This is a genomic window from Thermaerobacter nagasakiensis (assembly GCF_055396825.1).
In genome coordinates this window covers 115,343-172,590 of record NZ_AP043740.1, presented here as the reverse complement: position 1 = coordinate 172,590, position 57,248 = coordinate 115,343, and the positions used below count along the sequence as shown (strand labels likewise).

General features: G+C 72.8%; 50 protein-coding genes, 1 tRNA gene and 1 pseudogene (2 of these 52 running past the window's edge). 31 read left to right on the top strand and 21 right to left on the bottom strand.

All coding sequences use genetic code 11. From position 1 onward, the window contains the following. From ACZ5T9_RS00740 to ACZ5T9_RS00715, 6 genes are all read right to left on the bottom strand, one after another. Positions 1–104, bottom strand: partial view of a tetraprenyl-beta-curcumene synthase family protein gene (locus ACZ5T9_RS00740; protein ID WP_464833437.1) — the start only. The gene continues 1,213 nt to the left of window position 1, outside the view; the window shows 104 of its 1,317 coding nt (coding positions 1–104); it begins with the start codon at positions 102–104; its stop codon lies beyond the left edge, outside the window. A 298-nt stretch (positions 105–402) separates the two neighbouring features. Further along, positions 403–636, bottom strand: a complete 234-nt coding sequence (locus ACZ5T9_RS00735; protein ID WP_006904516.1) for a hypothetical protein — start codon at positions 634–636, stop codon at positions 403–405. 114 nt (positions 637–750) lie between these two features. Beyond that, on the bottom strand, positions 751–1,404 hold the full coding sequence (gene hpt / locus ACZ5T9_RS00730; protein WP_464833435.1) for a hypoxanthine phosphoribosyltransferase: 654 nt from the start codon (positions 1,402–1,404) through the stop codon (positions 751–753). Between the two features lie 152 nt (positions 1,405–1,556). Further along, on the bottom strand, positions 1,557–4,187 hold the full coding sequence (locus ACZ5T9_RS00725; RefSeq protein ID WP_464833434.1) for a DUF4129 domain-containing transglutaminase family protein: 2,631 nt from the start codon (positions 4,185–4,187) through the stop codon (positions 1,557–1,559). Continuing rightward, positions 4,184–6,127, bottom strand: a complete 1,944-nt coding sequence (locus ACZ5T9_RS00720) for a DUF58 domain-containing protein (protein ID WP_464833433.1) — start codon at positions 6,125–6,127, stop codon at positions 4,184–4,186. The genes ACZ5T9_RS00725 and ACZ5T9_RS00720 overlap by 4 nt, the downstream gene beginning before the upstream one ends. 48 nt (positions 6,128–6,175) lie before the next feature. Further along, positions 6,176–7,168, bottom strand: a complete 993-nt coding sequence (locus ACZ5T9_RS00715) for an AAA family ATPase (protein ID WP_464833432.1) — start codon at positions 7,166–7,168, stop codon at positions 6,176–6,178. Between the two features lie 275 nt (positions 7,169–7,443). On the opposite strand from ACZ5T9_RS00715, the gene ACZ5T9_RS00710 reads away from it, so the two are divergent. The 4 genes from ACZ5T9_RS00710 to ACZ5T9_RS00695 all read left to right on the top strand — a co-directional run bounded on the left by ACZ5T9_RS00710 (position 7,444) and on the right by ACZ5T9_RS00695 (position 10,501). After that, the gene (locus tag ACZ5T9_RS00710) at positions 7,444–8,661 is read left to right on the top strand and encodes a DUF309 domain-containing protein (protein ID WP_464833431.1); all 1,218 of its coding nucleotides are present in this window, start codon (positions 7,444–7,446) and stop codon (positions 8,659–8,661) included. 234 nt (positions 8,662–8,895) lie between these two features. Beyond that, positions 8,896–9,357: a thioredoxin-dependent thiol peroxidase gene (gene bcp, locus ACZ5T9_RS00705; protein WP_006904510.1), complete on the top strand. Its 462-nt coding sequence runs from the start codon at positions 8,896–8,898 to the stop codon at positions 9,355–9,357. 142 nt (positions 9,358–9,499) lie between these two features. Beyond that, positions 9,500–9,593: transfer RNA gene (locus ACZ5T9_RS00700), tRNA-Sec, on the top strand. A gap of 227 nt (positions 9,594–9,820) precedes the next feature. Next, positions 9,821–10,501 carry a TIGR00266 family protein gene (locus tag ACZ5T9_RS00695; RefSeq protein WP_006904496.1) on the top strand — a complete coding sequence of 227 codons (681 nt, stop codon included), beginning with the start codon at positions 9,821–9,823 and terminating at the stop codon, positions 10,499–10,501. A gap of 155 nt (positions 10,502–10,656) precedes the next feature. Here the strand turns inward: ACZ5T9_RS00695 and ACZ5T9_RS00690 are convergent, their stop codons facing one another. The 3 genes from ACZ5T9_RS00690 to ACZ5T9_RS00680 all read right to left on the bottom strand — a co-directional run bounded on the left by ACZ5T9_RS00690 (position 10,657) and on the right by ACZ5T9_RS00680 (position 13,650). Then, a complete protein-coding gene (locus tag ACZ5T9_RS00690; RefSeq protein ID WP_464833430.1) occupies positions 10,657–11,580 on the bottom strand; it encodes an alpha/beta fold hydrolase in 924 nt (307 codons plus the stop codon). 208 nt (positions 11,581–11,788) lie between these two features. After that, positions 11,789–12,823 carry a DUF1002 domain-containing protein gene (locus ACZ5T9_RS00685; RefSeq protein WP_464833429.1) on the bottom strand — a complete coding sequence of 345 codons (1,035 nt, stop codon included), beginning with the start codon at positions 12,821–12,823 and terminating at the stop codon, positions 11,789–11,791. A gap of 221 nt (positions 12,824–13,044) precedes the next feature. Further along, positions 13,045–13,650, bottom strand: a complete 606-nt coding sequence (locus ACZ5T9_RS00680; RefSeq protein WP_006904493.1) for a DedA family protein — start codon at positions 13,648–13,650, stop codon at positions 13,045–13,047. 774 nt (positions 13,651–14,424) lie between these two features. On the opposite strand from ACZ5T9_RS00680, the gene ACZ5T9_RS00675 reads away from it, so the two are divergent. Next, positions 14,425–15,024 (top strand): hypothetical protein, encoded by a 600-nt coding sequence (locus ACZ5T9_RS00675; protein ID WP_116901146.1) that lies wholly within the window; start codon positions 14,425–14,427, stop codon positions 15,022–15,024. A gap of 194 nt (positions 15,025–15,218) precedes the next feature. On the opposite strand, the gene ACZ5T9_RS00670 is transcribed toward ACZ5T9_RS00675, so the two are convergent. Together ACZ5T9_RS00670 and spoIIP are read right to left on the bottom strand one after the other, a co-directional pair. Continuing rightward, complete coding sequence (locus tag ACZ5T9_RS00670; RefSeq protein ID WP_006904491.1) at positions 15,219–16,271, bottom strand: SpoIID/LytB domain-containing protein; 1,053 nt, start codon at positions 16,269–16,271, stop codon at positions 15,219–15,221. A gap of 310 nt (positions 16,272–16,581) precedes the next feature. Beyond that, entirely contained in the window at positions 16,582–17,487 is a 906-nt protein-coding gene (gene spoIIP / locus ACZ5T9_RS00665) for a stage II sporulation protein P (protein WP_006904490.1), read from the bottom strand. A 156-nt stretch (positions 17,488–17,643) separates the two neighbouring features. On the opposite strand from spoIIP, the gene ACZ5T9_RS00660 reads away from it, so the two are divergent. The 4 genes from ACZ5T9_RS00660 to murD all read left to right on the top strand — a co-directional run bounded on the left by ACZ5T9_RS00660 (position 17,644) and on the right by murD (position 22,036). Beyond that, positions 17,644–18,309, top strand: a complete 666-nt coding sequence (locus ACZ5T9_RS00660; protein ID WP_464833428.1) for a small, acid-soluble spore protein, alpha/beta type — start codon at positions 17,644–17,646, stop codon at positions 18,307–18,309. 126 nt (positions 18,310–18,435) lie between these two features. Beyond that, positions 18,436–19,176, top strand: coding sequence for an MBL fold metallo-hydrolase (locus tag ACZ5T9_RS00655; protein WP_464833427.1), 741 nt, complete (start codon positions 18,436–18,438; stop codon positions 19,174–19,176). A gap of 22 nt (positions 19,177–19,198) precedes the next feature. Continuing rightward, positions 19,199–20,386: a pyridoxal phosphate-dependent aminotransferase gene (locus tag ACZ5T9_RS00650; protein ID WP_464833426.1), complete on the top strand. Its 1,188-nt coding sequence runs from the start codon at positions 19,199–19,201 to the stop codon at positions 20,384–20,386. A 189-nt stretch (positions 20,387–20,575) separates the two neighbouring features. Continuing rightward, positions 20,576–22,036 (top strand): UDP-N-acetylmuramoyl-L-alanine--D-glutamate ligase, encoded by a 1,461-nt coding sequence (gene murD, locus ACZ5T9_RS00645; RefSeq protein ID WP_464833424.1) that lies wholly within the window; start codon positions 20,576–20,578, stop codon positions 22,034–22,036. A gap of 231 nt (positions 22,037–22,267) precedes the next feature. Here the strand turns inward: murD and ACZ5T9_RS00640 are convergent, their stop codons facing one another. From ACZ5T9_RS00640 to ACZ5T9_RS00620, 5 genes are all read right to left on the bottom strand, one after another. Continuing rightward, positions 22,268–22,759, bottom strand: a complete 492-nt coding sequence (locus ACZ5T9_RS00640) for a hypothetical protein (RefSeq protein ID WP_464833422.1) — start codon at positions 22,757–22,759, stop codon at positions 22,268–22,270. Between the two features lie 202 nt (positions 22,760–22,961). Beyond that, the gene (locus ACZ5T9_RS00635) at positions 22,962–23,321 is read right to left on the bottom strand and encodes a YtrH family sporulation protein (protein WP_006904484.1); all 360 of its coding nucleotides are present in this window, start codon (positions 23,319–23,321) and stop codon (positions 22,962–22,964) included. A 454-nt stretch (positions 23,322–23,775) separates the two neighbouring features. After that, a complete protein-coding gene (locus tag ACZ5T9_RS00630; RefSeq protein ID WP_464833420.1) occupies positions 23,776–24,225 on the bottom strand; it encodes a hypothetical protein in 450 nt (149 codons plus the stop codon). Positions 24,226–24,275: 50 nt separating this feature from the next. Beyond that, positions 24,276–25,238 (bottom strand): tyrosine-type recombinase/integrase, encoded by a 963-nt coding sequence (locus ACZ5T9_RS00625; protein ID WP_464833418.1) that lies wholly within the window; start codon positions 25,236–25,238, stop codon positions 24,276–24,278. A gap of 90 nt (positions 25,239–25,328) precedes the next feature. Further along, positions 25,329–25,595: an AbrB/MazE/SpoVT family DNA-binding domain-containing protein gene (locus tag ACZ5T9_RS00620; protein WP_006904482.1), complete on the bottom strand. Its 267-nt coding sequence runs from the start codon at positions 25,593–25,595 to the stop codon at positions 25,329–25,331. A gap of 151 nt (positions 25,596–25,746) precedes the next feature. On the opposite strand from ACZ5T9_RS00620, the gene ACZ5T9_RS00615 reads away from it, so the two are divergent. From ACZ5T9_RS00615 to ACZ5T9_RS00580, 8 genes and pseudogenes are all read left to right on the top strand, one after another. Then, complete coding sequence (locus ACZ5T9_RS00615) at positions 25,747–26,106, top strand: AbrB/MazE/SpoVT family DNA-binding domain-containing protein (RefSeq protein ID WP_464833416.1); 360 nt, start codon at positions 25,747–25,749, stop codon at positions 26,104–26,106. 3 nt (positions 26,107–26,109) lie between these two features. Then, positions 26,110–26,544: a PIN domain-containing protein gene (locus ACZ5T9_RS00610; protein WP_464833414.1), complete on the top strand. Its 435-nt coding sequence runs from the start codon at positions 26,110–26,112 to the stop codon at positions 26,542–26,544. 59 nt (positions 26,545–26,603) lie between these two features. Then, positions 26,604–26,921, top strand: a complete 318-nt coding sequence (locus ACZ5T9_RS00605; protein ID WP_464833412.1) for an AbrB/MazE/SpoVT family DNA-binding domain-containing protein — start codon at positions 26,604–26,606, stop codon at positions 26,919–26,921. Positions 26,922–27,132: 211 nt separating this feature from the next. Continuing rightward, positions 27,133–27,699, top strand: a complete 567-nt coding sequence (locus tag ACZ5T9_RS00600) for an HNH endonuclease (RefSeq protein ID WP_464834459.1) — start codon at positions 27,133–27,135, stop codon at positions 27,697–27,699. A gap of 288 nt (positions 27,700–27,987) precedes the next feature. Further along, positions 27,988–28,959: pseudogene (locus tag ACZ5T9_RS00595) on the top strand (transposase); the annotation flags it as partial. A 310-nt stretch (positions 28,960–29,269) separates the two neighbouring features. Next, on the top strand, positions 29,270–30,340 hold the full coding sequence (gene hemE / locus ACZ5T9_RS00590; RefSeq protein WP_464833410.1) for a uroporphyrinogen decarboxylase: 1,071 nt from the start codon (positions 29,270–29,272) through the stop codon (positions 30,338–30,340). A 179-nt stretch (positions 30,341–30,519) separates the two neighbouring features. Then, a complete protein-coding gene (locus ACZ5T9_RS00585; RefSeq protein WP_006904476.1) occupies positions 30,520–30,951 on the top strand; it encodes a BrxA/BrxB family bacilliredoxin in 432 nt (143 codons plus the stop codon). A 13-nt stretch (positions 30,952–30,964) separates the two neighbouring features. Continuing rightward, positions 30,965–31,438 carry an OsmC family protein gene (locus ACZ5T9_RS00580; protein ID WP_464833409.1) on the top strand — a complete coding sequence of 158 codons (474 nt, stop codon included), beginning with the start codon at positions 30,965–30,967 and terminating at the stop codon, positions 31,436–31,438. A gap of 194 nt (positions 31,439–31,632) precedes the next feature. On the opposite strand, the gene ACZ5T9_RS00575 is transcribed toward ACZ5T9_RS00580, so the two are convergent. Next, entirely contained in the window at positions 31,633–32,523 is an 891-nt protein-coding gene (locus ACZ5T9_RS00575) for a sulfite exporter TauE/SafE family protein (protein ID WP_464833408.1), read from the bottom strand. Between the two features lie 414 nt (positions 32,524–32,937). On the opposite strand from ACZ5T9_RS00575, the gene dnaE reads away from it, so the two are divergent. The 8 genes from dnaE (at position 32,938) to ACZ5T9_RS00535 (ending at position 46,151) form a co-directional block, all read left to right on the top strand. Continuing rightward, the gene (dnaE, locus tag ACZ5T9_RS00570) at positions 32,938–36,687 is read left to right on the top strand and encodes a DNA polymerase III subunit alpha (protein ID WP_464833407.1); all 3,750 of its coding nucleotides are present in this window, start codon (positions 32,938–32,940) and stop codon (positions 36,685–36,687) included. Between the two features lie 338 nt (positions 36,688–37,025). Further along, positions 37,026–37,544: a phosphatidylglycerophosphatase A family protein gene (locus ACZ5T9_RS00565; RefSeq protein ID WP_464833406.1), complete on the top strand. Its 519-nt coding sequence runs from the start codon at positions 37,026–37,028 to the stop codon at positions 37,542–37,544. A gap of 591 nt (positions 37,545–38,135) precedes the next feature. Further along, positions 38,136–39,197 carry a DUF2520 domain-containing protein gene (locus ACZ5T9_RS00560; protein ID WP_464833405.1) on the top strand — a complete coding sequence of 354 codons (1,062 nt, stop codon included), beginning with the start codon at positions 38,136–38,138 and terminating at the stop codon, positions 39,195–39,197. A 62-nt stretch (positions 39,198–39,259) separates the two neighbouring features. After that, positions 39,260–40,240, top strand: coding sequence for a 3-methyl-2-oxobutanoate hydroxymethyltransferase (gene panB, locus ACZ5T9_RS00555; RefSeq protein ID WP_464833404.1), 981 nt, complete (start codon positions 39,260–39,262; stop codon positions 40,238–40,240). Positions 40,241–40,358: 118 nt separating this feature from the next. Then, a complete protein-coding gene (gene panC / locus ACZ5T9_RS00550; protein ID WP_464833403.1) occupies positions 40,359–41,243 on the top strand; it encodes a pantoate--beta-alanine ligase in 885 nt (294 codons plus the stop codon). Positions 41,244–41,767: 524 nt separating this feature from the next. Next, on the top strand, positions 41,768–42,964 hold the full coding sequence (yhbH, locus tag ACZ5T9_RS00545; RefSeq protein ID WP_464833402.1) for a sporulation protein YhbH: 1,197 nt from the start codon (positions 41,768–41,770) through the stop codon (positions 42,962–42,964). Next, the gene (locus ACZ5T9_RS00540) at positions 42,961–44,223 is read left to right on the top strand and encodes a SpoVR family protein (RefSeq protein WP_464833401.1); all 1,263 of its coding nucleotides are present in this window, start codon (positions 42,961–42,963) and stop codon (positions 44,221–44,223) included. The genes yhbH and ACZ5T9_RS00540 overlap by 4 nt, the downstream gene beginning before the upstream one ends. Before the next feature lie 8 nt (positions 44,224–44,231). Continuing rightward, entirely contained in the window at positions 44,232–46,151 is a 1,920-nt protein-coding gene (locus ACZ5T9_RS00535; protein ID WP_464834458.1) for a PrkA family serine protein kinase, read from the top strand. 130 nt (positions 46,152–46,281) lie between these two features. Here ACZ5T9_RS00535 and ACZ5T9_RS00530 read toward each other — a convergent pair whose 3' ends face one another. Then, positions 46,282–46,488 carry a DUF1657 domain-containing protein gene (locus ACZ5T9_RS00530; protein WP_040826433.1) on the bottom strand — a complete coding sequence of 69 codons (207 nt, stop codon included), beginning with the start codon at positions 46,486–46,488 and terminating at the stop codon, positions 46,282–46,284. 174 nt (positions 46,489–46,662) lie between these two features. Here ACZ5T9_RS00530 and pfkA point away from each other — a divergent pair, with 174 nt between their 5' ends. The 6 genes from pfkA to ACZ5T9_RS00500 all read left to right on the top strand — a co-directional run bounded on the left by pfkA (position 46,663) and on the right by ACZ5T9_RS00500 (position 54,657). Beyond that, positions 46,663–47,622 (top strand): 6-phosphofructokinase, encoded by a 960-nt coding sequence (pfkA, locus tag ACZ5T9_RS00525; RefSeq protein WP_464833399.1) that lies wholly within the window; start codon positions 46,663–46,665, stop codon positions 47,620–47,622. Between the two features lie 32 nt (positions 47,623–47,654). Next, complete coding sequence (gene pyk / locus ACZ5T9_RS00520) at positions 47,655–49,460, top strand: pyruvate kinase (RefSeq protein WP_464833398.1); 1,806 nt, start codon at positions 47,655–47,657, stop codon at positions 49,458–49,460. A gap of 178 nt (positions 49,461–49,638) precedes the next feature. Further along, positions 49,639–50,742, top strand: a complete 1,104-nt coding sequence (locus ACZ5T9_RS00515) for an Mrp/NBP35 family ATP-binding protein (RefSeq protein ID WP_464833397.1) — start codon at positions 49,639–49,641, stop codon at positions 50,740–50,742. Between the two features lie 422 nt (positions 50,743–51,164). Beyond that, positions 51,165–52,142 carry an alpha/beta hydrolase gene (locus ACZ5T9_RS00510; protein ID WP_464833395.1) on the top strand — a complete coding sequence of 326 codons (978 nt, stop codon included), beginning with the start codon at positions 51,165–51,167 and terminating at the stop codon, positions 52,140–52,142. Positions 52,143–52,214: 72 nt separating this feature from the next. Then, positions 52,215–53,429 carry an aspartate kinase gene (locus ACZ5T9_RS00505; protein ID WP_006904457.1) on the top strand — a complete coding sequence of 405 codons (1,215 nt, stop codon included), beginning with the start codon at positions 52,215–52,217 and terminating at the stop codon, positions 53,427–53,429. A gap of 208 nt (positions 53,430–53,637) precedes the next feature. Next, a complete protein-coding gene (locus tag ACZ5T9_RS00500; RefSeq protein ID WP_242823302.1) occupies positions 53,638–54,657 on the top strand; it encodes an ABC transporter substrate-binding protein in 1,020 nt (339 codons plus the stop codon). 269 nt (positions 54,658–54,926) lie between these two features. Here the strand turns inward: ACZ5T9_RS00500 and ACZ5T9_RS00495 are convergent, their stop codons facing one another. The 3 genes in view from ACZ5T9_RS00495 to ACZ5T9_RS00485 are tightly spaced (at most 39 nt apart) and all read right to left on the bottom strand, a layout consistent with a single transcriptional unit that may run on beyond the window. Beyond that, on the bottom strand, positions 54,927–55,850 hold the full coding sequence (locus tag ACZ5T9_RS00495) for an ABC transporter ATP-binding protein (RefSeq protein WP_464833393.1): 924 nt from the start codon (positions 55,848–55,850) through the stop codon (positions 54,927–54,929). Between the two features lie 39 nt (positions 55,851–55,889). After that, complete coding sequence (locus ACZ5T9_RS00490; protein WP_464833392.1) at positions 55,890–57,053, bottom strand: FecCD family ABC transporter permease; 1,164 nt, start codon at positions 57,051–57,053, stop codon at positions 55,890–55,892. Beyond that, positions 57,050–57,248, bottom strand: the 3' portion of a protein-coding gene (locus ACZ5T9_RS00485; RefSeq protein ID WP_464833391.1) for a FecCD family ABC transporter permease. Its footprint extends 848 nt past the window's final position; 199 of the gene's 1,047 nt are visible here — the last part of the coding sequence; its start codon lies off the right edge, out of view — the gene reads right to left on this strand; its stop codon occupies positions 57,050–57,052. The genes ACZ5T9_RS00490 and ACZ5T9_RS00485 overlap by 4 nt, the downstream gene beginning before the upstream one ends.

The window sequence follows — 57,248 nt, the reverse complement described above, 5'->3', positions numbered from 1 at the left end:
AGCGCCGCCTCCCCGGCCAAGCGTCCCACCGGCCCGAGGGCCGGGGTGCGCCCGCCGGCCCCGGCCTGAGGGGTATCCTGCGGCGTGCCCGTGCACGTGTCCACGGAATTAACATGCCCCGTTGTTGGCCTGCCCCGCGTCCCGGGAGAAAGGGGCAGGGAAGGGAAAAAGGCGGCGCGGCCCCGTCTCGGGGCCGCGCCGCGGGGCCGGGTTCGTCCCGGAACGGTCCCTGGTGCGAGTCCGCGGACGGCCGCCATGCCTTCTCTCCGGCGGGGAAGCGGCCTGCCGCTGCAAGGGCGGCAGCCCTGCGGGCACCATTGTGCGGGGTTCGCCGCCCGGACGGCACCGCCCCACCGGGTAGCCCGTCCAGGGAGGGTTCTCCGCAAGCCGGTGGCCTCGGGGCTACTCGCCCGAGGCGCTGCGCCGGCCGGCGGCACCGTTGCCACTGGAGGCCAGGAACCGGGCGGGATCGACCCCCGGCGGGGGATCCCAGGGTTCGACGTCATCGGATGTGCATTCTTGCTCGTGACCGGATTGCCAGCGTACGCGGATGGATTGGCGGGAACTGCGGAGCCGGACGATGATCCCCAGCTCACCGGACCGGCGGTGGCGCACCCACTGGCCGCGACGGAACACGGCATCGCCCCCTTTCCGGTAATCGGGCTTTGCCAGTATAGACTTCGGGGCCAGGGGGGCGGTTTCCTTTTACTGGGGCAGCCTGGGCGCCGGCGGCCCGCCGTTGACCCCACGTCAGTCCTCCAGCCGCACGCACGCGATGTAGGGCAGGTACCGGAACTGCTCGGCGTAGTCGATGCCGTAGCCCACCACGAACTCGTCGGGGATGGTGAAGCCCACGTACTCCACGGGCACGTCCACCACCCGCCGCTCGGGCTTGTCCAGCAGGACGCACGCTCTCAGGGAAGCGGGATCCTGGGCCAGCAGGTGTTCCCGCAGGTAGCGCAGGGTCAGGCCCGTGTCCACGATGTCCTCGATGAGCAGCACGTGCTGACCCCGGATGGGCCGGTCCAGGTCCTTCAGGATGCGGATGATGCCCGACGTCTGGGTGGCCGAGCCGTAGCTGGAGACGGCCATGAAGTCGACCTGCAGCGGGACCCCCTGTTCACCCAGGGCCCGGACCAGATCGGCGGTGAAGACGAAGGCCCCCTTGAGGATCCCCACCACCGTCAGGGTGGGAAGGCCGCCATGGCCACCGGCCGCCCCCTCGGGGCCAGGGCCGGCCGCCGCCCGCCCGGCAGTCCCGTAGTCGTGGCGTATCCGTTCCGCCAGCTCCCGCACCTTGCGGGCGATGGCCTCCTGGGAGAACAGGATCCGGTCGATCCGGGCCTTGCGCGGGCCTGTGGGGGGCAGGCCGCCCGCGACGCCGCCCGTGTCGTTGCCGTGCATGGTTCACGCTCCTCCGGGTCGATGGAGCCGGTCACCGGCCTCCGGCCGCCCAACGCGGGCCGCCCCGGTTCCCGGTCCCCGTGGGACCGATCCGCCAGCGGTGGAATCCACGGACGATTGTGGCCCATGAACCCGATTCTGTCCAGTTATCGTTAACTTTTCCGGTCCGCCCCGGTTAACCGTTCGGAAACCGCCGCCCGTCGGGGGCCAACCCGGTGACGGGGGCCGGGACCCGCCGGACGGCCGGAACCGGCATGGGAGCCGGCCGTCAGCAGGCGTGCCCTCCGGGGAAGCCGCGGTTTCACCGCCGCCGCCAGGGCGGTGCCCCATCTCCCGAGCCGGCGTGCCGCGGCCTGGGCCAGGGCGGCGGTATCCGGCACCAGCAACACCCATCGGAACCGCCAGCCGAAGTGGCGTTCCAGATCGCGGCGCAAGGTGCGGGCGACGTCCCGCACCGCCTCGCCGGGCAGGGCGGCGGGGTCCGGCGCATACCGGGCGCTCTCGTAGAGGGTGGCCATCCGCTCCCAGGTCGGCGCCAGCTGGGGCAGGCGCCCCTGGAGCCAGCCGGCGTACTCCCGTGCCGTCATGGCCGGAGGCCGCCCGTAGCCCAGGCGATCCAGCCACCGCTCCACCCGGACGAACACGGTCCGCGCCGCCCGGGCCGGGTCGGGCGGAAGCCCCCGGCGGCGCCGGCGCCAGAGCACGGCGGTGGCCGCACCGCCGGCCAGAAGCCCCCCCAGGGCGAGCCCTGCCGCCCATCCCCAGGATGCTCCCTGGCGGGCACCGGTTCCGGCACCGGCCCTCCGGTCACCCGGTGCCGGGGCAGGCTCCGCCGGGTCCTCCACGGGTAGGGGTCGCCGGGTGGGCAGCGGCAGGTCAGGGCCGGTGGCTTCCCCGTCCCCGCCGGTCCCGGCGTCTTCCCCGGTCGAAGCGGGCAGCAGCGGGCCTTCGGGGTAGGCCGGCGTGGGCTCCAGGGGGATCCAGCCGTAACCGGGGATCAGCACCTCCGGCCAGGCGTGGGCCTGGGCGTAGGTGACGGGGTAGGTTCCCGGCCGCCCTCCCGTGGGGATCACAAAGCCCTCCACCCACCGGGCAGGAAGCCCGGCGCTGCGCAGCAGCACCACCGCAGCCGAGGCGAAGGCGACGCAGTACCCCCGCTGCAGGTCGAAGAGGAAGAAGTCGACGAAATCCCGGTCCGGGGGCATGAAGGGCATGTTGGGGTCGTAGCGGAAGCCGCGCAGGTAGCGCTCGATGGCCCGGGCCTGGTCGTAGGCGTTGTCCTGGCCGGCCGTCAGCCGGGCGGCCAGATCCCGCACCCGCTGGGGAAGATCCTCCGGCAGCTGCAGGTACACCCCCAGAGCGGGGTCGTCCCGCCAGCGGGGATTGAGGGCTTCCGCCCGCGCGGCCGCCTGGCGGGCCGCGGCCGGGTCGACCCGCGGCACCAGCGACCGGACGGTGTAGGCCTGCTCCACGGGGTGGAGGATCATCAGGGCGCTGTCGGCGGTGCGCATCACCGGGTTCTCCCGGCCGGGGTCGTAGTGGATCCCCGGCTGCGGACGTTCGACCAGGGGCGGCCGGCCGTCGACCTCCCGGACCTCGAAGGCGCCGTAGAGGTACGGGTGAACCGGCACCTGCGGCACGATCTCCTGCTCCAGGGTCCGGGCATCCCGCAGCACCGGCAGCGGGGCCCCGGGGTCGCCGTAACCGTTGACATGGTACCAGGCGTCGCCGCCGGGGCCGCCCCCCGCCAGCCAGCCGGACAGGCCCTGCCGGCTGGCCCAGGCCACGTCCACCGGCGGGCCCCAGGAGCGGCCGTCGTAGGCTACCCGCACCGGGCCGCGCAAGTAGACCGTGGCCGGGATGTCCTCCCCCGCCAGGCGAACCTCCAGCAGCGGCGTCGGGTCGGGGAAGAAGGGCCCGCCCAGGAACTGGCGGGAAGCGGCGGTCAGCCGGCCCGCCGCACCGGGGACGGCACCCCAGCCGCCGGTCCGGTCGGCCACGGTGAAGGGCAGCAGCCGGTTGGCCACGCTGGTGACGGCGACCCAGTCGGCGGCGGGTTCGTCCAGGAAGGGGGCGGCACCGGCCAGCAGGGCCGCCACCAGGATCACCGCCAGGGCCTGGACCGCCACGGGAAGAACCAGACGGCCCGGCACCGCCCGCCGGCCCGGCCCGGCGCTGGCGCCCCGCGCCAGGGCCACGAAGGTGAAAGCCAGGCACAGGTAGGCCAGCAGCGGCCCTTCCGGGCGGGGGAGGTCGCCGTAGAACCAGGCCAGGAGGAGCAGGAGGCCGCCCGCTACCGGCGGGACCAGGGCGAGGCCGGGCCGCCGGGCGGCCAGGAAGACCAGGCCCAGGTGGACCCCGGCCACCAGGGCGGTTCCGCTCCGTAGGAGATCGGAGGGCAACTGCTCGTAGGCCCCGAGCCACAGGTCCTGGAGAACCGGTCCCCAGCGGGCGGCCATGCCTGCACCCAGCCCGGAGACTTCCCCGTCCAGGAAGGTGGCCAGCCGCTCGGGATGGCGCAGGGCCAGCCAGCCCACCCATGCGGCTGCACCTCCGGCCAGGGCGAGGAGGAGCCAGGGGAAGGTGAGGGGCGCCCACAGCAAGGCTGCCAGGGCCAGGACCAGGCTCACGGGCTCGGGCTGGCCCGGCGGCCAGCCGAGGAAAGGCATCAGGCCTCGCACCAGGGCCAGGGTGCTGGCGACGCCCGTGGCCACCAGGAGGGCATACCACGGGCTGAGCACCGGTACCCGGGCCGGCCCGGGACCGGCGGGCCTGCGCCTCATGACCACCACCCCCGGGTGCGGGCGACGGGGGCCGCAGCATCCTGGGCGGACCGGCGGAGCCCGGTTCCCCCCAGCCGAACCCGGCCGGGCGGCGTGCCCGGCCAGGGGACGGCCGCCCCCGACGGGCCGGGCCCGCCAGGGCCAGGGTGCTGGGGCGCCCGGCGCCCGGCTCCAGCCGGTGGCGGGGCAAGGGGCCTTCGGAGTCCGGACACGCCGGCCGCTCCGGGCGGGCCCGCCGGGGCGGCGAGGGAGCGCCCCTCCGCCCCGGCATCCGCTCCGGGGTGCTCCGGCCATGGCACCGGGTGGATCTCCACCCCTTCCGACAGCAGCCAGCGTACCAGGGCGGGATCGACAGCCGGGATGCCGGCAGCCACCCCGGCGCTCGCCCCGGCGGCGCCGCCCGCACCCGGCGGAGACGGGTCGGAACCTTCGCCCGCGCTCCCACCGGCCGCTACAGGAGGCCCGCCGGAAGGAAGCCCGGGACGGCCGCCCCCGGCTGCCGGCGTTCCTTCCCGGGTGGCCGCGGCAGAGGCCGAGGCGGTGACCGCGGCCGCCGTGCCCCCATCCTGGTGCAGGTACCACACGGCGACGGGATGGCCCTGGCTCCGCAACTGGACCAGGACCCGGCCCAAACGCCGGTCCAGCTGCGGCGTGACCACCAGCACCGCCGACCGGGGGGTCAGCCAGCTCCGCTGGGCGGCGAGGAAGTCGGCCAGCGGCATGGTGCCGGGCTGGTTCACGTCGACCAGCCACTCCAGCAGGCGCCGGTACTGCTGCGGTCCCCGGCCCGGCGCGAGCCGGTGGGGCCGGCCGGTATGGGCGGCCGCGGCCACCACCAGTTCGCGGTGGAGGGCCAGAGCCGCGATCCCCGCGGCCACGCCCGCCACCCCCTCGCTGATGTCCAGGGGGAGCGGCTCTGGGCCTGGCCCGGTGCGGGGCGGCTCAGCTGCGGCCGCTCCCGGGCCCGTCACCGTTGCCCGCGCCGGCCGACCCCTCAGGGGTTTCCCCCTCGTCGCCATGCCGGCAGCCGGCGGGCCGCCCAGGCCCGCCGGGCTTGGCGGGCCCGCCGGGCCGGCCCGCTCATCCGGTGACACCCGGCGGCCGCCCGTCCAGGGGTCGCCCTCGGGGCCGGCCCCGGCGTGGAGGTCGAGGAACAGGTAGCAATCCGTGGTCGCCCGCAGGTCGAACTCTTTGACGTGCAGCTCGTCCAGGCGGGCCGACACCTTCCAGTGGATGTGCTTCGGGTTGTCTCCCGGCCGGAAGGGGCGGACGTCGGCCAGGCTGGAGGGATCCTGCCAGGCCCGGGTGTCCACCCGCTGCCGCCCGAAGGGCTGGCGGGGAAGAATGGGCAGCCCGTCTACGGGCACGGGCCGCGGGTACACCACCAGGGCCGGCTCGGCGAACACGGCCCGCCGCAGCCGGAACAGGCCCAGGGGCTCCTGCACCTCGACCACCACGGGTCCCAGGCGATACCGGCCGCGCCGCGGCAGGATCACCGCTTCCCGGTGCAGCAGGTTCCCCAGGGGTCCCAGGCTGCGGTAGAACACCCGGCCGGGTTCCGGCCACGGGCTGGGGCGCCCCCTGCCACCGGCGCCCGCCGCGGACGGGGGGTCGCCGTCCTCCGGACCCGGCCGCCAGCCGCCCGGCCGGAGCGGCTCGTCCCAGGCGGGCAGGGCGATGACCAGCCGCGGTGCGGGCAGGACGGACTCGTTGTGCACGAAGACCTCAAGTTCCACCCGCTCGCCCGCCACGGCCCGCCCCCGGTCGACCCGGGCCTGCACGTCCAGCCCGCGGGCCAGCAGCCAGGCCCAACCGGCCCCCAGCAGGTGCAGCGCCAGCAGGAACTTGAACAGGAACCAGGGCACGGGCCCGCCGGTGGTCAGGGCAAAGACCAGCGCCGCCAGCGTCCACAAGGGCAGGCCCCAGCTCTGCAGCCGCATGGCTCGCCTCCCATGGTTCGCCTCCGATGGCTCGCCTTCCCGAACCTTCTACAGCCGGCCCAGGAGCCCGCCGATCCGGCGCCCCGCCCGGTGTTCCACCCGGCGCTCGACGGGTGCCGGCACGTGTTCCAGCACCTCCCGCACCACGGCCTCCGGATCGGCGTCCTGCCACCGCGCCTCGGGCTGCAGCACCAGCCGGTGGGCCAGCACCAGCGGCGCCAGCTCCTTGACGTCATCGGGAAGGACGAAGGAGCGGCCGTCGATGGCGGCCAGCGCCTGGCTCAGGCGGTACAGGCTCAGGCTGGCCCGGGGGCTGGCGCCCAGATAGACGGCGCTGTGGACCCGGGTGGCCTGGATGATCCGCACCAGGTAGTCCTTGACGCTGTCGTCCACGTGGACCTGGGTGACCTGCTGCTGCAGTTCCAGGATCTCCTCCGCCGTGGTCACCGGCTCCAGGCCGTCCACGGGGCGGCCGCCGTGGTGGAGGTCCAGGATGGCCCGTTCTTCCGCGGGGTGCGGGTAACCCAGGCGAATGCGCAGTCCGAACCGGTCCAGCTGGGATTCCGGCAGGGGGAAGGTGCCCTCGTACTCGATGGGGTTCTGGGTGGCCAGGACGAAGAAGGGCCGGGGCAGGGGGTAGGTCTGCCCGTCCACCGTGACCTGGCCCTCCTCCATGGCCTCCAGCAGGGCCGACTGGGTCTTGGGCGAGGTGCGGTTGATCTCGTCGGCCAGGACCACCTGGCTGTGGATGGGCCCGGGCCGGAAGGTGAACTGGCGCGTGGTCGGATCGTACACGGCCAGGCCCGTGATGTCCGAGGGCAGCAGGTCCGGTGTGAACTGGATGCGCCGGAAGGTACAATCAATGGAGCGGGCCAGGGCCCGGACCATGGTGGTCTTGCCGACGCCGGGGACGTCTTCGATCAGCACGTGGCGGTTGGCCAGCAGGGCGGCCAGGAGGTAGCGGATCTCGGCCCGCTTGCCCACGATGGCCCGCTCCACGCTGGCCAGCACCCGTCCTGCCACTTCTTGCACGCGTTGCATGGGCCACCTCGGTTCGCAGGGGAATGGATCGGGAAGAACCCGCGCCGCGCCAGCCTCGCGCCCCCCGGCCCTCGCGGCCCGTGGCGCGACCGGGGGGCGGCGCCGGCGGGCCCTCCGTCCGGCAGGAATCCGCCCGGGGCACGGCCGCGGACCGCGGCGGACCGCGGCGGAACCCTGGCAGTAGCTTTCCACTTGCAAACAGCTATTCCTTGCGCTCGGGTTGCAGGTTTGCCGTGCCAAACCCTGCCCGGCGCCCATGGGGAGGGGGGAAGACCATGGCCGGGAGCGGGGCCGGGGAGGTGCGGTTCGACTACGATGCGGTGTTCGACCCCGACGACTATCTGTACTTCTATGAACCCATCCTGACGTCCGAGCGCACCCAGCGGGAGGTGGCCCTGGTCTGGACCCTGCTGGACCTGCGGCCGGGAGAGGCGGTGCTGGACCTGGCCTGCGGCCACGGCCGGTTGGCGGTACCCCTGGCCACCCTGGGTGCCCGGGTGACGGGGCTCGACCGCAGCGCGGGGTTCCTCGTCCGGGCGCGGGAGGAGGCGGCCCGCCAGGGCGTGGAGGTGGAATGGGTCCAGGGCGACATGCGCCGGCTGCCCTGGCGGGACCGGTTCGATGCCGCCTTCAACGTGTTTACCAGCTTCGGCTACTTTGCGGACGAAGAGAACCTGGCTGTGCTGCGGCAGGTGGCGCAGGCCCTGCGGCCGGGAGGCCGGTTCCTCCTGGAGACGGTGTTCCGGGACGCCGTGCTGGCCCGTTTCGCCCCCTACAACGTGGTGGAACGGGGGGACGACGTCCTCATCGACGCCCACCGCTGGGATCCGGTGACGGGGCGGATGATCACCCGGCGCACCGTCCGGCGGGCGGGGCAGGTACGGCGGGGGGAGTTCTTCGTCCGCCTGTACACGCCGCCCGAGCTGGCGAGCCTGTTCGAGCAGGCGGGGCTCGAGGTCACGGGGTTCTATGACGAGACGGGCGCCGCCCTGTCGGCCCAGAGCCGGCGCTTGGTGGTGGTGGGCCGCAAACGGCCGGCGGGCCGCCGGATGCAGGGGGGCGGGGCGGAGGGACCCCCGCCGGGAGCCCTGGTGCCGGCGGCCCTGGCCGAGTTCCTCCGCCTCTACCATGCCGGCCGGTTCTTCGAGAGCCACGAGGTGCTGGAAGAGGCCTGGCACCGCACCCGCAGCGATTTCTACCACGGGCTCATCATCCTGGCCGCCGCCTTCGTGCGGCGGGACCGGGGAACGCCCCGGGGCGTGCGACGCAACCTGGCCAAGGCCCGCCGGTACCTGGAACGTTATCGGCCCCGCTACCTGGGGCTCGACGTGGAGGCCGTGCTGGCCTTCATCGACCGGCAGATCCCGGCGGTGGAGCAGGCCGGCGACCCCGAGGGGGATGCGCTGCGCCGGCTGGTGCCGGACCTGCCCCTTCCGGTTCATCCCGGCTGGGTGCGGGGGGACGAGCCGGAGTGGCAGGACGATGCGGTGTAGGGAGGGCGGCGGCGGGGCTTCGAGGGGCTCGCGGGCACTTGCGGGGGCTTGCGGCCCGGGCTGGGCGGCCAGGTTCGGAAAGCGGCTCCCGCCGGCGGGCGGTGGACGGGTCCAAAAGAGCGGGTTTGGCAAAAAGCGGGCAACGTCGTGGGAGGCCGACGAAGAAAACAATCCTCGGAATAACAATCCTCGGGCTGAGGTACCAACAGCCATGTACTGGGGAGGGACAAGCCCATGGTGAAGGTGGGCGAGCAGGCGCCGGACTTTACTGCCGTGAACGACCGCGGGGAGACGGTGCGGCTGTCCGACTTTCGCGGCCGCAAGGTGGTGCTGTACTTCTACCCCAAGGACGACACGCCCGGCTGCACCCGGGAAGCCTGCAGCTTCCGGGACGACTACGGGCAGCTGCAGGAAGCCGGCGCCGTGGTACTGGGGGTGAGCCCGGATCCGGTGGAATCCCACGTCAAGTTCCGGGAGAAGTACGGCCTGCCCTTTCCGCTCCTGTCGGACCCCGATCACCAGGTGGCCGAGGCCTACGGGGTCTGGAAGGAGAAGCGGATGTACGGCCGGACCTACTGGGGCATCGAGCGGACCACCTTCGTCCTGGACGAGGAGGGCAAGGTGCTGGCGGTGATCCGGGGCGTCAAGCCCGAGGAGCACCCGCGCCGGGCCCTGAAGGCGCTGGGGGTGGCCTAGGAGGGCCGGGCGGGGCCGGCTCCTGTGTGCGGGATGGCCGGTCGCCGCCTGGTGCAGCTCGCGGGGTGCCCTGCGCCTTCCTGGTGTTGCCTTGCTGTCCGAGGATGTCGATTGCTAGGATGGGGGCGGCGGTCGCCGTCGGGGGAGCAGCTGGTGACTGGTGTCGCCCCTGGTCTTCAAAACCAGTGGGGGATGGCGATACCGTCCCCGGTGGGTTCGATTCCCACATGCTCCCGCAAGGTCGGCATGTGGTGCCAGTGCACCGTGCCTCCGGCGCACCGTGTCGGCGGCACGCCGCGCAACAGGATCCGCGTGCTGAAGGGCCATGCCCGGGGCGGCGTCCCTCGGCATGGCCCTTCACTTTTCCTTCCTCTTTCCTTCTTCGCGGCAGGGGCCCCGAGGCGGCTCGCCGAATTAATGCCGAATTGATGGAGTGGAAAGGTTCTCCAGAGGGGGGCGGCCCTTGCAATACCGGATCCTGCACCAGCCCAGCTACGCCCTGGCCATCGTCGAGCTGGAGCCGGGAGAGGAACTGCAGGCCGAGCCCGGGGCCCTGGTCTCCATGAGCGGCAACGTATCCCTGCAGGCGGAGGCCCGGGGCGGGCTGCTGGGCGCCCTGAGCCGCTCCCTCCTGGGAGGGGAGTCCTTTTTCACCAGCCGGTACCGGGCGGACGGGGCGCGGGGTGAGGTGATGCTGGCCCCCGCGTTGCCCGGCGACATCACGGTGCTGGAACTGGCCGGCGAGGTCGTGTACCTCAAGTCGGGTGCCTACCTGGCCGGGGCCACGACCCTGACCGTCGACGCCCGCTGGGGTGGTGCCCGGGGCTTCTTCGGCAGCGGGGGGCTCTTCCTGCTGCGGGTCGCGGGGCACGGCGCCCTCTTCATCAACAGCTACGGGGCGCTGCACCGCAAGGATCTGGCACCGGGCCAGCGTTATGTGGTCGACACCGGCCACGTGGTCGCCTTCACCGACGGCATGGCCTTCCAGGTACGAACGGCCGGCAGCGGCTTGTTCAGTTCCATCGCCAGCGGCGAGGGCCTGGCCTGCGAGTTCACCGGACCCGGCACCGTGTACATCCAGACCCGGTCGGAGGCGTCATTGCTTAGCTGGCTGATCCCGAAGCTCCCGTCGAGGCGCGAGTGAAGGCCTCCGTCGAGAAGGACGCCCGGGACGGGTGTCCGGCAGCAACGCTCCGGAGAGGGACAGCAGGGGAGGGACCGCGGGCGGAACCCGGTCCCCGCCCGTGCCCTCCTGTCCATCCGGGCTGCCAGGTACGGGGCGGGTCCCGGATACGGGTGCTAGGATCCCAGGAACCGCCGCACCTCCGCTGCGTAGCGCTCGGGCTCCTCGATGTCGGGGAAGTGGGCGCTGCGCTCGAAGATCACCAGCCGGCCCTGAGGCAGCCTGGCACTGATGTCCCGGCAGAGGTCGACCCCGACATTGCGGTCGTGCAGCCCGACCATGACCAGGGCGGGGACCGGGATCCGGGACAGCGCCTCCATCCGGCTGGGGGGCTGGGGCTGGGCGGCCAGGGCGCGCTGCATGTCGCCGGTGTTGACGAGCCCGCTTTCCTCCCACAGCCGGCGGTTGAGCCGGGCGGCGGCGGGGTCGAAGAACAGGAAGCGGTCCACCGTTTCCGTGTCCACCAGGTTCCAGGCCTGCTCCAGGCGGGCCGGGGCCGGTTCGTCCCCTGCCAGGAGCCGGGCGATCCGGTCCTTGAGCTGTCCCGCTGCCACGTGGTAGAAGCCGTACAGCTGGATCCAGGCCAGCCGCACCGGGTCGCAGAAGGTGGGGGCCTGGAGGATCAACCGCTCCACCCGGCCGGGATGGGCCAGGGCATACTCCAGCGCCAGTTCCCCGCCGAAGGAGAAGCCCAGGGGGATGAAGCGGTCCAGGCCCAGCCGGGCCCGCAGGACTTCGAGGTCCGACACCAGCAGCGGCAAGGAATAGTCCGCGGGGCTGGCCGGCCGATCCGACCGGCCGCAGCCCCGCTGGTCGTAGTAGATCACCGTCGCAAAGGCCTCAAGGAGAGGGCCGATGGTGCGCTCGAAGTTGTACACGTTGCCGCCGGGTCCGCCGTGGATCACCACCAGCGGTGTCGTGCCTTTCCCCGCGCCGGCGATCCTGCACCAGTGGCGGATCCCGTTCACGGTGACGTAGAACGCGCCGTCCTCTAGCGGTGCCCCCGGCATCGGGCCGTCGTGGGATGGGCCGTCGTGCAACGCGCCTTGCTCCTTTCCGCCTGGGGGACGCCCCCCGCTCAGGATGACCGCTCGCCGCACAGGGGGCCAAGCCCCCAAGGGCAGGGGACCCCGGGCCAAGGCCCCGGGCCATGGATCCCGGGCGCAGGAACCCGGATCGGACCCGGGGGCGCCGGGGTCGTCGGGGTCGCCGGCCGGCCCTCCGGCGCTTCCTCTCCGCCCGCGCGGGTCACTGCCCGAACCAGCTGCGGACGGCGTCCACGGCCGCCAGGACCCAGTCCCACAGGCGGTTGAAGAAATCCCGGATGATCGGCGTGTCCTCGCCCAGGAAGCGGTTCACCTGCTCCCGCACCTGCTGGAGCTGCGCCGTCACCGCCTGCCAGTCGATGCCGGCGTCCCGCAGCTTTTCCACCAGGGTGGCCAGTTCTTCCCGGAGGGCGTCGCTGAGCTGGATGCCCAGCTGCTGTTCCAGCTCGCGAATCAGGGCCAGGATCTCCTCCCGGCTGGTGGGCGGGTGCTCGGCCATGCGCTCCTTGAGCAGGGTCAGGAACTGGCTGGCCTTCTCGGGGCTTCCGATCTCCTGGGCGATGCGCACCATGACGCCGATCTCCCGGGCGCCCAGGTCCTTGCGCCCGGCGTCCAGGTTCTCGCCGGCGGAGACCTCGTAGGCCTTGTAGATGCCCGCCAGGGCGGCCGTACCCGAGACGTCGAAGGGCGCCGCCACGTAGACCACGGCGTCCTTCACCCCGGCGGTGGCCAGGGCCTCGGCGTACATCTCCGGCGCAACCCAGGTGATGTGCTTCGTCTCCACCCGGATGCCGCTGCCCGGCGGGGCCGGTTCGACCCGCACCGACGAGATGGCGCGGCTGCCCAGCTGCTCCCGCGGCACGTAGTCGCCCACCAGGGCCACTTCCTCCTGGTGGGTCAGGATCAGGGGCTCCCCGTCCCAGTTGGCGGGGTCGAGGCCCAGGAGACGCAGGACCTCCTGGCGCTGGGCTTCCGTCAGGTCGGCCCCCAGGACGACCACGGCCTTCCCGGGGGCGGGCGCCTCCTGCGGGCTGGCCTCCGGTGAGCCCGCAGCGCCGGCGGGCGCACCGGCACCCGCTGGCGCGGCCGAACCGCCCGCGCCGGTGGACGGGCCTGCGGCCGAGGACGCCGCGGCCAGGGCGGGCGCCAGCGTCATCAGGACGAAGGAGGCGACCAGGGTCAGCACCAGGGCGACCCATACCCAGCGCAGCTGCTGTTTCCGCCTGCCGGTTCCCATGGTCATCACCTCGCCGTTGCTTGCTGCGCCGCCTGCCGTGGCCCGGCCGGCCGCCGCCCCGCCAGGGACGGCCCGGCCGGCGTCGCTCCCGCGGGGTGATCCGGTCCCGCGTCGCTCCCGCTCGGGGCGATCCGGCCCGCGTGCCCCCGCCTGGCGTGACCTGCTGCGCCAGGCTCGGCAGGGCGCCGTCAGGCCAGCAGGCCGCCCGTGCCGGGACCTGCTCAGCGCCGGGGCCATCCCGCCAGGCGCAAGCCGATGCCCACGGCGGCGGCCGCCAGGATCACCACCAGCAGCACGTGCTGGTAGACCCGGACCCACTCCTGGACCAGGGGCCAAGCCGCACCCAGGGCCGCCCCTGCCGCGGCCAGGGCGGTGTTCCACACCAGCGTGCCCAGGACGGTGTAGACCACGAAGACCGCCGCCGGCATCTCGGCGATCCCGGCCGGAATGGAGATCAGGCTGCGCACGATGGGCACCACGCGCCCCGCCAGCACCGCCCAGGGCCCGTGGCGGGAAAACCACGCCTCCGCCTTTTCAACCTGTTCGACGTGCACGCCCAGGTAGTGGCCGTAGCGCCGGGTCAGGGCCTCCAGGCGCCGGCGTCCCAGGACGCGGCCCAGCCCGTACAGGACCAGGGCCCCCAGCACCGAGCCCGCCGTCGAGGCGGCGATGACGCCCGGCAGGGTGAGGACGCCCAGGCTGGTGAGGAACCCGGCAAAGGGGATCACCACTTCCGACGGAATCGGCGGGAACAGGTTCTCTAGGGCCACCACGGCCACCAGGCCAAGGTAGCCCCAGCGCTCCACCACCTGGGTCAGCCAGTCCACGGCCTGCCCTCCTTGCTCAGGGCTGCGCGGCCCCCGGAGGTGGGGCACCGCCTTGTCCACGGGCTGGTTCATCCTACGCGGCCTGTCCCCGATTCTTGCCTGGTTCTTTCCCCGGTTCCTGCCGGGTTCGGCCGCGGGGTTGGGCCGCCCGACCGGGCTGCCGGGCAGGCCGGCCTTGGGCCGGCTGCCGGGTAGGGCGGCCGCCGCCGCGACCCGTGGCGCCCTGTCCATTATTGCGGAGGAACGCCCCCCGGCCAAGCGGGCAGCGGGGGAGCCCTGCACCGCGCCGTTCCCCTGGTCGCGCCGCAGGGGGCCGGTCCGGGAAGCGGTCCCGGGCCGTCTGCGGGAAGGACCGCATCCCGATGCATCCGGTCGTGCTACAACTGCACCGGGCTTCCGGCCCTGCCACCTCCGGTCCACCTTCCGGGCGCCCCCGGGCTCTGCGCTGTGCCTCCGCTGCCTGGGCCGGGCCGCCAGGGAAGGACCGGGCGGCCAGGGAAGGAGCGGAGGGCGGCGGAATATGGCACAATGGGCGCGGCGGGGCGGCCCGTGGGGTGGACGGCACGGGCCGCCGGGGCGCAGGGCGGCCCGCGTCAGGGCAAGAGCCGCAGGACGGGCGGCGGCCTCCGGGACCCGCTGGCGGTTCCGCTGGGCGTGACGTCTGCGCCCCAGACCCCGCTGCGGCCGTTACGGCCCGGGTTCCGCGGATCACGGCTTGCCCGAAGGACCCAGGAAGACAGGGCCACAGGACCGAGGGCCAGAGGAGGGACCGGCATGCCAGGGGGCTGGACCACGCTGCTCGTCACGGCCGCGGTGCTGGCGGCGCTGGTGCTGCTGGGCCGCTCGCTCTTGCGGGCGCGGCCACGGCTGGAGGCCATGCGCCGGCAGCGGGAATGGGAGGCGAACCGGCAGGCCGACCGGGAGGCGGCGCGGCGCGTCCTGTCCGTTCCGCCCGGGGAGTGGCCGCTGCTGGAGCGGCTCCCCGAAGGGGTACCCGACCGGCCGGCGTATTATGCCGCCCGCTGCACCCTCCTCCAGGAACGCCCCGGCGGGGGCTATGGCTCCCTGGCCCGGGGCTGGCTAGTGGTGGGGCGGGACAGCCTGTTCTTCCATCCCGACGAGGGGGCCCCGGACACATCGCCCGACGCCCCCGGCGCCTCCCACGGCGGCCCCGGGACCCTCACGGCAGGCCCCCTGGACATTCCCTACGCCGCCATCGAGCGGGTCGACTCCCCCTACGTCAACGTGCTGGAGGTCATCGAGCAGGATCCGGTGACGCGGGTGTGGGTCACCCATGCCTTCCGCCTGAACCGGCCCCTGGTGGTGGCCGCCTACCTTTCCCGGCTGGCGCACTTCGAGCTGATCCTGTCCTGACGGCGTGACGCCGGGGATGCCGGGGAGCCCGCGCAGGGTGCAGGTCCAGGTCCCGGGCTACGGCTTAGCGGTACAGCCGGGGCTTAGGGGTGCTGCGCCCGGCTGGGTGCAGGTCCTGAAGCCGCTTCCTCCCGGGACCTGCCGGAATCGCTGCCCTGGGCTGGTCCAGGCCCGGCCCGGCCCACCTGCGCCCCTCAGCGGTACAGCTGCACCACGGCGGTGCCCGGGTAGTAGTGGGCCAGGATCTCCCGGTAGCCCCGCCCCTGCCGGGCCATGGCCTGGGCGCCCCACTGGTCCAGGCCCACGCCATGACCCCAGCCCCGGCCGCGGAAGATCCACACCCCGCCTTCCAGCGGCTCGATCTCGATCAAGTAGGTGGACTTGAGCCGGTTGGGCCCGATCTGGCGCCGCAGGGTGGCGGCGTGGACCAGGCGCGGCCCGATGCGCACCAGCACCGCCCGCCCCGAGGGCCCGCGGCGGGCGATGGAGACCTGCTGGACCAGGGAGGGGGCCACCCCGGCGACCCCTGCCAGCTCGCCGGCCGTCAAGGCCACCGACCAGCGTCGGATGAAATCGGGCGCCGCCCGCTCGCAGGGCGAGGGGACGGGGCGCAGGTAGGGCGCCTGCCGGTCATCCCCGGGGAAGGACTCCCTCAGCCCGGCGGTGCGGTCACCGGCACAGGCGCTGAACAGGGCCACGATGGGTTTGCCATCGTAAACCACGATCTCCCCCCGGGTGGCCTGGACGGCCGCGGCCACCGGCGGCGGGACCACCGGGTTGAAGGCCTGCGCTTCGGCGGGGTCGGTGGAGGTGTCGGTGCCGTACAGCCGGCGAGGCGTCGACTGCTCGCCCGCCAGCAGCAGGGACACGGTGTAGGTCCGGGCGGCCACCGCCTGGGCCCGCAGGGCGTCGGCATCCCAGGAGGGGACGGCCTCGCCGGCCACCACGTGGGCGACGTACTCTTCCATCGGCATCGCCCGGGGCCCGCCGGCGGCGTGATCGAACACGGTGATCTGGGGTTCCCGGGCGAACCGCCGGGCGATGGCGGCATCGACCCGTCCCGGGGCGGCAGCGCCGTCGCCGGTGCCAGGTCCTTCCCCGTCGTTGCCCGTGCCCGGGGCGCCGGGCCGGGCTCCGGACAGGGGCGGCTTGGCGGCAGGTCCTCCGGCCAGCGGCGCCGGACCGGCAGCCAGCAGGGCCTGCACCAGCACCAGGGCCACCAGGGCCCAGGCGGCGACAGGCGGCAACAGGTTCCTCCCACCGGGCCCGGGTGCCTTCCGCGGTCGGGCCCGGTGGTCTCCCGTCCCGGGTCCGGCGCCGCCCCCGGCGGCGCCAGGGCGGGCATGACCGGTCATCCCACATCCCCCGCCCATAACCTGGGGCGAAAGGGGGCCCGGCCATACCCTGCACCTGCCCCGGGTTCCGGCCGGTCCGCCCCTCGGCGGGGGGTGGCGGGGAGTCACGGATCGTCCACGGGCAGCCACGGACGGCGGCGCCGTACCGGGTGCTGCACGGGGACACCCGGACCCCGGGACCGCGGCGCCCGAGGCCGTGGCGCTACAGCCCGGCGGGAGCGCCGTACCCCAGCAGCGCGCCGCTCCCGGGTGGCGGCAAGAGGGTCGGGCGGGCGGGAGCCCCGTCCGGCCGGATGGAGAGGGCTTCGACCAGGGCGTCGGCCACCCAGCGGGCCGTGCGCAACGACTCGGCCAGGGTGTTTTCCGCGCCGCCGATCTCGACGATCAGCGATCCCGGGAGAAGATCCTGGTTGTAATGCCACGGTTTGAGGGCGATGCCCCGCACCAGCTGCGGGTGGATGCGCCGCAGGCGGCCGGCCAGCGCCTCGGCCAGGGCCAGGTTCTGGTGCCAGCCCGGGTGGCCGGCTCCCACCACCAGCAGGACGCCGGCGGCCGGCTGGCCGCCCACCTGGACCCGGGTACTGACGGCGTCGCGATGGATGTCCAGGGCGATGCGCAGGGTCGGGTGCCGCGCCAGCAGGTCTTGAAGGCCCGCTCGGGCGCGCTCGTAGGCGTCGTCGCGGCCGGCGGCGTCGTACACCGTGCCCGACCAGACGACGTCAAGGCCCCGCTCGGCCAGCCGGCGGGCCACCGCTTGCCCCAGGGCCCGGACCGAGCGCCGGGCGTCGCGGGTGAAGGCGTCGCGGTGGATGTCCCGGTCCGGGCGGCGGCCGGCCGGCAGGTCGGGCAGGAACCCTTCCGTCGCGTGGGTGTGGTAGACCAGAACCAGCGGCCGCTCGCCCCACTGCAGGATTTCCGGCAGCGACCGGGCGCGCCACCAGAGGGAAGCGCCCACCACCACGGCCACCGCCAGCAGGATCCACAGGACGACCCGGCCTCCCGGCCCCGCCAGGAGCCCGGCCGGCAGGGGCCCCCGCAACCCGCGGCCTGGGCCGGTGGACGAACCTGCCATGTGCCGCACCCCCACCGGCGGCCCAATGACCCGCATGCCGCCTGCCCCTTACCTCTATTCCAGGACCCTGCCGGCCATGTCAGAGCCCGTCCCGCAGACCGCCGCGGGCTGCGACGTATGGTCTCAGCGGCGGTTACGGTCAGATTACAGCCGCTCATCAGAGCCAAACTAAGGCACCGGAGGTGGGAACCGATGCACCCTGCGGAACCCGCCGGCCGCCCGGCGGGCTGGACGGACGACGAAGCAAGCGGCGCGCCAGGTCATGCTGCGCCGTCGCCAGAACCCGGCGGTGCCGGCGCGCCCGCCCCGGAGCCCCTTGAGGCGGCCGCCGGCCCGGCCGGTACCCTGGAGGGGGCCATCCGGGCGCCCCAAGCCCCGGCCGCGGCCGCCGGTCCTGAGGATGCGGCCCTGGCGGGAGGCCACCCCGCTGCAGGCGTCCCGGCCGGCAGCCCGCAGGGGGAGGAGCTTGAGGCAGCTGCTGCCCTCCCGGCGGAACCGGCGGCCGCGACCTCGCCCTGGGCCGGCATCGAGCTGCCGCCCACCGCCACCTCCCGGCGCCGGCGCAAGCGGGGGCACCGGGGCGGGGTGGGGCGGCGGGGCGGCCGGCGCGTGGCCCAGCCCAACCCGGAGGACGACCCCCTTTACCCGTTCAAGGTCCAGGCGGCGCAGGAACTGGGCTTGTGGCCCAAGGTGGAGGCCGAGGGCTGGGGGGCCCTGACGTCCCTGGAGAGCGGCCGCATCGGCGGCTACATGCAGCGCCTGCTGAAGGAGGCCGTCGAGGAGGGCCGCCTCTCCGCGGAAGAGATGCAGCGCCTGCTGCAGCAGCGCAGGATTCGACCGGCCTCCACGGAAACCTAACGGAAATCCGGAGGACCCTGCCCAACGCCCGCGAACCCTTCCGGCGTCCATGCCGGATGGGGCCTGGGGTCAGGACGGCGCCAGGTCCCGTGGCGGCGGGGGAGGGAGACGAGGAGGCGGCGGCCCATGCGCCTCACCATCCTGGGCCGGGACGGTCCGTACCCGGGCCCCGGAGGTGCCTGCGCCGGTTATCTGCTCGAGGGCCCGGGAGGGCCCGTCTTGCTGGATTGCGGCCCCGGGGTGGTGGCCCGCCTGCGCCAGCGGGTCGACCCGGCCGAGCTGGCGGCGGTGTTCTACTCCCACTACCACCCCGATCACAGCAGCGACCACTTTGTCTTGCGGTACGTGCTGGACATCGCCCGCTACCTGGGCCGGCCGCGGTCGCAGCCCATGCCGCTGTACGGGCCCGCCCGGCCGCCGGAGCTGGCGGGACGCATGCCGTACAAGGACGTGTTTGCACCGCATTTCCTCGAATCCGGGGACCGGATCACGGTGGCGGGCTGGACGGTGGCGGTGCGGGCCACCGACCACCCCCTGCCCTGCCTGGCCTCCGCCTGGAGCGCCGGGGGGCGGCGTCTGGTGTACTCGGGAGACACGGGGCCGGAGGCCGCTGCCCAGCTGGTCGAACTGGCCCGGGGCGCGGACGTCCTGCTGATCGAAGCCAGCCTGCTGGCGCGGCGGGGCGACCGGGCGCCGGGCCACCTGACCGCCCGCCAGGCGGCGGAAATCGGGCAGGCGGCCGGGGTGAAGCGCCTTCTTCTCACCCACCTCCTGCCCGAGTACGATCCGGACGAGGTCCTGGGGGAGGCCCGGGAGGTATTCCCCACCGCCCAGCTGGCAGAGCCCGGGGCGGTGTTCGACCTCTAAGTCAGGGAGAGGATGAGCCGCGATGCACCTGTCGGCCCGAGCTCGGGGCATCCAGCCCTCGGTGACCATCACCATCGACGCCCGCGCCAAGGAACTCAAGGCGGCGGGGGAGCAGGTGATCAACCTCAGCGCCGGCGAGCCCGACTTCCCCACCCCGCGCCACGTGCGGGAAGCGGCCAAGGCCGCCATCGACGCGGGTTTTACGCGCTACACCCCGGCCGCCGGCATCGCCGAGCTGCGGCGGGCCATTGCCCAAAAGCACCGCCGGGACAACGGCCTGGAGTATGCCGAGGACGAGATCGTCGTCTCGGCCGGCGGGAAGCACGCCCTGTTCAACGCCTTCATGGCCATCTGCGATTCCGGGGACCAGGTGATCATCCCCGCGCCCTACTGGGTCTCCTACCCGGAGATGGTGCGGCTGGCCGGCGGCGAGCCGGTGATCGTGGAGACCGGCCCCGAGACCGGTTTCAAGCTCACGCCCGAGGCCTTGCGGCGGGCGCTGACCCCGCGCAGCCGGGCCCTCATCCTCAACAGCCCCAGCAACCCCACGGGCGCGGTCTACACCCGCCAGGAACTGGACGAGCTGGCCGCCGTGGCGGCGGAGGCGGGGCTGTGGATGGTGACGGACGAGCTCTACGAGCATCTCATCTACGAGGGGGAGCACGTGTCCGTCGCGGCCCTGCGCCCCGAATACCGGGAGCGGGTGATCCTGATCAACGGCGTCTCCAAGGCGTACGCCATGACGGGCTGGCGCATCGGCTGGGCGGCGGCCCCGCGGCCCGTGGCCCGGGCCATGGCGGCCATCCAGTCCCAGGCCACCTCGTCGGTCAACTCCATCGCCCAGAAGGCGGCGGTGGCCGCGCTGACGGGCCCCCAGGACGACGTGGCCGCCATGCGGGACGAGTACCGGCAGCGCCGGGACCTGCTGGTGGAGGGGCTGTCCCGGCTGCCGGGGGTCGAGGTGCTCCGGCCGGCGGGGGCCTTCTACGTCTACCCGTCGGTCCGGGGCCTGCTGGGCCGCGAGATCGGGGGCCGGCGGGCCGGCGACGACGTGGCCCTGGCGGAGGTCCTGCTGGAGGCGGCACGCATCGCCGTGGTGCCGGGCACGGCTTTCGGCACGCCGGGCTACCTCCGGCTCTCCTACGCCACCTCCCGGTCCGACCTGGAAGAGGCCCTGCGGCGCCTGGAGCGCCTGCTGGAGGGAGCCTGAATGCCGGCGGAAGGGCACGCGGGCCCGCCACCGGCGGCAAGGGAGGCACCGCTCCCGCCAGGGAGCATGGCGCGGGGGCCCGAGGGGAGGGCGGCAGGGCGGCCGGGGCACGGTGCCGCCGGGCTTTCGGTGGGGCACCCGGGCCGGGGGCCTGGAGAGCCCGCGGCCCGGTCCCCGGGGGAGCGAGGGGTGCGGCGTCCGGGAGCCACGCCGCCCCTGGCCGGCCCGGTGGCCGTGGTGGGGCTTGGCCGCAGCAACCGGGCCCTGGTCCGGTACCTGCTGGACCGGGGGATCCCCGTCGTAGGCTGCGACCGGGTGCCGCCGGAGCAGGCGGACCCGGAGATCCACCAGCTGGCCCGGGCCGGGGTCGAACTGCACCTGGGGCCCGGCTACCTGCGCGTCCTCCAGGAGCGGCCCTTCGGCACCGTGTTCCTCACCCCGGGGATGAAGAAGGACCTGCCCGAGATCGCCGCCGCCCGGGCCGCGGGGGCTGCCGTCCGCGGCGAGATCGACCTGTTCCTGGAACGGTGCCGGGGCAGGGTCCTAGGGGTCACCGGCAGCGCCGGCAAGACCACCACCACCTCCCTGCTGGCCGAGGGCCTGCGCCAGGCGGCGGCGCCCGGCGGCCCGCTGGCGGGCCGCCCCGTGTTCGTCGGCGGCAACATCGGGCGCCCCCTGATCGAAGAGGTCGACCGCATCCCGCCCGAGGCCCTGGTGGTGCTGGAGCTCTCCAGCTTCCAGCTGGAGCTCTGCCACCGGGCGCCCGACGTGGCCGTGTACCTCAACCTGCGGCCCAACCACCTGGACATCCACGGCACCATGGAGGCCTATGCCGCGGCCAAGGCCCGCATCGTGGAGCTCCAGGAACCGGACGGCTGGGCGGTGCTCAACGCGGACGAACCGGCCCCGGCCGGGCTCGCCGGCCGGGCGCCCGGCCGCGTGGCGGCCTTCGCCGCCTCGGCCCGGGCGGCGCGGGAGCTGGCGGAGCGGGAAGCCGCCCGGCGGGGCGGGCCGGTCCGGGCGGCCTACCTGGCGGGCGACCGGCTGGTGGTGTGGGACGGACAAGGGGAGCGGCCCCTGCTGGAGGCGGGCGCCATGCACCTGCGGGGCGCCCACAACCGCCTCAACGCCCTGGCGGCCATCCTGGCCGGGTGGGTGGCCGGCGCCGATCCCGCCGGGATGGCTCAGGCCGCCGCCGCGTTCCGCGGGGTCGAGCACCGGCTGGAGCCGGTGCGCGAGCTGGACGGGGTGTGGTATTACAACGACTCCATCGCCACCGCCCCCGACCGGACCCTGGCGGCCCTTGAGGCCTTCACCGAACCCGTGGTGCTGATCGCCGGGGGGTACGACAAGGGCATCCCCTTCGATCCCCTGGGGCCGGCCCTCTGCCGGCGGGCCCGGGCGGTGGTGCTGCTGGGCAGGACGGCGGAAGCGATCCAGCGGGTGATCGAGGAGGCGGCCCGCCGGGAAGGCCGGGCGCCGCTGATCCGGCGGGTGGCTTCGCTGGAGGAGGCGGTGGCGGAGGCCCGGCGCCTGGCCCGGCCGGGCGATGTGGTGCTGCTGTCCCCGGCCTGTGCCAGCTACGACATGTTCCGGGACTTTGCCGAGCGGGGCCGGCGGTTCAAGGAGCTGGTGATGGCCCTGTCCTGATCCGGGGGCCCGGCCCCGGGAGCCCGGCCTCGGGGGCCGGGGCCGGACCCTGCCTTCTCCTGGTAGGGTGGCCGGCCGGGGTGGGCACCACCGGCGCGCCACCGCACGGCGGGCCTCCCTTGCCACCGGGCTCTGCCTTGCGGCTTTGCGGGGGCCTGAGAGGCCGGGGCGGGGGCTCAGGAGCCGGTGGTCGACCTGGGTCTATCGCTGGTTTCGCTGGTAACTTGCCCTTCAGGGCCCGTCCCGGCTTCCCGCACCGGGGGCGGCGGGGACCGGTTCGACCCGCAGGCGCAGCAGGGAGCGGGGCCCCAGGACCACGCTCTCCACGGTGATCCGGTAAAGGGTGTCGTCCACCTGCAGGCGGCGCCGGTCGAACAGGTCCCGCACCACCGCTGGGCTGAGGTGGTAGACGTCCTCGCCCACCAGCCGCTGGGCCAGCGGTTCCAGCTCGCGACGCAGGACCACTTCGGTGGCCGGTGGCAGCCGTTGGCCCCGGCCGTCCACCAGCTCGAGCCGGGTCTCGTAGACGGCAACGGACGCCGGCGGCTCTTCCCGCAGGCGGGCCAGCTCGTTCTCCGTCTCGGCCAGCTCCCGCAAGAGGTCGGTGGCCAGCAGGGTCAGGGTGTCGACCCGGCGGGCCGCCAGGGGCAGGGTGAGACCGGCGCCCAGGAAGGCGCCGACGGCCAGGGCGGCCAGCAGCCTCAGGCGGGGCGACGGGGTCACTGCGGTCCCACCTCCGGGCGGTGCTGGTTTGTCACGGCCCCGGCCGGGCCGTTTTGGCCAGGGGGTCTCCTGCCGCAGAACCCGGGGTTTCGCCGTTCGACCCGCCTCCGGTGCACCCGCCGGCTTCAGCCGGACCCAGCCGGCCGCGGGGCCGGGGTCTTCAAGCCCTGGGGCCGAGGTGTCATGGCCCGGGGCGGGGGGGTCAGGGCCCGGGGGGCGAGCCGGCCAGGTAACGCAGGGCCACGTAGGCCAGGTGGGCCCCGGTGAAGGCGCTCAGGATCAGGAGCAGCTGGGTCGCGGCCACGCCGAAGGACCGCCCCAGGATGCCCGACTCCAAGTTTTGCAGCGCCGTCAGCGTGCCGCCCAAGGCGGCAAAGGTGCCCCAGAGCTTGAGCCGGCTGGCCAGGTCGGGCAGGGAGCCCACGGGCAGGCTGCTGGGCGCATCCAGGGGCACCTGGACGAACAGTAGGCGGGCCAGCCCGCCCGCCAGGGACCCGCCGACCACGATCCCCGCGGCGATGCACGCCACGTAGATCAGATGTCCGAGGGACAGGCGCGCCATGGTGGGATCCCTCCACCCCAGCCTATGTCCGGGGGCGCCGGACCAGAAGCTCGGCGTGACCGCCCCAGCGGGCGCCCCCCTTCCGGCCGGTGACTGCCTAAAGTTTCGGTAGGTGCAGGTGGGGGAAAGGCGAGACTTTCGGGCGCTAACGGCCCAACAATGACAAAGCTACAGGCGCGGAAGGGTCATCGTTACCCTTCGGGATGCTATAGTGCCTACTGCGTGTATGCGGACGATACAGTTGAGGTTGCAGGAGCGCTGGAGGGGAGGGTGGGCCGGTCCCTGGCCGACGCTCTTGAGCGGGCCGCCGGCGAATACGCCGAAGTCTGGCGCGAGAGCCAGCCTCGGTCGCACCCAGATGCGGCGTGGCGGGAAGCGGCGCCGGCGAGGGACGCGTCGTGACGGAGCGGTGGCTACTCGATACCAACCTCATCATCGATCTGCTTGCGCCCGATCAGGCGCCGAGCGACGCGGTGCGGGATCGGGTACGGGCGCTCTTTGAGCGAGCAGCCCGGGGCGCGGTGACCCTGGTCGTGACGCCGCTCGTGGTGTTTGAGACCTTGCTCGTGCTTTCCGGGTTCGACCTGAACGCCCGCGAAGGGCCGGCCTTGTCGAGCGGGTGCTCGCCTTGCCCGGGGTGGAGTGTGAGGACGAGGAATACGTTCTGTATGCCCTGAGCCGGTATTCGACGAAGCTCGACTTCGTGGACGGCTACCTTGCCTCGCGGTCCCAGACCGAGCCTTTCCGGGTCGCCACCCACCACCTCCTGGCGGTGGGCAACCCGCAGCTTGCCCCGCTCAGCCAGCGTCTTCATCCAGGCTGCCGACCGCAGTTCGGAGAACGTCACCTGCTCATCCAGCTCGAAGCCGCTCCGGATTGCCTCTCGGAGCTTCTCTGTCAACATCCCGGGCCTACCTCCCATGCCTCTGGATCACGCCCACCCTACTTACCGGCTTAGCGGATCTTCTCCACGGCCTCCCGTAGTCGCCGCTGGGCCACGTGGGCGTAGATCTGTGTCGTGGCCTGTGTCGTGGCCACCGTGGCATGACCGAGCAGGTCCTTGATGACCAGCAGGTCCACGCCCGCCTCCGCGAGTCGCGTCCCAAACGTGTGCCGGAGTTTGTGGGCGCTGGCCCGCCAGAGCCCGGCCCGGACCAGGTGGCGCTTGACGGCGACCTGGGCCGCATTCTTGGTCAAGGGCTGGCCGGTGAGCGTCCACCAGACCGGATCCTGCGGCGCCTTCGGCTTCTTCGGGCCGGGCCAGGTCGCACGGTAGCGCAGCAGGGCTTCCTTCGTCCGGCGGTGGAGGGGCAGGAGGCGTTCCTTGTCGCCTTTGCCGATCACCCGCAGGGTGTCCTCGTCAAAGTCCACGTCCCCGTATCGCAGCCCCACGGCCTCGCTGATCCGCAGCCCCTGACAGAGTAGCGTCGTCACCAGGGCGTGGTCCCGTTCCTTAAGCCGGGCATGGTGGGCTTTCTGCCGGGGCGTGAGGTCCTGATCGGAGAGGACGGTGCGCAGAAGCCGCTCGGCCTCGGTCTCGGCGAGATAGACCGGAAGCCGCTTGTGCCGCTCGCCGCGAACCGGCCGTTCCAGGCCCGCAAAGGGGTCGCGGGGGAGAACGCCTTCGGCGACCACCCACCGGAACCCGCCGCCCACCGTGCTCCAGCGCCGGTCCCGCGTGGAGGGCGCCAGCTCCCGATCGGCCAGATGCGCGAGCCAGCGGCGGGTGCCGTCCCGGTCGAAGCCGGCCAGGTCCGCGTCGGTCAGGTCCTCGGGATTCTTGCGGAGCCGGCCCGCGAGCCCGCGGCAGAAGTCGGCCAGGTCGCGGCGGTACTCCTCAAGGCTCGAAGTCCGCAGGCCCCGTTCGACCCGCTTCGTTTCGAGGTACTGCTCGGCTCGTTCGGGGAGTGGCGTCAAAGGACAAGAGCCTCCTTCAGTCCATCTCAGCGACCGCTCAAACCTTTGTGTCCGGCCTGGCGGCCCTGGCCGGCCGCTGCCGGCACGGACTTACGGACTTTCGAAGGCCTCTTCGGCCAGGGCACGCTCCATCGCATCCCGGGCCGACCGCATGTTGAACCCCTCGGCGTCGATCCGCGGGAAATCGAGAAGGGACTGCCGGGAGAGCACACGGACCTCAAAGTGCCCCGGGTCCCGCGCTTCGAGCAACAGGACATCGCCCGGCTTGACGCCCACCGCCTTGCGGAAGGCGGCCGGCAGCGTGAACTGCCCTCGGCCCTGGACCCGTACGACCGCCACGGCTCGTCGCAGGTTCACCCGTTTTCCCTCCCTGGACCGATTATCGCATCGGAGCCGGTGTGCCGACCATGGAGGCTGTAGCCCTTGCCGGCCGATTAAAATCGGACGAACACGCATAGACTCCGAACACAAAGAGAATCGTTTGAGTTCCTCCTGCGGAGGTGGTAGCATGGGGACGCGAGGTGATCGCGCCGTGGCCATCGTGAAGATTCTGCAGAGGGGGCAGATGACGCTGCCCAAGGCTATCCGTGAGCGCGTGGGGCTGGAGGAAGGGGACGACGTACTCGTGTACGTCAACGGCCAGGGGGAGATCGTGCTCTACCCGCTGCCGCGGCCGCGGAGCCTCAAGGAGCTGGGCAACGTGCTCAAGATCGACCGGCCCGTCAGCCCGGCGGAGGCGCGGCAAGCCATTCGCGAGCACCGGGCCCGCCGGTGGGCCGAAAAGGACGGCCTTGAAGCTGCGGGGACGCAGGGACTGGTGCAGGCGGCCGCAGGCAGGGAACCGGCCGCGGAGCGGGTGAGGGAATAGCCCGTGAGCACCTGGTTGCTCGACGCCAACGTCGTCGTGTATTGCCTGGCCCGTGAGCATATCCTGGCGAACCCGCAGGCCGCGCACCTTCACGAGCGGCTCGAGGCGCTCGACCGGGCCCTGGAGCGGGCCATTGCCGCCGGGCACCGGCTGCGGATCACGCCGGTGGTCGTGGCCGAGACGCTCTACGTCCTGGAAGGCGCGTACGGCTACAGCCCTGCCGAGGCGGTCGCGGCGCTCCTTCAGTTTGTCCGGGCCCCGGAGGTGGACGTGGAAGACGAAGAGGCCGTCCTGGCCGGACTCCGCCACCATGCGGCGGGGCAGCTCGACTTCGTGGACGGCTACCTGGCGGCCCGGACGGCCGACGAGGACGTTTTCCTGCTCACCAACGATCGCACCATCGCGAGGTTCACGGACGCCCGCGTGGTGCAGTGGTAGGCCCCGTCCCGAGGCGAGCCTGATGGCCGGGAATCGCAGCAAAGGAGGTGGGCTTGGGCATGGCCACGGGGCAGGTGATCGGCCCGGCACGGGTCCAAGCAGAAGGCCGCCTCCAAATCCCGGCGGCGCTCCTCGAAGCCCTGGGGATCCGGCCGGGTGATGGGTTGTTGTTTGAAGCAGTGGGACCGGATGAGGGACGGTTCTGGGTGATCCGGTCGCAACCGCTTGAGGGATTCTTCGACCGGCACCGGATCGACGAGCCCGTACCAGAACGCCTTTGGGAGACGGCTGTCGACGACATGGTGTGGGACGTCATGGGCCGGAACGTCGGCGGCGGCGACGCTGACTCCGCCGTCGATCGGGGCGAAAAGCCGTAGCCGCCCGCCGTGGGCTGGGTAAAGGGAAGACGCCCTAGGGTCAAGTACCCGTAGTCGGGGTTCTGGTCTTTGACAAACGGTTGCTGGGGAACGTGCGAGTGAGCACTGGGCGGCTTTGGGCTGTTGCCGCTGGCGACGGGCGGCTTCGAACACATCGGCATCGTAGGACCCGGCGATCCCGCCACACGGCGAAGAGAACCCGGAGAGCGTGATGGGCCACCATGCGCAAGGCCTCGTGGTAGTGTCGCCCTCGGTCACGATGGGTGCGGCGCCGTGGCTCCCGCCCTCGGTCAAGGCGCGGGAGGACGTCCTGCTCCGGGTTCTGGCGAAGCTGCAGGCGTTTCTGCCCATCCGGCGGGTGACCGTGGAGTTCGGGCGGTTCGACCTGCAAAAGCTTCGGGATCCCGACATCGGACGCGAGGCGTTCCAGCGGCGCCCACGCTACGGGCACGACAGCACCCTGGCGGCGCTGGTGGCGGCCTACGTCCCGCGTTGCGCCTACTGCGGCGGCCCGGGGCCCTTGACCATCGACCACGTGTGGCCCCGGAGCCGCGGCGGGACGAACGCCCGGGAGAACCTCCTGCCGGCCTGCCGGGCGTGCAATCAGGCCAACGGGAACCGGACGCTCGAGGAGTGGGGCGTCATGCGTTACGGCGCCTCGCCTATGGACACAAAACGCGCTGGGGCCCGTCTGGGGACTGCTCCATACCTGTCGGTTGCCCACCCTGTTGCCCACGAAGATATGCCCACAGAAGATAAAAAGGCCGCCTCCGTTTGACCAGGAGGCGGCCCCCTTCAACAGTCGGACCAACCCTTGTTGCGCTTGGTAACCACCGTACTATCATCCGCGCATCTGTCCTCGCGTGTGTAGCCCGACCACGGATACATCACGTCCACTTCTACGGTTTGGTCACCCAGAAGCAGAATTCTTGAGTCCTTTCCTGTTTCGCATAAAACCAATGATTGAAGAGCCTGTTTCATGAACCCAGGTATTTCCGCAGGATTGCCCCCACGCAGGTTTAAGTGAAGCCGTGGACTGGAATTCTCCGTCGCCCGAGGTGTCCCTATGGCCTACAACTTCCGCCCGGTGAACCGTGACCAACTGTACCTGCTCCCACCGAGCCTTCGCGACTGGCTGCCTGAGGATCATCTGGCCTGGTTTCTGATCGACGCCGTCGAGCAGATGGACCTGCGGGCCTTTTACGAGAAGTACCGCGCCGACGGCTGGGGTGGAGAGAGTTACGACCCGACCATGATGGTGACGCTGCTGCTGTACGCCTACTGCGTCGGCGAACGGTCGAGCCGGCGGATCGAGCGGTTGTGCCTCGAGGACGTGGCCTTCCGGGTGATCACCGCCAACCAGAAGCCGGATCACGTGACCATCGCCCGCTTCCGCCAGCGCCATGCACGGGAGCTGGCCGCGCTGTTCACCCAGGTGCTGCGGCTGTGCCGGGAGGCGGGGCTGGGGAAGGTCGGCGTGGTGGCGCTGGACGGGACGAAAGTCAAGGCCAACGCCTCGCTGGCGGCCAACCGCACCTACGATGCGATTCGCCAGGAAGTGGAGAAGATGCTCCGGGAGGCGGAGGCCACGGACCGGGAAGAAGAGGAGCGGTACGGCCCCGGGCGCCGTGGGGACGAGCTGCCGGAGGAGCTGCGCCACCGTGCGAGCCGGCTGGAGCGGCTGAAGGCGTGCAAACAGCGGCTGGAGGAAGAGGCGGCCCGGGAGGCGGCCCGGCAGCAGGCCCGCATCGAGGAGCGGAAGGCCCAGGAGCAGGCGACCGGCAAGAAGCGGCGGGGGCGCAAGCCGAAGGCGCCGGATGCCTCGGTGGATCCGGCGGCCAAGGCCAACGTCACGGATCCGGACAGCCGGATCCTCAAGACCCGGCAGGGCTTTGGGCAAGGGTACAACGCCCAGGCGGTGGTGACCGAAGACCAGCTCATCGTGGCCGCGGCGGTGACGCAGGACGCCAACGACGTGCGCCAACTGCGCCCGATGCTGCAACAAGCGCAAGCCAACCTCCAGGCAGCAGGCGTGGACAGCGCCGGATTAGTCTGGTGATTGCCGGCCGGTCAACGGGTCCGCCCTCCATGCCGAAGGGCACGCCCAGCGTGGGGGACAGGTCCGACAAGAGCAGAAGTGGACACCGCGACTCCGCGGCGTCCCGGCGAAAGGGCCGCTGGCGACAAGGGTTTCCGTCGCCTGTCCAGGTGGTCAGGGCGTGGTGCCAGTCGATGGGCGATCAAGCGGTTACCCACCGACGGGAGACCCTGGCTGGTTCGTCCGGCAGGCGGCAGGCTGCGGGGTGCTACAATGGCAGTAGATCCGCCGGCAGCCAGGAGGGGTTCCGTTGACGCCCAGCCAGCGCTTTCTCGCCGCCTGCCGCCGCCAGCCCGTCGACCGCACGCCCGTCTGGTTCATGCGCCAGGCGGGCCGGATCTTCCCCGAGTTCCGGGCGCTCCGGCAGCGGTACGACTTCGTGGAACTGATGCAGCATCCCGACCTCTGCGCCGAGATCACCCTGATGCCGGTGGAACGCCTGGGCGTCGACGCGGCCATCCTCTTCGCCGACATCATGACCCCGCTGGCGCCCCTGGGCGTCGACTACCGCATCGAGCCGGGGGTGGGCCCCGTGGTGGGCCGGCCCCTGGGCTCGGCGGCGGACCTGGAGGGGCTGCGCCGGTTCGACCCCCGGGACGAACTGGCCCCCGTGCTGGAGACCATCCGGCTGGTGCGGCGGGCCCTGGGCGACCGGGTCCCCCTAATCGGGTTCGCCGGCGCACCCTTCACCCTGGCCTGCTACCTGATCGAGGGCCGGCCGTCGCGGGAGTACCACCGGGCCCGGGCGCTGATGTACGGCGATCCCGCCTTCTGGCACGGGCTGATGGAGCGGCTGGCGGAGACGGTCCTCGACTACTTGCGGGCCCAGGTGGAGGCCGGGGTGCAGGCGGTGCAGCTCTTCGACTCCTGGGTGGGCGGGCTGGGGCCGGCAGCTTACCGCCGGTTCGTCCTGCCCTACTCGCGCCGGGTGCTGGAGGGGCTGGCCGGCCTGGGCGTGCCGCGGATCCACTTCGGCACGGGCAATCCGGCCTTGCTGCCCCTGATGGCGGAGGCGGGGGCCGACGTGGTGGGTGCCGACTGGCGGGTCGACCTGGATCGGGCCTGGGAGGCCGTCGGCCCGGACAAGGCGATCCAGGGCAACCTGGATCCCGCGGCGCTTTTGGCCCCCTTCGACTATGTGGAGGAACAGGCCCGGGAGGTGCTGCGCCGGGCGGCGGGGCGGCCGGGGCACATCTTCAACCTGGGGCACGGGGTGCTGCCGGAGACGCCCGTGGACCACCTGCGGCGGCTGGTGGAGCTGGTCCACCGGGAGACGGAGCGGCCGGCGGAAGCGGAGCCGGAGCCGGTGGCGGGGGCCTAGGTCCCGTCCCAGGGCGCAGGTTCGGCCGGCCTGGGGTTTGGGCGAAGACAGGGCATGGCCCGAGCCTGGCCCTACCGTCTCTGCCGCAGCGCAGCACCGGCCGGTTGGAGGGTTGGAGAGCCAGGAACGGGCAGGGGCCGGGAAGAACCAGGTGGCAGGGAGGACAGGGAGGGATCGCCATGAGCATGGAGATGCTCGACATGTTCTTTGCGCCCATGCGGGAGGAACTGGTCCGCCTGGGCTTCACCGAGCTGCGGACGCCGGAAGAGGTGGACGCGGCCATGGCGGAGGCGGGCGACGACGAGACCACCCTGGTGGTGGTCAACTCCATGTGCGGCTGCGCCGGCGGCATCGCCCGGCCGGCGGTGGCCATGGCCCTGGAGCATGAACGGCGGCCCCGGCGGTGGCTGACGGTCTTCGCCAGCCAGGACCGGGAGGCCACGGCCCGCATGCGGGAGTACTTCACGGGCCAGCCGCCCTCCTCGCCGTCCATCGCCCTGCTCAAGGGCCGGCAGCTGGTCTACATGCTGCACCGCAGCGACATCGAGAACCGCACGGCGGAGGAGGTGGCCGCCGACCTCAAGGCCGCCTTCGACCGCTTCTGCGCGTGACGGAGGCATGCCCATGCGGCACGGAACGGTGCGCTGGAAGGGCGGCAGCCGCTACGTCGGGGCCAACGACCTGGGCCTGGAGGTGCCCTTGCAGGGGGCGCCCCGGGAGGGCGAGCGGCGGGAGGCGCCGTCGCCCAAGGACCTGGTGCTGCTGGGGCTGGGCGGCTGCACGGCCATTGACGTGGTGGAGATCCTGAACAAGATGCGTCAGCCCTTGGGCTCGCTGGTCATCGACCTGGAGGCGGAGGAGCCCGAGGAGCACCCCAAGGTGTTCCGGCAGGTGCGGCTGGTGTACCGCCTGGAGGGCCACGGCCTGGATCCCGAGCGGGCCGTCCGGGCGGTGACCTTGAGCCAGCAGAAGTACTGCGGCGTCAGCGCCATGATCGGCCGGACCGCGGCGATCCACTACGCCGTGGAGGTCAACGGCGAGCGGGTGTACGAGGGGACGGCCGGCCTGGCGGCGGCCGGCGCGGCGGACGGCAACTGACCCGGCCGGCCCGTAGCCGGCGGGGCCCGGGCGATCCGGCCCGCGGACCGCCGGGGCGGCTTGGTGAAGGAAGAAGCGGCGCGTCGCCCCGAGCCCGGCGCTCGGGGCGACGCGCCGCATTGGCACCGCGGCGGCCCCGCCGTGCGGGAGCGGCTCCGGGGCGGCTTCCAGGGGGCGGTTCGGTCCGGGGCGGATCAATCCGTGGCGGGGTGCTGGACCTGGGAGGCGGCCTGCCGCCGGCTGCGCAGGGCGGCCTGCACCAGGAGCCCCAGGCAGACGGCCGCCACCAGGGCGTAGGCCAGCAGCCGGGTCAGGCCCGTGATGCCCGCGGCCCCGAAGAGGGTGCGCAGGTTGACCAGCAGGACCGCGGTCCCCACCATCACGCCCAGCACCTGGGCCGGCAGCTTGCGGGCCATCCAGGCCGCCAGGGGCGCTGCCACGGCACCTCCGGCCACCAGGGCGGCCACCTGCAGCCACGCCACCCCCTCCCAGCCCAGCGTGAGGGCGAAGCCCAGGGTGGCCGACACCGCCACGGCGAACTCGGCGATGGACACCGACCCCACCACCTGGTGGGGCGGCAGGTCGCCGCGCACCATGAGGGCCGGGGTGGCGATGGGACCCCAACCGCCGCCCCCCGTGGCGTCCAGGAGCCCCGCCACGAACCCCAGCGGCATCACGTACCGCAGCCGCAGCCGCGGCGGCCGCCGGTGGCGCGGCATGGCGGCCAGGGTGAACCGCACCAGGATGTACACGCCCAGGACCAGGAGGAACCCGGCCACCACCGGCCGCACCCGCTCCGCCGGCAACGAGGCCAGCAGCACCGCACCGAGGAAAGCCCCCACCGCCCCCGGCAACACCAGGCCGCGAACGGTGGGCCGGTGCCAGTTGCCCATGCGCCAGTGGGCGAGACCCGACACGGCGGTGGTGATGGTCTCGGCCAGATGGACCGACGCCGAGGCGGCGGCGGGCGCCAGGCCGTAGAGCAAGAGCAGCGACGACGAAGTCACCCCGTAGGCCATGCCCAGGGCCCCATCCACCAGCTGGGCGATGAGGCCCACCAGGGCGAACGCCAGCAAGCGCTGCAAAGGGCTGCACCTCCCCAGGCGACGGGTTTCAGGCGGTGGGACTGCCGGCCGCCCGTTGCCCGCGGGCGCCCGTCCCGGCCCGGCTGGGCGCCGCGGCCGGGCGGGCCGGGCGCGCGTCACGGACCACCCTATGGACCGCCCGCAGCGCCGGTGCGTGTCCGGAGCGCCCAACGGTCGCCCGGGCCGGCCGGAATGCCCCGGAACTCCGATGGGCTTCGTCGTGGCGAAGCGGCGGCCGGCAGGAAGTGGGCTCTGCCTGCGGGCGGCCGCAGGCTCAAGGGCAGGGGCCGGGGATGCGGCGGTGGTGGGTGGCGCGGGCGGGCCGGGAACCCCGGCCCGAGGCGAGGGGGCCGCCAGGAGCCTTCATGGCCCGTGGCGAAGGTGGACAGGAACCGGTCGAACGGAGGGGTGGCGATGGAACCCTTCGTCCACCTGCATGTCCACAGCGAATACAGCCTGCTCGATGGCGCCGCCCGGGTCGGCGAGCTGGCCGCGCGGGCGGCCGAGCTGGGCATGCCCGCCCTGGCGCTGACGGACCACGGCGTCATGTACGGCGCCATCGACTTCTACAAGGCGTGCAAGAAGCACGGGATCAAGCCCATCATCGGCTGCGAGCTGTACCTGGCCCGGCGCACCCGCCACGACCGGGAGCCCAAGCTGGACGACCAGCCCTACCACCTGCTGGCCCTGGCCCAGAACGAGACGGGCTACCGCAACCTGATCCGCATCGTCTCCCGGGCCTATGCCGAGGGGTTCTACTACAAGCCGCGGGCCGACCGGGAACTGCTGGCCCAGTACAGCGAGGGCCTGATCGTCACCTCGGGCTGCATCGGCAGCGAGATCCCGCGGCTGCTCCTGGAGGGGCGGGAGGAGGAAGCGCTCCAGGCCGTGCGCTGGTACCTGGAGGTCTTCGGCGACCGCTTCTACTTCGAGATCCAGGACCACGGCCTTCCCGAGGAACGCAGGGCGTACGCCCGCATCCTGGAGCTGGCCCGGCGCTTCGACGTGCCGGTGGTGGCGACCAACGACGTCCACTACCTCAACCGGGACGACGCCGCCGCCCACGAGGTGCTGCTCTGCATCCAGACGGGCAAGACCCTGGACGACCCGAACCGCATGCGCTTCGAAGGGCCGGAGTTCTACCTCAAGACGCCGGAGGAGATGGCCGCCCTGTTCCGGGACGTGCCGGAGGCCCTGGCCAACACGGTCAAGCTGGCCGAGCGCTGCCAGCTGGAGTTCGAGTTCGGCCGGTTCCTCCTGCCCCACTACGAGGTGCCGGAGGGGCACGACGCGGCCTCCTACCTGCGCTACCTGTGCGAGAGCAAGCTGCCCGAGCGTTACCCCAACGCGGGCAGCGAGGTGCGGGACCGGCTGAACCACGAGCTCGAGGTCATCACCCGCATGGGCTACCCGGCCTACTTCCTGATCGTGTGGGATTTCGTGGACTACGCCCGCCGCAACGGCATCGCCGTGGGCCCGGGCCGCGGCTCGGCGGCGGGCAGCCTGGTGGCCTACGTGCTGGGGATCACCGACATCGATCCCCTGCGCTACAACCTGCTCTTCGAGCGGTTCCTCAACCCCGAGCGGGTCACCATGCCCGACATCGACATCGACTTCGACGACCACCGGCGCGACGAGGTCATCGAGTACGTGGTGCGCAAGTACGGCCGGGACCGGGTGGCGCAGATCATCACCTTCGGCCGCATGCTGGCCCGGGCGGTGATCCGCGACGTGGGCCGGGTGATGGGCCTGCCCTACGGCGAGGTCGACAAGATCGCCAAGATGGTCCCGGCCCAGCTGGGCATCACCCTGGACCAGGCCCTGGAGTCGAGCCCCGAGCTCAAGCAGGCCTATGACCAGCAGCCGGTGGTGCGCCAGCTGGTCGACATGGCCCGCAAGCTGGAGGGGATGCCCCGCCACGCCTCGGTCCACGCCGCCGGCGTGGTGATCGGCCGCGACCCGCTGATGGAACACGTGCCCCTGCAGCGGATGCAGGACGGTTCCACCGTCACCCAGTTCCCCATGACCACCCTGGAGGAGCTGGGCCTGCTCAAGATGGACTTCCTGGGCCTGCGCACCCTGCACGTGATCCAGGAGACCGAGCAGATCATCCACCAGACGGGGGCCCGGGACGTGCTGGCGGAAGAACCCGGCCCGGCCGGGCCGGGAGGCGCGGGCGACCCGGCCGGCACCGAGGGTGCGACGGGGGCGGGTGGTCAGGCGGGTGCTGCCGGTGCAGGCGGGGCGGGTGGTGCGCCGGAGACGGCCGGCAAGAATGGCCGGCCCGGTGCGGCCGGTGGTGCCCCGGAGACGGCCAGAAAGGATGGCCGGTCCGGCGTGGCTGGGGCGGGTGGCGGCCCGGGCGGTGACGGCACCGCCGCCCGCCGGCCCTTCCGGGTGCGGGACATCCCGCTGGACGACGCGGCCACCTTCGAGGCCATGAGCCGGGGCGAGACGGCCGCCATGTTCCAGGTGGAGTCGTCGGGCTTCACCCAGATGCTGCGCTCGCTCAAGCCGTCCAGCATCGAAGACCTGATCGCCGCCGTCGCCCTGTTCCGGCCCGGCCCCCTGGGCAGCGGCATGGTGGACGACTTCATCAAGCGCAAGCACGGCCAGGTGCCGGTGGAATACCCGCACCCGTGGCTCGAGCCGATCCTCAAGGAGACCTACGGGACCATCGTCTACCAGGAGCAGGTCATGCAGATCGCCAGCGTGATGGCCGGCTTCACCCTGGGCGAGGCCGACCTGCTGCGCCGGGCCATGGGCAAGAAGAAGCCCGAGGAGATGCAGAAGCAGCGGGAGAAGTTCCTGGCCGGGGCCGCGGCCAAGGGCATCGACGCCGAGCTGGCGGGCCGCATCTTCGACCTGATGGAGTACTTCGCCGGGTACGGGTTCAACAAGAGCCACTCGGCCGCCTACGGCTACCTGGCCTACGTGACCGCCTATCTCAAGACCCACTACCCGGCGCCGTATATGGCCGCCACCCTGAGCAGCGTGATGAGCAACTCCGACCGGGTGGCGGAATATATCGCCGAGTGCCGCCGCCTGGGCATCCCGGTGCTGCCTCCCGACGTCAACCAGAGCGAGGCCCGCTTCACCGTGGTGCCCGACCCCGGCGCGCCTGGCGGCCAGGCGATCCGCTTCGGCCTGGCGGCGGTGAAGAACGTGGGCTTCGGGGCCATCGAGTCCATCGTCGCCGCCCGGCAGGAGGGCGGGCCCTTCCGCTCCCTGGACGACTTCTGCCGCCGGGTCGACCTGCGCCAGGTCAACCGCCGTGCCCTGGAGAGCCTGATCAAGGCCGGGGCCTTCGACAGCCTGGGCGAGCCCCGCGCCCGGCTGGTGGCGGGCCTGGAAGAGGTGATGAACCGGGCCCAGCGCTGGCACAAGGAACGGGAGACGGGCCAGGTGTCCCTGCTGGACCTGACGGCGGCCCTGGTGGGGGCAGGCGGCCGCGGCGGCGGCGGTGGTGGAACCGGCGCCGGCGCCGCCGCCGCCGACCTGGAGGTCACCGAGCTGCCGCCGGTGGACGAATGGCCTCCCAACCGCAAGCTGGCCATGGAGAAGGAGGTGCTGGGCCTCTACCTGTCGGGCCACCCCCTGGCCCACTACCAGCGGGAGCTGGCCCGGCGGGTCACCGCCACCACCCGCCAGCTGGCGGACCGGGAAGACGGCGCCCGGGTCCAGGTGGGCGGCCTGGTGCAGGGCGTGCGCCGCATCACCACCCGGGGCGGCGATTTCATGGCCTTCGTCCAGCTGGAAGACCTGGAGGGAACGGTGGAGGTGGTGGTCTTCCCGCGGACCTACGCCGAAGCCGCCGAAGCCCTGCAGGAGGATGCGGTGATCGTCGTCCGCGGCCGGGTCGACCGCCGGGAGGAAGAGGAGCCGCCCAAGGTGGTGGCCGAGGAGATCTGGCCGCTGGTGACGGGGAAGCGGCTGGTGGTGGCCCTGCCGGACGGCGGGCCCGACGCCGTGGAGGGCGTGCTGGCCCGGGTGCGCGGCGCCTGCCAGCGCCATCCGGGCACCTCGCCGGTGGTGCTGGTCTTTCCGGGGCGGGGCCATGCCCTGCAGGTCGATGCCCAGTACTGGGTGACGCCGCGGGCGGAGCTCCTTCAGGACCTGGCCCGGGTGGTGGGCGACAGCGGGTTCTACCTGGACGATCACTGACCGCCGGGCGGACCGGAACATCGCGGGCCGGCCGGCGATACGAGGTCGCAGGCGGCGACATGGGAGGTGGCTGGCCGCCGGCGGCATGGCGGGTGCGGTCCGCTGGTGAGGGGATCCGGGCATGGGGCACGGTCCTGCCCCTTCGCCGCGGCCCCCGGGCGGGGGCCGGCCGGAGCGGTCCCCCGGGACGGTCTCCGCCTCCGGCGACAATGGAGGCCGGCAGCAGTGAGGCAAGGGGGGCCCAGTTCCACGGACAGCGGTTGCCACGGACAGCAGTTTGCGCGGAGCAGCGATAGGCAGCGATCGGGCGAGGGAGGAAGCGGGGAGGAGGGGTCGGGTTGGCCGAAAGGGCGCCAAAGGTCTCCGAGCCGGTCCGCCTGCGGGTGGACCACCGGGCCGAGGTGATCCGCCGCCTGGAGCGGCGGGGGGTCACCCTGCGGGACATCGCGGAGATCGTCCTGGCCATTCAGGAGAAGTACGTGCCGGGCATCACCCTGGAGCAGTGCCTGGCCAGCGTGGAAGCGGTGATCGCCAAGCGGGAGGTCCAGCATGCCCTGTTGACGGGCATCGCCCTGGACGAGGCGGCGGAACAGGGGCTGCTGGAGGAGCCGCTGCTGTCCATCCTGCGCTCCGACGAGCCGCTCTACGGCGTGGACGAGGTGCTGGCCCTGGCCATCACCAACGTGTACGGGTCCATCGGGCTGACCAACTTCGGCTACCTGGACAAGGTGAAGCTGGGGGTCATCGAGCGGCTCAACAACGAGAAGAGCCAGGGGCGGGTGCAGACGTTCCTGGACGATTTGGTGGCCGGCGTGGCGGCGGCTGCCGCGGCGCGGATCGCCCACAACGAGCCCTGATGCTGCTCGGGTGAGCCCTGTCGCAGCCGGGGCCGGACCGCGGCGCCGGCCCCGGCTGCCGGGACGGGGCCCCGGCCCGGGCCTGCCGGGGCGGCGCGGTCCCGGGCCGGCCGGAAGGAACCCGGGCCCGGCCCGCAGGAGGGAACCCGGGCCGGGCGGGGAAATGGGCACCAGCCGCCCTTGCGGCATCCGCCGGGGGCCGGGAGCTCGGGCCGGCCGCCGGAGGCTGGGGGCGGGGCGGGGAAGCCCGGCCGGCTTCTCGGGACGGCCTTGAGGCCCGGGAACGCGACGCCAACCGGCGGCCGGTGGCGGCGGGCGTACCGGTCGCCGGAACGGGGACGGCGGGAGGGGCGCGCGGTGGAACGGGAGGGGCAACACCCGCGGGAAGGCCACGGGATGGGCTCCGGGGCGCGGTTCAGCGGCACGCGGCACGGGGAGCCGGGGGTGGAATACCCCCCGGACGGGCCGGCCGGGCCCCGCGGGCAAGGCGGGCCCGAACCGGGCGGGGAGCACGGGGTGCCCCGCCCCGAGCCGCCCCTTGCACCTTCCGGTACACCGGGGCCGTCCGGAGCAGCGGGGGTTGGGGTACCGGTGAGGGAGCCAGGGGGACCCCCGGCCCCGGCCATCCTGCTGGCCGGCCCGGGGCGGGCCGGTTCCAGCCTGGCCCTGGCCTGGCACCGGGCGGGCGGGCCGGTGGCGTGGGTGACCGGCCGCCGGGACGAGCCGGCCCGCCGGCTGGCGGCGCAGGTGGGCGCCCGGACCATCGGCTGGCAGCAACTGCTGGCGGAGGGGCTCCCCGGTCCCTGGCCGCCCGTGGTGGTCCTGGCCGTGGCCGACCGGGCGGTGGCGGAGGCGGCCGCCCGGCTGGCAGGCCGGCTGGAGGCCGTGCCCGAGGCCTGCCGGCCCCGCTACGCCCTGCACCTGAGCGGCGCCCTGGGGCTGGAGCCCCTGGCGCCCCTGGCCCGGCTGGGGCTGGCCACCGAGGTGTTCCATCCCCTGCTGCCCCTGCCAGGTGGTCCCGCCACCGGGCGGGACCACCTGGCAGGGGGGTACGCCACGGTGGTGTACGACCCGGGCCAGAACCGGGCCCCGGTGGGCCCGGTTCTGGCCCGGGGGCTGGGCGCCACGCCGGTCCTCTGGCCCGGCGCCACGGCCCGGCAGCTGGCCCTGTACCACGCCGCCGCCACCCTGGCGGCCAACGGGGTGACCGCCCTGCTCTGGGCCGCCCGAGAACTGCTCCGCCTGTCGGGGTACCCCGGCATGGCGATGGCCGCCCGGGTCGCCGCCGGCCGGGACCCCGGGCCCGGGGCGGGACCCGGTTCCACCACGGCCGCCGGTTCCTCCTGGGGTCCCCTGGAGGCCCTGGCGCGGGCGGCGCTGGAGGCGGCGGCGGAGAGGGGACCGCTGGCGGCCCTGACGGGCCCCATCGTGCGGGGAGACGCGGCCACGGTGCAGCGCCACCTGGAGGCACTGGCCGGCGGAGCTGGAACGGGCGGCGGGCTGGGCGCCTTCGATCCCGGGCCCGCGGGTCGTTACCGGCTGGCGGCCACGCTGGTTCTGGCCGCCGCCTCGGCCCGCCCCGGGGACCCGCCGGCAGGCCTTGAAGACATCGCCCGCCTGCTGGGGGCGGGCGGGGAGGGGGCCGGCCGGTGAGCGGTCCGGGCCGGAGCCCGGCCCGCCCGCATCCCGAGGGCCATCCCGTGGGGGGAAGCATCATGGCGTCGCGGGTTACGGTGCGCACCGTCCTCGAGTACAAGGAACAGGGCCGGCCGGTGGTCATGGTCACGGCCTACGACTACCCTTTCGCCCGGCTGGCCGACGCCGCCGGCGTGGACATGATCCTGGTGGGCGATTCCCTGGGCAACGTGGTGCTGGGCTACCCGGCCACCGTGTTCGTCACCCTGGACGAGATGGTGCACCACACCCGGGCGGCGCGCCGGGGCGTGGAACGAGCCTTGCTGGTGGCCGACATGCCCTTCCTGACCTTCCACCTCTCCGTGGACGACGCGCTGCGCGCCGCGGGGCGCCTGGTGCAGGAAGGGGGTGCCGAGGCCGTGAAGCTGGAGGGGGCCGGCCGCGTGCTGGAAGTGGTCCACCGCCTGACCGGCGCGGGCATCCCCGTGGTGGGTCACCTGGGCCTGCTGCCCCAGCGGGTGCATGCCCTGGGCGGCTACCGGGTCCAGGGCCGGGACGAGGCCGAGGCCCGGCAGCTTCTCGAAGATGCCGTCGCCCTTGAGCAGGCGGGGGCCTTCGCCCTGGTGCTGGAGATGGTGCCCCGGGAACTGGCGGCGGCCATCAGCCGCCGGCTGCGGATCCCCACCATCGGCATCGGGGCCGGGCCGGACTGCGACGGCCAGGTGCTGGTGCTCCACGACCTGCTGGGCCTGACCCAGGGCCGCGTCCCCCGCTTCGCCCGGCGGTACGCCGAGCTGGGGCAGATCGCCCTGGAGGCCCTGCAGCGTTACGCCGCCGACGTGCGGGCTCGTGCCTTCCCCACGGACGAGCACAGCTACCACATGGCGGCGGGGGAGGCCGGGTCCCGGGCCGGCGACGCGGCCGGCGCCCCGGCCGGTCCCGGGGGTTCCCGGTCACCCGCCCCTGCCGGTCCGGCCGGGGAGGCGCCCCGGGGCGGCCGTCAGGCCCGGGATGCCTCGTCCGGCGATGCGCCTGCCGATGCGCCCTACGGGGACCGGTAGGCGCTCGCCCGGATCCCGCGCCCGCGACGCGACCGGCGGGCCGCCAGGCTCCGCCCTGCGGCGCCCGGCAGCGGCGCACCCGGATCGCACCCGGCAGCCACCGGGAGGAGGGACCCCCATGGAACTGGTGCAGGACATCACCACGTTGCGGCAGCACATCGCCCGCTGGCGCCGGGAAGACCCCGGGGGCCGGGTGGGCTTCGTCCCCACCATGGGCTACCTCCACGACGGGCACCTCTCCTTGATCCGCCGGGCCCGGGCGGAGTGCCGCCGGGTGGTGGTGAGCGTGTTCGTCAACCCGCTGCAGTTCGGCCCCCACGAGGACTTCGCCCGCTACCCCCGCGACCTGGAGCGGGACCGGGAGCTGGCCGCCCAGGCCGGAGCCGACCTGCTATTCCACCCCGCGGTGGAGGCCATGTACCCCCGGGGCGAGCCGGGGGTCTACGTCGATGTCGGGGATCTGGCCCGCCGCTGGGAAGGGGCCCGGCGGCCGGGTCACTTCCGCGGCGTGGTCACCGTGGTGACCAAGCTCTTCCACCTGGTCCAGCCCGACCGCGCCTACTTCGGGCAGAAGGACGCCCAGCAGGCCATCATCATCCGGCGCATGGTGGCGGACCTGGACTTTCCCCTGGATGTGGTGGTCTGCCCCACGGTGCGGGAGCCCGACGGCCTGGCCATGAGCTCCCGGAACGTCTATCTGGATGCCGGGCAGCGCCGGGCGGCTCCGGTGCTGTACCGGTCGCTCGCGGCAGCCCGCCGCCTTCTGGAAGCCGGGGAGCGACGCCGGGACCGGGTGGTGGCGGCCATGGAGGCCGTCCTGGCCGCCGAGCCCCTGGTTGAACCCGAGTACGCGGCCGCCGTCGCCGCGGAGACCCTGGAGCCCGCCGATCCGGTGGAGGGCGAGGTGCTGCTGCTGGTGGCCGCCCGCCTGGGCACCACCCGGCTGATCGACAACTTCTGGCTGGTGGTCGGCCCGGACGGCGTCCGGGACCGCTGGACTTAGAGCAGCTACCTAAGAGCAACGCCGCGGCCCGTGCATACACTGCCGTAGGACGCCGCCGGCCCACGGGGTCCCGGTGCCGGGCCCCCGGGAGCAGGACGCCACGGGCCCGCGCGGCTCCCGTGCCGGGCCCCGGGGTGGCCGGGGCGCCCGTGGCCGGCCCGCAGTGCAGAACCCCCCGCCCCGGGACGCAAGACGGGGGACCGGTGGCGCGGGAGCACGGGTTCCGGCTCCGTCCGTCCCCAGGTGCCCCCGGGACGAACTCCCTGGGATTTCCACCCCTGCCGGCCGGTTCTTCCCCCCACGACGAGCCCCGCCTACATAACGGCCCCGGGCGACCCCGGGCGGTCCAGGACGCCCAGGATCTGGATTGTCCGGCCCGCATGCACCACCGCCCGGGCACATACATCCGGAAAAACCCCCACCCTCGCCGCTGGCCTGGACCGGCGCGGCGGCGGCCCGCCGGCCGCCCACCGAACGGCCGCCGCCCCGAAGGGGCCCGTACATACCGCGAGGGGGTGAGGTCCATGCCGCGGGGCGTGATCGACTGGTCCCTGCACCGCAAGGGGCCCGTCGACCAGGCGCGGCACCAGGAGAAGGTCCGCGCCGCCATCCGAGAGAACCTGGCCGATCTGATCACCGACGACTCCCTGCTGACCACCGACGGCCGCCGGGTGGTCAAGGTGCCCGTGCGCTCCCTGCGGGAGTACCGGTTCCGCTTCAGCACGACCGACAACCCCCAGGTGGGGCAGGGGCGGGGCGGCAGCCGCAAGGGGGACGTGCTGGCCCGCCAGCCCGGCCAGCCGGGCGGGCAGGGCGACCCCCACGGGGCGGGCCAGGGGCCGGGAACCGACTACTACGAGACGGAAGTCACCCTGGACGAGCTGGAGTCCATCTTCTTCGAGGAGCTGGAGCTTCCCGACCTCAAGCCGCGCCGGCAGCCGGCCCTGGACGCCCGGCGGCCGCGGTTCACCGAGGTGGCCCGGGCCGGGCCCCTGAGCCGGGCCGACCTGCGCCGCGCCCTGAAGGAGAACCTCAAGCGCCACGCCCGCCAGGGGGAGGCGCGGCTCGGCCCCTTCCGCCGCGAGGACCTGCGCTACCGCAGTTGGCGGGACGACCCCCGGCCCCATGCCCGGGCCGTGGTGGTCGCCATGCGGGACGTCTCGGGCAGCATGGGCGAGTTCAAGAAGTGGACGTCCCGGACCTTCTTCTTCTGGATGAACCGGTTCCTCCAGAGCCGCTACGCCGATGTGGAGCGGGTGTTCATCACCCACCACACCGAGGCCCAGGAGGTCGACGAGGAGCGCTTCTTCCACCTGGGCGAGAGCGGCGGCACCCGGGTCTCGTCGGCATACCAACTGGCCCTGGACATCGTCACCGGCCGTTACCCGCCCGACGGCTGGAACATCTACGCCATCCACTTCTCCGACGGCGACAACTGGGGGGAGAGCGACAACGGGCTGTGCGTCCAGCTGGCGCAGCAGCTGGCCGACCTGTCGAACCTCTTCGCCTACGGGGAGATCAACGAGAGCGGTTACCGCTCCCCGCTGATGACGGCCTTCGAGCGGGTGCGCCACCCCCGGTTCGTCCGGGTGAAGATGAGCCGGCGGGAGGACATCTACCCCGCCTTGAAGGCCATCTTTCGCGCCCAGCCCGGCGGGGCCGCCCTGGGCGCGGGCCCGGGAGCGGGCGCGGGGTCCGGCGGGGGAGGTGAGGGACCATGAGCCGTCCCGGCGTCACCGCCTCGGGCCCCGGGGCCGAGGAGCTCCTGCCCCATCTGGAGCGCATCTGGGCCGTGGCCCGGGACCTGGGGTTCGACCCCCTGCCCACCCACTTCGAGGTGGTGCCGGCCCCCGTGGTCTACGAGGTGGCGGCCTACGGCCTGCCCGGCCGCTTCACCCACTGGAGCCACGGCAAGGCCTATCACTTGCTGAAGACCCGGCACGACTACGGCCTGCACCGCATCTACGAGCTGGTGATCCACGCCGACCCCTGCCAGGCGTTCCTCCTGGAGAGCAACAGCCTGTTCGAGAACCTGTTCGTGGCGGCCCACGTGGCCGGTCATGCCGACTTCTTCCACCACAACGTGTTCTTCCGCCGGGCGGGCCGCGAGATGGCGGGCCTGGCGGCCGTCCACGCCGAGCGGGTGCGCCGCTACGAGTACGATCACGGGGTCGAGGCGGTGGAGCGGGTGCTGGACGCCGCCCTGGCCCTGGAGCCCCACATCGACCCCTGGCTGGCGGAGGAGCAGGAGATCCCGCCCCTGCGCCCCGAGGAGCCCTTTGAGGACGTGCTGCTGTTCATCCAGCACCACGCGCCCCACCTGGAGGACTGGGAGCGGGACCTTTTGGCCATGGTGCGCGCCGAGCGGCTCTACTTCTGGCCCCAGATCCGGACCAAGGTGATGAACGAGGGCTGGGCCTGCATCGCCCACAGCCGCATCCTGCGCCGGCTGGACCTGCCCGACGGCGACTACACCGAGTTCGCCCGGCTCCACGCGGCCATCCAGGCCTCCTCCCCCTTCGCGTTCAATCCCTACGCCGTGGGCTACCACACCTGGGAGCGGATCCTGGCCACCCGGGGCTGGGACGAGGCCCGGTTCATCCTGGAAACCGAGGACGACGTGGCCTTCCTGCGCAACCACCTGGACCGCCAGGTGGCCGAAGCCTGCGACCTGTACATCTACGCCCGCCAGGGCGACCAGTGGGTGATCGTGGAGGACGACTGGGCCCGTGTGCGGGACCTTTTGGTCTTGAGCCGCGTCCGCGGCGGGTTCCCGCTCATCGCCGTGGTGGACGGCGACTACCGGGGCCGGGGTGAGCTGCTTCTGCGGCATATCTTCGACGGCCGCGAGCTGGACCTGGATGAGGCCCGCCAGGCGCTGGCCCTGGTGGAGCGCCTGTGGCGGCGCCCCGTCCACCTGGAGACCCGGGCCGGCGGGTACGACGTGGTCCTGTCGGTGCCCGCGGGAGACAAGGGGTGAGCGCGACCATGGGGACGAACCTGCACGAGCTCCTCCGTCGCCACCGGGAAGAGGAGGCCCGCCTGCGCTGGGAGGGGACCTTTGCCGAGTACCTGGAGATCGTGCGCCGGCGGCCGGAGGTCGCCCGGCTCAGCCACGCCCGGCTCTTCGACATGCTGCGGGCGGCGGGGGTGACGGAGGCGGAGGAGGGCGGCGACGGCGAGCGGCGGCCGCGGCAGATCCACTTCTTCGACGGCCAGCTCTTCGGCCTGGAGGAACCGCTCAACCAGCTCTACGACTACCTGGAGTCCGCGGCCCGGCGGCTGGAGGTGCGCAAGCGCATCCTGCTCCTCATGGGGCCCGTGGGCGGCGGCAAATCGACCATCGTCACCCTGCTCAAGCGCGGGCTGGAGCGCTATACCCGCACGGAAGAGGGGGCGGTCTACGCCCTCAAGGGTTGCCCCATGCACGAGGAGCCGCTGCACCTGATCCCCGACTCCCTGCGGCCCCAGGTCAGCCAGGAACTGGGCGTGCACATCGAGGGCAGCCTGTGCCCCGTCTGCCGCTACCGGCTGGAGGAGGAGTACGGCGGGGACATCGAGCGCTTTCCCGTCCAGCGCATCGTCTTCTCCGAGGCGGAGCGGGTGGGCATCGGCACCTTCACCCCGTCCGACGAGAAGTCCCAGGACATCGCCGAGCTGGTGGGGTCCATCGACCTCAGCACGGTGGGCGAGTACGGCACCGAGTCCCATCCCCTGGCCTACCGGTTCGACGGCGAGCTCAACGTGGCGAACCGGGGCCTGATGGAGTTCGTGGAACTGCTCAAGGCCCAGACGGAGTTCCTCTACGCCCTTCTTACCCTCTCCCAGGAGCAGTCCATCAAGACCGGGCGCTTCGCCATGATCTACGCCGACGAGGTGGTGATCGGCCACACCAACGAGGCGGAGTACCAGGCCTTCGTCAAGAACGAGCGCAACGAGGCCTTGATCGACCGGATGATCCTGATCAAGGTGCCCTACAACCTGCGCCTGTCGGAGGAGGTGAAGATCTACCGCAAGCTCCTGGCGGAGAGCGACCTCCAGGGCGTGCACGTCGCGCCCCACACCCTGGAGGTGGCGGCCATGTTCGCCATCCTGACGCGCCTGGAACCGCCCAGGCACCCCAACCTGACCCTGATGAAGAAGCTGCGCCTGTACGACGGCCAGCCGGTGGAGGGATTCAGCCCGCGGGACGTGCGGGAGATGCGGGAGGCGGCCGAGCGGGAGGGCATGACCGGCGTCTCCCCCCGCTTCGTGATCAACTGCCTGTCCAGCGCCGTGATCCGGGCGGAGAACCGTTGCCTGGGGCCCCTGGCCGCCCTGCGCGCCCTGCGGGATGGGCTGGATCACCACACGGGGCTCACGCGGGAGCAGCGGGAGCGCTACCTCAACCTGATCCACGAGACCCGGCGCGAGTACGACGAGATCGCCAAGAACGAGGTCAACCGGGCCTTTGTCTACTCCTTCGAGGAGACGGCCCGCAACCTCTTCAACAACTACCTCGACCATATCGAAGCCTTCTGCAACAAGACGAAGCTGCGCGATCCCCTCACCGAGGAGGAGCGGGATCCCGACGAGAAGCTGATGCGTTCCATCGAAGAGCAGATCGGGGTCCCCGAGAGCGCCAAGAAGGCCTTTCGGGAGGAGATCCTGCTGCGGTTGTCGGCGCTGGCCCGGCGCGGGCAGAAGTTCGACTACACCTCCCACGACCGGCTGCGGGAGGCCATCGAGAAGAAGCTCTTCAGCGACCTGCGCAACGTGGTGAAGATCACCACTTCGGCTGCCCACCCCGACGAGGAGCAGCTCAAGCGGATCAACCAGGTGGTCCAGCGGCTGTGCGACCGCCAGGGCTACTGCCCGGCTTGCGCCAACGAGGTCGTTCGCTATGTCGGACAGCTGCTGGGCCGGTGACCGGCACTGGTGAACCGATCCGCACCCTGCAAGCGCGCGCGGGAGCCCGGCGGGGCTCCCGCGTGCCGTCTTGCCCGCCCGGTGGACCGGCGGGCGGGCGGTGAGGCGTGATCCACGGTACGGCCGGCGGTTATTTCTGCTTGTACTGGGGCTCCTGCTGCTGGATCTGCTGCAGCCGCTGCTTGAGGCCGTTGACGGTCTGCTCCATCTGGTTGGCCAGGTCCCGGAACAGCTGCTTGGCCTGCTGGTCCTGGGTCTCCAGCTGGTAGCTCTTCAGATCGGCAAGGATGCTCTCGGCGCTGGCCAGCGTCTGCTGCATCTTCAGGCCGACCGTCACTCCGCTCACCCCCGCCTCTAATGTCGGCGGGCACGACACGGGACATGTCCGGCAATGGGTTGCTGTGATGCCGCGGGACAAGCTGCGCTACCATGGAAGGGTCAGGGCGAGGCCGGTCGGCGGAGGGGCAGGGTGAATACGGCCGGCTGCCGGCCGGCAGGGGGAGGGCAAGGCGTGAAGCGCATCGCACTTCTGACCAGCGGCGGGGATGCGCCCGGGATGAACGCGGCCGTGCGCGCCGTGGTGCGGCGCGCCCTGGCCAGCGGCTGCCAGGCGGTGGGCGTGCAGGAAGGCTATGCCGGCCTGATCGAGGGGCGCATGGAGGAGCTGGACCACCGCGCCGTGGGCGACATCATCCACCGCGGGGGCACCATCCTGCGCACGGCGCGCAGCGAGGCCTTCCGCACGCCGGAAGGCCAGGAGCGCGCCCTGGAACAGCTGCGCCGGCACGGCATCGACGGCCTGGTGGCCATCGGCGGCGACGGCACCCTGCGCGGCGCGCTGGCCCTGCACCGGCGCGGCTTCCCCGTGGCCGGCATCCCCGCCACCATCGACAACGACCTGGCGGGCACCGACGTCACCATCGGCTTTGACACGGCGGTCAACACCGTGCTGGAAGCCATCAACCGGGTGCGGGATACGGCCACCGCCCACGGCCGGACCTTCGTCATCGAGGTGATGGGGCGGCACAGCGGCCAGATCGCCCTGATGGCCGGCCTGGCCGGCGGTGCCGAGTCCATCCTGGTCCCCGAGGTACCCTACGACCTGGACCACATCTGCGCACGCCTGCTGCGCGGGCGCCAGCGCGGCAAGCGCCACAGCATCATCGTCGTGGCGGAGGGTGCCGCCCGCGGCTTCGAAGTGGCCCAGGCCATCGAGGCGCGCACGGGCCTGGAGACCCGGGTGACGGTCCTGGGGCACATCCAGCGGGGGGGCACGCCGTCGGGCCGCGACCGGCTGGTCGCCAGCATCCTCGGCGCCGCGGCCGTGGAGGTCCTGCTCGGCGGCCGGTCGGGCGTCATGGTGGGCGTCCGCGGAGACGGCTGGATCGCCACCCCCATCGAGGAAGTCCTCGCCACGCCGCGCCCGCTGCCGGCGGGGTGGATCGAGCTGGCCGAGGTCCTGGCCCGCTGACCCCTTGATTCTTGCGTCACGAGGTGATCCCCGTGGAGTACCGGCGGACCAAGATCGTCTGTACCCTGGGCCCGTCCACCGACGACCCCTGGGTGCTGCGCCGCCTGCTGGAGGCCGGCCTTGACGTGGCCCGGATCAATCTCTCCCACGGCACGGCGGACGACCACCGGCGAAGGGTGGAGATGCTGCGCCAGGTGGCGGCCGAGCTGGGCCGCCGCGACGTGGGCATCCTGTTCGACACCCGGGGACCGGAGGTGCGGGTCGGCCCGCTGCCCGGTGGCGCCCTGGAGCTGGCCGGCGGCCAGCGGGTGGCCCTGGTCGCGGCGGAGCGCGGGGAGGCGCCAGGGGGCTCGGAAGGCTCCGGAGCCGGGGGGCGGGCGCCGGCCGGCTGCCCCGTGATCCCCGTCTCCTACAGCCGGGTGGCCACCAGCGTGGGGCCCGGCGACCGGATCCTGCTGGACGACGGCAACCTTGTGCTCACCGTGGAAGAGACGGACGGCGTCTACGTGTACTGCCGGGTGGACGCCGGCGGCCGCCTGCTCCAGGGCAAGAAGGCCACCCTGCCGGCCGAGAGCCTGGATCTGCCCTACCTCAACGAAGCGGACCGGGCCGACGTGCGCCTGGGCATCGAGCTGGGCATCGACTTCATCGCCGCCTCCTTCGTGCGCTCCGCCGCCGACGTCCACGCCCTGCGGCGGGTGATCGAGGAAGCCGGCGGCGACCAGTGGGTCATCGCCAAGATCGAGAACCGGCTGGGCGTGGAGCGGCTGGACGAGATCCTGGCCAGCGCCGACGGCATCATGGTGGCCCGCGGCGACCTGGGCGTCGAGCTGCCCGTCGAGGACATCCCCCTCCTCCAAAAGCAGATCATCCAGGCGGCCAACCGGGCGGGCAAGCCGGTGATCACCGCCACCCAGATGCTGGAGTCCATGGTCCACCACCCGCGGCCCACCCGGGCCGAGAGCACCGACGTGGCCAACGCCATCCTGGACGGCACCGACGCGGTCATGCTCTCGGCGGAGACGGCGGCGGGGCAATATCCGGTGGAGGCGGTGGAGATCATGGCCCGCATCGCCCGCCGCACGGAGGCCGCCCTGGACTATGCCCAGCGGCTGGCCCGCACCGGTCGGGAGGAACACCGCACGGTGACCGACGCCGTCAGCTACGCCTCCTGCACCGCCGCGGAAGACCTGGGGGCAGCGGCCATCCTCACGGCCACCCAGTCGGGCTACACGTCGCGGATGATCTCCCGCCACCGGCCGCGCCAGCCCATCGTGGCCGTCACCCCCAGCCAGCGGGTGGCCCGCAAGCTCAGCCTGGTCTGGGGCGTGCGGGCCCTGGTCACCGCGCCCCAGCACGACGTGGACGGCCTGATGGAGGAAGCGATGCGGGGCGCGGTGGAGGGCGGGTTCGTCCGGCCGGGGGACCTGGTGGTGATCACCGCCGGGGTGCCCGTAGGCCAGCCGGGGACCACCAACATGCTGCAGGTCCACACCGTGGGCCAAGCGGTGCTGCGAGGAACCGGCGTCGGCCAGGGCAGCCATACGGGGCCCGTGCGCATCGTGCGCGACCCCGAGGCGGCGGGTCCCTTCCACGGCGGCGAGGTGCTGGTGGCCCTGAGCACCGACCGCGACTTCATGCCCCTGATCGAGAAGGCGGGGGCTCTCATCACCGAAGAGGGCGGGCTGACCTCCCATGCGGCCATCGTCGGCCTGCACCGGGGCATCCCCACCATCGTGGGGGCGGCGGGTGCCCTGGAACGCCTGCAGGACGGCGAGACCGTCACCGTGGATGCCCGGCGCGGCCTGGTCTACCGCGGTTGGGCCCGGGTCGGCTGAGGACCGCGGCCCCTGGGCCCGCCGCCCGCCCAGGGTTTCCCGGTGACCGGCCGGAAGGGCTTGGCCCTGCCCCCGCGGTGCCCGCCGGGCTCCGGTTGGACGGTCCCGGCGGGCTGCCGGCGGGCGCGGGCCCCCGGGGCTGGTACAATGGAGGCACGGAGAAAGGGGGGACGGCACCGTGTCCCAAGTGACGCGGGAACAGGTCCTCAGCGCCCTGGCGCAGGTGAAGGACCCCGAGCTGAACCGCAACCTGGTCGAACTGAACATGGTCCGCGACCTCCAGATCGACGGGGGCCGCGTGGAAGTGGAGATCGCCCTGACGGTGCGGGGCTGCCCGCTTCGGTACGAGATCAAGAAGGACGTGGAGGCCAAGCTCCAGGCCATCCCCGGGGTGACCGAGACGGTGGTCCACCTGGGGGCCATGACCGACGAGGAGCGGCAGCAGCTGATCGAGAAGTTCCGCCAGCCGCGCCAGCCCAAGTCGCGCATCATGGCCGACGACTCCCGGACCGTGATCCTGGCTATCTCCAGCGGCAAGGGCGGCGTGGGCAAGTCGACGGTGACGGCCAACCTGGCGGCCGCCCTCCATGCCTTGGGCTACAAGGTCGGCGTGCTGGATGCCGACATCTACGGCTTCAGCATTCCCGGCATGCTGGGCATCGAGGGGCGCAAGCCGGTGGCCTTCAACAAGGCCATCGTGCCGATCCCGGCCCACGGCATGCAGGTCATGTCCATGGGCTTCTTCGTCGACGCCGACACGCCCCTGATCTGGCGCGGTCCCATGCTGATGGGCGCCGTCGAGCAGTTCCTGGCCGACGTGCTGTGGGACGATCTGGACTTCTTCCTGATCGACCTGCCGCCCGGCACCGGCGACGTGCCCCTGAGCATCCTGCAGAAGCTGCCGCGGGCCCAGGTGGTGGTGGTCACCACGCCGCAGCCCGCGTCGGTGACCGTGGCCCAGCGCACGGGGATCATGGCCCGCAAGGTGCAGCACGAGGTGCTGGGCGTCATCGAGAACATGTCCTACCTGGTCTGCTCGAACTGCGGCGAGCGGCACGAGATCTTCGGCCGGGGCGGCGGCCGGCAGCTGGCGGAGAAGCTGGACACGCAGTTGCTGGGCCAGCTGCCCATCCAGGAGGAGCTGCGGGAGGCCGCCGACGCCGGCAAGCCCGTGGCGCTGTACGCGCCCGAGAGCCACGTGGCGAAGGCGTTCCTCGACCTGGCCGGTCGCATCGCCCAGCTGACCCTGCCGGCCGAGCGGCTGGCGGCGGCGTCCCGATAGAGGGATGCAGGGGGGCATCGCATGCACGGGAAGGACGCGGCCCGTCAAACGGAACGATCCTGCTCTTGATGGGGCGTTGATGGGGCGCCGAGCGGGCCGCGTCTGGGGGGTGCCGCCCACGACACCCCGCTAAGCAGGGGGCCGCTGCATGCCGCCGAGTGGGGCATCATCCCGTGGCCTCTGTGGCCCCCTTGCGACCCCAGCGCAAGGCTTGCGCTCCGCTTCCGCCGGCCGGGTGTCCCCGGGGAATCCCCGGTGACCCCGGCCGGCTGGCGTGTCTTGCCGCAGGCTGGAAGGTGGTCTCCGCCCCCGGGTCGAACCCGTTGGCTAGTTCGCATGGATGGCAAGGCGGGTCTCATCGTGCAGCCGGGGCAGCCGGGGTAGCCGGTCAACCGGCTGGAACGCCAACCGGGGGATGACGGGTGAGAGGGGACCCGGGCGACCTGGGGGTCGGAACGGGCCGCAGGCCGCGCCTGCGGCGGTGGCTGGGGTGGAGCCTGGCGGCACTGCTGGCGCTGGCCGTGGCGGCCTGCGTGGCCATTTCCTGGCAGGTGGGGCTGGGGCTGATCCATCCCGAGCGGGAGCCCGTGACGGCCGATCCTGCCAGCCGCGGCCTAGACTATGAGAACGTGGCCTTCACCAGCCGCGACGGGATCCGGCTTGAGGGCTGGTTCCTCCCCGCGACGGGCGGCGTGGCGCCGCGGACCGTGGTCTTCGCCCACGGCTACGGGAAGAACCGGCTGCAGGACGACGTTCCCGCCCTGGACGTGGCGGCGGCCCTGGTCCGGGCGGGGTTCAACGTCCTGATGTTCGACTTCCGCAACAGCGGCAGTTCGGGCGGCGACCGCACCACCGTGGGCCAGGAGGAGGTGCAGGACCTGGCCGCGGCGGTGGAGTGGGTCCGCGCCACCTACGGCCCGGACCAGGCGGTGGGCCTGCTGGGCTGGTCCATGGGGGCGGTGACGGCCATCCTCACCGCGGGCGGGGCCGAACCGGTGCAGGCCGTGGTGGCCGACGCGCCCTTCGCCGACCTGCGCACCTACCTGGAGGAGAACCTGTCCCACTGGACCGGCTTGCCCGAGTTTCCCTTCAACTGGCTGATCCGCACCCTGCTGCCCCCGCTGGCCGGCGTCCACCCCGAGCGGGTGCGGCCCGTGGAGGCCGTGACCCGGATGGCGACCACCCCCCTGCTGCTGATCCACGGCACCGCGGACACGGTGATCGGCCCCCACCACAGCCGCCAGCTGGCCCTGGCGGCCGAGCGCTCGGGGGTGCCGGTGGAGCTCTGGGAGGTGGAGGGGGCGGGGCACGTCAAGGCCTACGCCACGGCGCCGGAGGCGTACCTGCAGCGGGTCGTCGCCTTCTTCGAAAGCCACCTGGGCGGCCTGTCCGGCCGGTAGACCTTTACACGGATGCCGCCGGGCGAAACAATACCGGACAAGGACTCTGGCATTGGGACGGAGGAATGAGCCTTGTCCCTTTGGGTGTGGAAGTTCGGCGGCAGTTCTGTGGCGGGACCGGACCGCATCCGTCACGTGGCCCGGCGGGTGGCGGAGGCCCGCAAGGAAGGGCACGACCTGGTGGTGGTCGTCTCGGCCATGGGGGACACCACCGACGACCTCATCGATCTCGCCCGGCAGCTCCACCCCGAACCTCCCGCGCGGGAACTGGACGCCCTCCTGGCGACCGGCGAGCAGGCCAGCGCTGCCTTGCTGGCCATGGCCCTGGACGCTCTGGGTGTGCCGGCCCGTTCCTTTACCGGCTGGCAGGCGGGCATCCAGACCGAGGGGGCCCACGGCAACGCCCGGGTGCGGGCCATCGCCGCCGAGCGGCTGCGGGAGGCCTTGGAGGCCGGGTTCGTCCCCGTGGTGGCGGGCTTTCAGGGGCTCAACGCCGAGGGGCACGTGACCACGCTCGGACGCGGCGGGTCCGACACCACGGCGGTGGCCCTGGCGGCGGCGCTGGAAGCCGAGCGCTGCGAGATCTTCAGCGACGTGGAGGGCGTGTTCACCGCCGACCCGCGGGTCGTGCCGGACGCCCGGCTGCTGCCCGTCATCTCCTACGACGAGATGATGGAGCTGGCTCGCCTGGGCGCCCAGGTGCTCCACCACCGGGCGGTGACCTGCGCCCAGCGTCACGGCATCGTGATCCATGCCCGCTCGACCTTCTCGGACCACCCGGGGACGCGGGTGGTGCCGGCGGGCACCGTCGAGCCCGACCGCCCCGTCAGCGGGGTCACCTCCGATCGCCACGTGGCGCGGCTGGCCCTGGTCTCGGTGCCCAACGTGCCGGGCATCGCCCACCGGGTCTTCAGCGCCCTGGCCGAGGCCGGGATCAACGTGGACATGATCAGCCAGTCGGTGGCGCGCAACGGCCATCAGGACATCGCCTTCACCATTGCCGACGGTCACCTGCCCGTGGCCCGCCGCGTGCTGGAACCGCTGGTGCGGGAGTTGCCGGCCCAGCGGCTGGTGGTGGACGACGGCATCGCCAAGGTCAGCGCCGTGGGGGCGGGGATGGCGACCCAGCCCGGGGTGGCGGCCACCATGTTCGGCGCCCTGGCGGGGGCCGGGATCAACATCGAGATGATCAGCACGTCGGAGATCAGCATCTCCTGCCTGGTGGCCCGGGAACAGGTGGACGAGGCGGTGCGGGCGGTCCATGCCGCCTTCGACTTGGGGCGGTGAGGCTGGCGGCGCCGGTTCACCCGTTCACCGGGGCCATCAGCTGGCACCAGAAAATGAAATTGACACTCAATAATGACTCCGTTACCATGGGCACTGTCTGATAACCCTTCTCATTAATTTTCGGGAGGGCGGGGTGCCCATGGAAGCGAGGTTGTTCGGTGGAAGCACGCAGGCGGCCGGAGGAACGCGGCGGGCCAGGCGGGCGCGGGTGCCCAGGGGCAGGCTTCTGATCGTGGCCTTGCTCCTAGCATCCCTGATGCTCGCCGCCTGCGGCGGCTCGGCCGGGAACACCAGCGGCGGCACGCCGACCGGGACGGCCAGCGGCAGCGGGACCGGTACGGGCACGGGCTCGGCTGAAGGCTCGGCAGAAGAAGGCTATGTGGTCCGTCACGCCATGGGGGAGACCCCCATCCCCCGAACCCCGGAGCGGATCGTGGTGCTGACCAACGAAGCCACTGAGGCCCTGCTGGCCCTGGGCATCAAGCCGGTGGGGGCGGCCAATTCCTGGCTGGGCGATCCCTGGTATGACCACATCGCGCCCCTGATGGAGGGCGTGACGCCCGTCGGCAAGGAAGACCAGCCCAACCTTGAGGCCATCGCCGCCCTGCAGCCGGACCTGATCCTGGGCACCAAGATGCGCCACGAGAAGATCTACGGCCAGCTGTCCCAGATCGCGCCGACGGTCTTCTCCGAGACGATCCGCGGCAAGTGGCAGGAGAACTTCATGCTCTGGGCCGAGGCCGTGAACCGCAAGGCCGAGGGCGAGCACCTGCTGGCCGAGTGGGACCAGCGGCTCGAGCACTTCCGCCAGCAGGCGGGGGACAAGCTGGACCTGCAGATCTCCCTGGTGCGCTTCATGCCGGGCCGCGTCCGCATCCTCTACAAGGACACCTTCGCCGGCAGCATCCTGGAGGAGATCGGCTTCAAGCGGCCGCCGGCCCAGGACAAGCCGGAGTTCGCGGCGGAGGTCGGCAAGGAACGGATCCCCGAGATGGACGGCGACATCCTGTTCTACTACAGCTATGAAACCGGCGACGGCCAGGCCACCAGTCTGGAGCAGGAGTGGACCCAGGATCCCCTTTGGAAGAACCTGCCCGTGGTGAAGCGCGGCCAGGTCTACAAGGTCGATGACGTCATCTGGAATACCGCGGGCGGCATCCTGGCAGCCAACCTGATGCTGGACGACCTCTACCGGTACGTGCTGGGGACCGAACCGCCGGCCCGGTGATCTGGGGGCATCCGTTAGCCCGGGTGACCCGCGGGATGCATGCCAGGCGCGGGATGCATGCAAGGTGAGATGGTGGACGGCCGGGCCGGATGAGGGGCCTGCCCGCAAGGGCGGCCCCTCATCCGGCCCCTTGGTGCCGGGAGGCCCGGGATGCCGGAGCGGGTAGCGGCTCCGGCATCCCGGGCCTCATGCTTTTGGGACGGGCCGGCCGCGACAGCGCCGCGAACGAGCGGTCGAGCCGGCTTTGACCAGCTCCGGGCCGTAGCCGATCACGGGCCCGCGGCGGCCGCGCCTGGGGCGCCTGGGGCGAGCTCATGCCGGCGGCCGCCGGCGGTAGGCGGGATGGGGGTCCTTGTGTCCGCCTCTGCGGTGCGGGCCGTCGCGGTATCGGCCCCGGCCCCGGCCTGGGCCATCCACCGGCTGCACGGGACGCAAAGGGGCGTGCCGTGGATGGGGTCGGGGATGATCCGGCATTCGATGCCGAATACCTGGCGCACCAGTTCCTCCCGCAGCACCTCGGCCGGCGCCCCCTGGGCGTAGACCCGCCCCTGGTGGACGACCACCAGGTGGTGGCCGTACCGGGCCGCCTGGTTCAGGTCGTGGAGGACCATGACCACGGTCCGCCCGTCGCGGGCGTTGAGCCAGGCCAGGAGGTCCAGGATCTCCATCTGGTGGGCCAGGTCCAGGTAGGTGGTGGGTTCGTCCAAGAGGAGCAGGGGCGTGTCCTGGGCCAGGGCCATGGCGATCCAGGCCCGCTGGCGCTGGCCTCCGGAGAGGGCGTCCACCGGCTGGCCGGCCAGGTCCGCCAGGCCCGTCCAGGCCAGGGCCTGGCGGACCCGCTCCTCGTCCTCCCGGGTCCACTGCTGCAGCCACGACTGGTGGGGGTAGCGCCCCTGCTTGACCAGCTGCAGGACGGTCATGCCCTCGGGCGCCACGGGGCTCTGGGGGAGGATGGCCAGCTGCCGCGCTACCTCACGGGTGGGCAGGGTGGCGATGGCGCGGCCGTCCAGCAACACCGCTCCTGCCTGGGGGCGCATCAGCCGCGCCAGGGCGCGCAGCAGGGTCGACTTGCCGCACCCGTTGCGCCCGATCAGCACGGTGATGCGGCCCGGGGGGATCTTCAGGTCGAGGTCCGCCACCACCGGCTCGCGGCCGTAGGACAGGGTCAGATGGCGGCTCTCCAGAACGGGCATGGCCTTGCCTCCTCTTTCAGCCGGCCGGTCGCACCGGCTTCAGCCCCGCTGCTGGCGATACAGCAGCAGCAGGAAAAAGGGCGCCCCGACGGCCGCTGTGAACACCCCCGCCGGCACATCCAGGGGTGGGAAGGCCACCCGGCCCAGGGTGTCGGCGGCCAGCAGCATCAGCCCACCCGTCAGGGCCGCCGCCAGCCCGCCCTGGCTGAGGGCGGGGCCTGCCAGGAACCGGGCGATGTGGGGGGCCAAAAGGGCGACGAAGCCCACCGCTCCGGCCACGGCCACCGCGGCTCCCGTCAGGGCGGCGGCCGCCGCCAGGGCCAGGATCCGGTCCCGATCGGGGCGCGTGCCCAGGCCCCCCGCCACCGCATCCCCCAGCTGGAGGGCGTTGATGCGGCGGGCTGCGGCCAGGGTCAATCCTCCTGCGCCCAGCAGCCACGGGGCCAGCAGCAGAGCGTCGGTCCACGTCGCGCCGTAGACGGTGCCGGTCAGCCACAGCATGGCCCGGTTCGTCAGGTAGATGGGGCTCTTGACCACGAACAGGGTGGTCAGGGCGGCGGTGGCCGCCCGCAGGCCGATGCCTACCAGGATGAGCCGCAGCGAGGCGCCCGTGCGCCGCGCCAGGGCGTGCATGGCCAGGGCGGTCACCATGGCACCGGCAAAGGCCGCCGGCGGCAGCCAGCGGATGCTCAGGCCCTCGCCATAGGTGAGGAAAGCGACGGCCGCCGCCGAGGCACCTCCCGTGACCCCTAGGATGTCGGGGGCCGCCAGGGGATTGCGGAAGACCGCCTGGGTCAGGGCCCCCGCCAGGCCCAGGGCAGCCCCGGCCAGGACCGCCACCAGGGCCCGCGGCAGGCGCAGGTTCAGCACCACAAAGGCTTCCGGCCCGGCGGCGGCGGTGGCAGCCGCGCCACCGCCTGTCCCGACCCCCGCCGCCGAAGCCCCGCCGAGCCCGTCGAGCAAGGCGGCCACCACCCGCTGCGGCGGGATGGCCAGGGAGCCGAGGCACAGGCTGCCGGTGAACGCGGCCACCGTGACGGCCAGCAGGGCGGCCGTGGCGACCACCGACCGCCGGCTGGGGTGGAAGGAGACCGGCAAACCCGGCAGCCGCAACGTCCAGTGGCCCGGCAGCGGCCGGCGGGAGAGCCGGGGCAGACCGGGCGCAGGGGCCGGTCGGAGCGGGTGGAACCGGGCGGCCTTCATCGCAGCGCCCTCCGTCCCAGCAGGATGAAGAAGGGAGCGCCCAGCAGGGCGGTGGCGACCCCCACGGGCAGTTCCTCCGGCATGGCGAGGAACCGGCCGGCCAGGTCGGCCGCCAGCAGGGTGGCCGACCCGATCCAGGCGCTGTAGGCCACCATCCAACGGGGGTTGAGCCCCACGGCCGCCCGGGCCAGATGG

Coding starts and splice junctions, on each gene's coding strand:
- hpt (WP_464833435.1), bottom strand. CDS start 1,404: ATGCACGGCAACGACACGGGCGGCGTCGCGGGCGGCCTGCCCCCCACA.
- ACZ5T9_RS00725 (WP_464833434.1), bottom strand. CDS start 4,187: ATGAGGCGCAGGCCCGCCGGTCCCGGGCCGGCCCGGGTACCGGTGCTC.
- ACZ5T9_RS00720 (WP_464833433.1), bottom strand. CDS start 6,127: ATGCGGCTGCAGAGCTGGGGCCTGCCCTTGTGGACGCTGGCGGCGCTG.
- ACZ5T9_RS00715 (WP_464833432.1), bottom strand. CDS start 7,168: ATGCAACGCGTGCAAGAAGTGGCAGGACGGGTGCTGGCCAGCGTGGAG.
- ACZ5T9_RS00710 (WP_464833431.1), top strand. CDS start 7,444: ATGGCCGGGAGCGGGGCCGGGGAGGTGCGGTTCGACTACGATGCGGTG.
- bcp (WP_006904510.1), top strand. CDS start 8,896: ATGGTGAAGGTGGGCGAGCAGGCGCCGGACTTTACTGCCGTGAACGAC.
- ACZ5T9_RS00685 (WP_464833429.1), bottom strand. CDS start 12,823: ATGGGAACCGGCAGGCGGAAACAGCAGCTGCGCTGGGTATGGGTCGCC.
- ACZ5T9_RS00675 (WP_116901146.1), top strand. CDS start 14,425: ATGCCAGGGGGCTGGACCACGCTGCTCGTCACGGCCGCGGTGCTGGCG.
- spoIIP (WP_006904490.1), bottom strand. CDS start 17,487: ATGCGGGTCATTGGGCCGCCGGTGGGGGTGCGGCACATGGCAGGTTCG.
- ACZ5T9_RS00660 (WP_464833428.1), top strand. CDS start 17,644: ATGCACCCTGCGGAACCCGCCGGCCGCCCGGCGGGCTGGACGGACGAC.
- ACZ5T9_RS00655 (WP_464833427.1), top strand. CDS start 18,436: ATGCGCCTCACCATCCTGGGCCGGGACGGTCCGTACCCGGGCCCCGGA.
- ACZ5T9_RS00650 (WP_464833426.1), top strand. CDS start 19,199: ATGCACCTGTCGGCCCGAGCTCGGGGCATCCAGCCCTCGGTGACCATC.
- ACZ5T9_RS00635 (WP_006904484.1), bottom strand. CDS start 23,321: ATGGCGCGCCTGTCCCTCGGACATCTGATCTACGTGGCGTGCATCGCC.
- ACZ5T9_RS00630 (WP_464833420.1), bottom strand. CDS start 24,225: ATGTTGACAGAGAAGCTCCGAGAGGCAATCCGGAGCGGCTTCGAGCTG.
- ACZ5T9_RS00615 (WP_464833416.1), top strand. CDS start 25,747: ATGGGGACGCGAGGTGATCGCGCCGTGGCCATCGTGAAGATTCTGCAG.
- ACZ5T9_RS00605 (WP_464833412.1), top strand. CDS start 26,604: ATGGCCACGGGGCAGGTGATCGGCCCGGCACGGGTCCAAGCAGAAGGC.
- ACZ5T9_RS00600 (WP_464834459.1), top strand. CDS start 27,133: ATGGGCCACCATGCGCAAGGCCTCGTGGTAGTGTCGCCCTCGGTCACG.
- ACZ5T9_RS00585 (WP_006904476.1), top strand. CDS start 30,520: ATGAGCATGGAGATGCTCGACATGTTCTTTGCGCCCATGCGGGAGGAA.
- ACZ5T9_RS00580 (WP_464833409.1), top strand. CDS start 30,965: ATGCGGCACGGAACGGTGCGCTGGAAGGGCGGCAGCCGCTACGTCGGG.
- dnaE (WP_464833407.1), top strand. CDS start 32,938: ATGGAACCCTTCGTCCACCTGCATGTCCACAGCGAATACAGCCTGCTC.
- panB (WP_464833404.1), top strand. CDS start 39,260: ATGGCGTCGCGGGTTACGGTGCGCACCGTCCTCGAGTACAAGGAACAG.
- panC (WP_464833403.1), top strand. CDS start 40,359: ATGGAACTGGTGCAGGACATCACCACGTTGCGGCAGCACATCGCCCGC.
- yhbH (WP_464833402.1), top strand. CDS start 41,768: ATGCCGCGGGGCGTGATCGACTGGTCCCTGCACCGCAAGGGGCCCGTC.
- ACZ5T9_RS00540 (WP_464833401.1), top strand. CDS start 42,961: ATGAGCCGTCCCGGCGTCACCGCCTCGGGCCCCGGGGCCGAGGAGCTC.
- ACZ5T9_RS00535 (WP_464834458.1), top strand. CDS start 44,232: ATGGGGACGAACCTGCACGAGCTCCTCCGTCGCCACCGGGAAGAGGAG.
- ACZ5T9_RS00495 (WP_464833393.1), bottom strand. CDS start 55,850: ATGCCCGTTCTGGAGAGCCGCCATCTGACCCTGTCCTACGGCCGCGAG.
- ACZ5T9_RS00490 (WP_464833392.1), bottom strand. CDS start 57,053: ATGAAGGCCGCCCGGTTCCACCCGCTCCGACCGGCCCCTGCGCCCGGT.